This is a genomic window from Tindallia texcoconensis, from assembly GCF_055383815.1.
Genome location: NZ_AP042431.1, coordinates 403,411 through 461,081 on the forward strand (window position 1 = coordinate 403,411; position 57,671 = coordinate 461,081).

The window sequence follows — 57,671 nt, forward strand, 5'->3', positions numbered from 1 at the left end:
CCTAACTTTCTTAACAGAAAAGTCCTCAGGGCCAAACTAGTTATAAATCCGACTTGAAGAACGACCATGATGCTTCCTGCTTCTGCATAACTTAGCTGAAACGCTTCTCTTATATCTGGCAATAATGCAAAAACGATATTAATGGCCAATCCTACGGTGAAAAAAACAGCATATCCTAAATACAACTCTACATTTTTCATCCTTGATTCAACCCACTTTCTCATTTGATATTTTTTATCATTAGTGTTTCTGCAATAATCTATGGGGTATTATCATAATAGATCTATTATAACAAAAATTCAACATTTATATGATACATACACTGATAAGCTATATAAAATACCAGGAAAAAGATGAAAAGGAGATGCTCAAAATGAAAAGAAACCCATTTTATGAAAAGAACCATCCCGACAGGAGTCCAAAAAATGACAACGAACAAAATACTCATTCTACCAATCCTTGGGAGTCTTTTGAGAAACCAGATGATGATACACTTCGTAAAACTCTTACAGAACTTCAGTATGAAGTAACACAACACCACGGCACTGAAAGAGCCTTTCAAAACGAGTACCATAAACATTTTGAAGATGGAATCTATGTCGATATTATTTCTGGAGAACCTCTGTTTAGCTCTTTAGACCAATTTAATTCCGGTAGCGGATGGCCAAGCTTTAAAAAACCTTTGGACCCCACCTATATCCAAGAATATCAAGATTCCCGATATGGCATGAACCGAAGGGAAGTACGGAGTCGTTATGCAGATTCTCATTTAGGCCATGTCTTTAATGACGGCCCCCATCCCAGTGGCCTTCGATATTGCATCAATTCAGCCTCTTTGCGGTTCATCCCAGTAAGTAAGTTAAAAGAAGAAGGATATGAGCGTTACACAGATCTATTCCTATAGGAGGGAATCAAATGCTTTACTGGATGAGGGTTTATTTCATAGCCATAGCTGTATTTTTTGTCATCGACCTAATGTGGCTAGGGGTCGTTGCTCAAGGATTCTATCAAAATCAAATTGGATTTTTGTTAAGCCATCAAGTGAACTGGCCAGCGGCCATTTCTTTTTATCTTTTGTATATAGTAGGCCTGGTCTTCTTCGTGCTTAGACCTGCCTTGACCCAAGAGAGTTGGAAAATAGCTCTTTTCACCGGCGCTTTTTTCGGATTTATCACCTATGCTACTTATGACTTAACAAACCTAGCTACGCTTAAAGACTGGCCCTTATTAGTAACCATTGTCGATTTGCTCTGGGGAACTACTTTAGGAGCATCCGTTGCTTTTGTAACCTATTTGATTCTCCAATTCTTAAAATGGACTTAGATCAAGGTTGTAACACTTCTCCCACTTATGATATGATAAATTCACATCTTGATAGGAATACAGTGTAACATCTCAATTTTCAGAAAGGGTGAGTTAAATGGTTTTTGCATTATCCGATTTGAAACTTAAAAGCAGTGCTTTCGAATTCGGTAAACCGATTCCACAAAAGCATACTGGAGAAGGGATGGATGTTTCACCTTCTCTAGAATGGGAAAATGTACCCGAAGGCACCAAATCTTTTGCTGTTGTATGCCACGATCCTGATGCACCAAAAATCGATTCAGGAACCTATGGGTTCGTTCATTGGGTTCTCTATAATATTCCAGGATCTGTTACAAACCTTCCTGAAGGGGTGGCCCTCTACACCACAGGTTTTAACGATGGTCAGAAAGAAGGCTATATGGGACCCATGCCACCAGAGAACCATGGTCCTCATTACTATTATTTTATGATTTTTGCTTTGGATCAAGAATTAAACTTGGCTCCCAATCTCACTTTATGGGAGCTCTTAGAAAAAATCGAACCCCATGTACTGGGAATGAATCGTCTGATCGGAGAATATGAACGCAAAAAATAAGTCAATTCCTTTCTTACAATTAATAAGAGCCCTGCTGCTAGGCAGGGCTCTTATTAATTGCTAACGGGATAACTAGCAGTAAAAGCATATCCTTTTACCACTTCAATATACCCACTTAATTCCGCATCCAATTCTTGGTCTCCAGTATCCACTAGGAGAGGTTCGCCTTGTAAGGATAAGAGCTTAGATCCTGTTGATGCCACAATAATGTTTTTCTTTCCAACACTTCGTATAATGCGTGGGCTTATTTGCTGATTACCTCTTCCAAATAAATTGCCTTGTCCGCCAATAATCGTAACGATGATTTTAACCTTCCCTCTAGCATATTGAATCTGTTCCCATATAGTTTTTTCTGAAACATCCGAATCCACTAAGGCTCCATTTCGAATCAAATCAACACCTAGTAATGTGCCTTCCAGATTCATGGCTTCCATAATAGCACGAGTCGTACTTCCTGGTCCAATTATATAAAGCACATCCTCTTCCATCCTGGAAACAATATGGTCTACCACGCCCATTAGCTCCTGCTGTTCAGAAGGGGCACTAGATTTACTGCTTTGCATGCGATTTCCTGATGCTGGTACTTTAAGATACCCATACAACTTGGCACTGAGGCGTCCTTGACGAAACACTTCTTCATCAATATCCATTACTTCTGAAAGTTTAATCTCTTCTGCATTACCTTCCAAATAGTCCTTAGCTGCCAAGCCTGCATTTCTAGCATTGGTAGCATAGACCGCTGAGTGAATTTTAACCCCAGCAGGTATTCCTACCACAGGAATGCTATCTCCAATGGCTTCATAAATATTCCTTGCAGTTCCATCTCCACCTGCAAACAAAATCAAATCTACTGCTGCTTTTTTCATAGCGTTTGCTGCTTCTATGGTATCTGCCGCAGTGCTTCTTTCAGCTTTTGGCCACCCAAGTACCTTTGCATTAATTCCTAATTCTTTTAACTGGTACTCTCCCATTTCTTTTCCATATGTATAAAAAACAATACTCTCTTTCATCGTTTCCAGCTGAGCCAACGCATATCCTGCCCTTTTAGATGACTCTGGTTCTGCTCCCAAAGCCCGTGCTTTTTCTAAAATTTCTATGCCGTCGCTGCCTTTCAACCCGACCCTTCCACCCATTCCAGCAATGGGATTGATAAGAATGCCAATTGATTTTTGTTTAGAGTGCACTCCAAGCCCCCCTAGATCTTCTTCAATTTACTTTCATTTGTTCATGTTTTCTTCATATTTCATTTATCTTCAAGAAGCTTTTTGCTGTGATTGTAGATACAAAAATACCAACCCCCGTAGAGATTGGCGATAACTATATGAAGGAGCGAGTAAACCTATAAGCCGAGTTCTGTATTTGATAGTCATCTATCTAGGCCTGCAGTTGCCAACAGGCTCAAGCAACCTACCACGGGACACGACGGGCAGCCGCTACCTTATCCCTACTTGGTCTTGCTCCAGATGGGGTTTACATAGCCAACCAGTCACCTGACTGCTGGTGAGCTCTTACCTCACCTTTCCACCCTTACCCAGCACCAAATACAGACTAACTTTTGCAAAAAAGTAACTCTATATTTAGTGCTGGGCGGTATATCTCTGTTGCACTATCCTTAGAGTCGCCTCCACTGGGGGTTACCCAGCATCCTGCCCTAGGGAGCTCGGACTTTCCTCGCCATCAAGAGATGCCGTGACTATCTGGTTTACTCGCTCATCATCTTTTATTAATGATATCATTAATATCGCCCTCTGTCAAAACAACTATTGCAGAATCACGATCATCGTATATGGATTGGATTTACCTGGGTAGATGCCCCTATAATATCCACTCTAATACTAGTTTGATTAAGCTGTGCCTGAAGCTGTTTAATCAAAAGCGGTACAAATGTTATTTCTGATTCAAAGTGGCCGATATCAAATAGGTGAATGCCTTTTTCATAAGCAGATTGGGCATCATGATATTTGATATCTCCCGTCACCAAACAATCACAACCTTTTAAGACCGCCGCATCAATAGCACTAGCACCACTTCCCGTCAAAACTGCCACACGATTTATTTCCCTTGATCGACCAGGTGTCCATCGTACATAAGAAAGTGAAAATACTTTTTTTAAATGTTTTATAAACTCATCCGGTATCATACTAGTGGGTAGCTCTCCTACTCTTCCAATGCCATTTTGATGTCCTTTGTTCTTTAACGGGTATACATCATAGGCCACTTCCTCATAAGGGTGTGCTTGTATCATCTGCTGCAACACATGATTTCGAATGGATTCTGGCATAATCGTCTCCAGGCGAACTTCCTCCACTTCTTCAAGCTTGTTAATATCACCAATAAAGGGATTTGACTTTTCTAATGGCTTAAACGTGCCTTTTCCATTTAAATAATACCCACAATGGCTATATTCTCCAATATGTCCAGCTCCCGCTTCCATAATAGCTTGGGCCACTTCAGAAGCATATGAGACAGGAATAAAGACCACCAATTTTTCCAGACTTTCCGAACTTGTCTCTTCCAGTATAGAGATAGGTTTTAATGTCATAAGAGTAGCAGCCCAATCGTTTAATCCACCAGTAGCGATATCTACGTTTGTGTGGGCTGCATAAAGGCTTATTTCATTTTGAATTAAACGAGCAATCATTTTTCCTTTTAAATCGTCTGTTCGAAGGGTTTTTAATGGATGAAAGATAAAAGGATGATGTGTGATAATTAGGTCTGCTTTTTTTTCTATGGCTTCTTCTAGGGTTTCTGGCGTCAGATCAAGTGTAATAAAAATCCTACTTACTTTTTGATCCATAGCTCCCACCTGAAGACCTACAGCATCCCATTCCATAGCTAATTGGGGAGATGCTTTTGTTTCAAAAATTCGAATGATTTCTCTTACGCTTGAAGCCATTCTATCACCTCTTCGAGTTGTTTGATTTGATCATTACAATGATTAAGCGCTCCTTGATCCAAAGAACTACTTTTTAATAGTCCTTCTCTCATCGATTTTTTTTGATTCAAAAGCCTACTGCTATATTCATGCATCAACTCTGGGGGTTGGTTTTTCCATTGTATTCCAATCATCGCTTCTAATGTGCCTATCTCTGAGGAGGGCAATTCTTCTTGCTTTACCTTGATGATAGTATACATATGGTTTTTTTCTTTCACCAGTCGGTCTTCTAATACTCGATATCCATGCTCCAGCAAATATTGCCGCACTTCATAGACCGCTTGCATAGGCTGCAATATAAGATGATCTGCCGCCTTCACAATCTGTGGACATGCTTGTAGCAGTGAATTAATTAGTATACCGCCCATGCCAGCAATAACAACGACTGTAGCCTCTCTTGGTTTCAGAACCTGGAGTCCATCACCCAGCCGGAACTCTATCTTACTTTCCATGCCATGGCATCTCGCAGTTTGCTTGGCTTTTTCAAGAGGCCCAGTGTTCACATCTGAAACAATTGCTTTTTTTATGATTCCAGTTTGAAGTAAATACACTGGTAATAAGCCATGATCCGTTCCAATATCCGCAATAGTGGATATTGGAGAAATCATATTCGCAATTGCTTCTAATCTGAGAGGCAATTTTACCATTAAACCGACACATCCTTTAGAACCAAACTGCCTTGGGCAGTTTTTTATTCGAGATAATCTTTTAGTTTTTTGCTTCGGCTCGGATGCCGTAATTTTCTAAGTGCTTTGGCTTCAATCTGTCTAATCCGTTCACGGGTTACTTGGAATTTTTTCCCTACTTCTTCCAGCGTTCTAGCCCTCCCATCATCAAGGCCAAATCGTAATCGCAGCACATTTTGTTCTCTAACGGTTAAGGTATGCAATACTTCCACTAATTGTTCTTTCAGTAAAGAAAAGGCAGCTGAATCCGCTGGTGCTAATACATCCTCATCTGGAATAAAGTCTCCCAAGTGGCTATCTTCTTCTTCTCCTATTGGAGTTTCTAAAGAAACTGGTTCTTGTGCTATTTTTAAAATTTCCCGCACCTTCTCCACAGGTATATCCATTTCCGCCGCTATTTCTTCTGGCTTTGGTTCTCTACCCAAATCCTGAAGTAATTGACGAGATACACGTATGAGTTTGTTAATGGTTTCCACCATATGAACGGGTATGCGAATCGTTCTTGCTTGATCTGCTATGGCCCTAGTAATTGCTTGTCGAATCCACCAGGTTGCATAGGTACTAAATTTATATCCTTTTCGATAGTCAAATTTTTCTACCGCTTTAATAAGACCTAAGTTTCCTTCCTGAATAAGATCCAAAAATAGCATTCCCCGACCAACATATCGTTTGGCAATACTCACCACTAAACGAAGGTTAGCCTCTACTAATTGTTTTTTTGCATACTCATCACCAGCTTCCATGGCTTTTGCCAACCTTATTTCTTCATCACTGGTAAGCAACGGTACTTTCCCTATTTCTTTCAGATACATCCTAACGGGGTCATCGATGTTAACCCCTTTTAAAAAGGACAAGTCTTCTTTTACTGGATCATCCACTTTAATGTCTGTATCCCCTTCGTTTTCCAGGGAGTCATCTATTTCAATATCATCTTTATCGCTGATGATATCAATCCCCAAAGTACCGAATTGTTCATACAATTCATCAATTTGCTCTTTATCCAATTCGAATTTTTCCAATGTATCCATAATTTCGCTATAAGATAAAGATCCTTCTTTTTGACCTTTTTCCAGTAGCTTTTTCAAAGACTCCTTCGTCAAATCAATCACATTATTGTTTTCCACCATCACCGCCCCCTTTCTGCAAAGAAATTTTTTGGAGTTCTATATTGATTTTTCTAACTTCCATTCCTATTTTCAACATTTCATCTTCCTTTTCATTTTTTCCCATGTTTTCTTGATGGCATATTGTCTTTTGCTTCTCCATCCAATAATGAAGTGCTTCCTTTAGCTGTTTTCTTTTGTGATTGAGACGATATCGGCTAATTATTCGTTGCTTTGTAAGATGGTCAATTTCCACTTCCATTATTTTCTGCAAATCTTCTTCAAATCCTTCAAATAAAGTTGAATGTGAATTATCTATTTTTATTTGATGGTGTTCTTCTAAAATAATGGTGAACAAAGCTTGATGTGCTTCATGTGAAAAAGAGTCTGGATCGATGAATTTTTGTATTTCTTCCAGCTCTCCAAGATTCTCCATCATCCATTTTAATATTTGTCTTTCTGCCAAAAGACTATTAGCATTATCTGTCATAGGCTGCATTGGATCCATGGTTTTCGTATTCTTGTATTTCTGTTTGTCTGGTGTGAATTTTTTCTTCTTTTTCCACCCTTCCTCCGAATCTTGAATTTCAGATAAAAGAGCAGATTTTGATATTCCCATTTCTTCTGCAATACGGGCAGCGTATGCTTCTTTTTCCACTTGACTCGTTAACTTTTTTAAAATACTAGCTACTTCACGAGCAAAATGAATTTTTCCTTCTACAGTTGCCAAGGAATGTTTTTTTCGAATCATAGCAATCTGATAGTCAACAGATGTTGGCGCCTCAGCGATAAGCTGTTCAAAGGAAGAACTCCCATTTTTTCGAATGTAAAGATCCGGATCCATTCCCTCTGGTAATGTTAGAATTCGAACCTTTAGATCGATTTGAGCAAAAAGTTCGATACTTCTTATTACTGCACTACTACCTGCTGTATCTGCATCAAAACAAAGAATAACCAGCTTCGTATAGCGAGATAGTAGCCTAACATGATCACTTGTCAGTGAAGTACCTAAAGTCGCTACTGTATTTTGAAAACCATTTTGATGCAATGAAATGACATCTGTATAGCCTTCAACCACCACTATGTTTCCCTGCTCTCGGGAATGGATTCTGGCAATATTTAATCCATAAAGCAACTTTCGTTTATTGAAAATAGCTGTCTCTGGTGAGTTAAGATATTTAGGCTGACCCTCTGGACTAACAACTCTGGCTCCAAAGCCAACAATATCTCCCTGCACATTAAAGATAGGAAACATTAACCGCTTACGAAAACGATCATAGCTTTCGTTGGTTTTTTTGCTCACCACTGTCAATCCAGCCTGCTTAACTAGTTTTTCAGAATAACCTAGGTTTTTTAGATGTCTTAGCAAAAAATCCCACTGATCCGGCGCATATCCAAGTCCAAATTGTTTGATGGTTTTAATTTTCCATCCACGTTTTTTAAGATATTGTATGCCTGGATTTTGCTGAGAAGTTAACTTTTGATAAAAAAGAGCGGCTGCTTCTCGATGCAGTTCCATTAATTTTCTGTTTTCCACTAGCCTTCCCTTTTCCTCTGATGTCATATTTGTATCGGGAATTTGAATACCAACCCTACGTGCTAAATGATGAATAGCTTCAACAAAATCCAGATTTTCTTTCCCCATAATAAACTGAACTACCCCACCACCTTGACCGCAGCCAAAACACTTATAAAGCTGTTTTTCTCGGCTCACCATAAAAGATGGTGTCTTCTCATTATGAAAAGGGCAAAGAGCTCTGTAGTTAGAACCTGCAGGTTTTAAAGGCAGGTATTCATTGATTACGTCTACGATATCATTATGTTGAATGATCTCATCAACTAACTCTTCAGGTATTCTGCCGTTCATAATTCACCTACGTTCCTTTTTCTAAAAATCCTGTCGGAGATACTAATTCGACATTTTTTCATAAACTCCTTCTTGTGTAAAGAAATTTATTTTAGGCCAGGTTGAGGAATGACCAACTCTTTATAAAGATTAATGGCAAATTGATCCGTACAACCAGCTATTCTATCTGTGGCTTCCTGTTTGGAGATGGTATTGCAGTAATGCCAAAATAAATGTTCAACTATCATAGCTGCTTTCTCTTTTTCTTTGGCACACACAGCTCCGTTGTACACTTTCTCAAACATAAAGCACCGAAGGTCAAGCATCACTTCTTTCATGATATTGCTTTGATAGATCATCGGTTGTTCTCCTTGTTCTAGCTGTGCTGCTGTTTCCATAATCATATCCTGCACAAAGCTGTTAACTCGTTGACTATGACTGGTTCCAAGAATTCGGTTGAATCGGCCAGGAATTTGATCTTCGTTTAAAATTCCTACGGCTAGGCTATCCTGAATATCATGACATAAATAGGTTATTCGATCAACAATTTTGACTAGTTTGCCTTCTATTGTAATCGGAATTCCATCTCCCGTATGATTCAGAATTCCATCTCTTACTTCAAATGTTAAATTTAGTCCTTTTCCTTGGCTTTCCAGATAGTCAACCACGCGAAGACTTTGTTCATTATGAGCAAAATGTCCTGTAAGGGCATCCAGCACTTCTTCCCCACTGTGGCCAAAGCAAGTATGCCCCAGATCATGTCCTAGTGCAATTGCTTCAATAAGGTCTTCGTTAAGCCTCAAGGCACGGGCTATTGTTCTAGCAATTTGGCTTAATTCTAATGTATGCGTCAACCTTGTCCGAAAGTTTTCATAATGACTTATAAAAACTTGAGTTTTTCCTTTTAGTTTTCTAAATGACTCACAATGAATAATGCGATCTCTATCCCTTTGATAAGGGGTACGAATATCACATTCAATTTCTTCTTTCTTTCTTCCTTTTGTTGTTGCACTTAATTGAGCATAGGTGGCCAGCTTGCCCCTTTCGTATTCTTGAGAAACATCTCTAATCAATGTGCTGTTTTCCAATAGTTTCCACCTCGCATTCGCCATGGAAATATCTTTCCTGACAAAATCATAATTATATCAAACTCTTGAACATTACTCAATAGCAAAGTTTTTCCTTATTCTATGTTGCCGAACTTTATCTTTTGAACTTTATGCATTTACACTTCTTCTGAATCTGTGTTTTCTGCTGCTTCCTCTATTGCATCCTTCTTGAGTTTTTCAGCTTTTTTGCTTTGATACTCAAGGGTTCCTTTCATTACTTTTTCTAAGTCTGGCAGTAGTCTTCTCATTTCCATAGGCACTGGGAAAAGCACCGTTGTGCTTTCCGAATTAGACATATCTGAAATAGTTCGAAGTGTGCGCAAGGTCAAGGCGCCTTCATGTTGTCCTAAAATTTCAGCAGCTTCACTGATTTTTACCGCCGCTTGCTTTTCACCTTCTGCTTGAATCACAACAGCACGTCTATTTCTCTCTGCTTCTGCTTGTTTCGCTATGGCACGTTGCATGGCTTCTGGAATAATCACATCTCTCAACTCTACAGCCGTTACTTTAATCCCCCATGGATCTGTTGCCTGATCAACCACTGCTTGAATTTGCTTATTCAGTTTTTCTCTCTGAGAAAGTAATTCATCTAAATCCGCTTGTCCTACTACACTTCTCATGGTTGTTTGGGAGAACTGACTGGTGGCCTCATGATATTTTTCTACGTTCACTACCGCTTTATCTGGTGCTGTTACACGATAATACAAAACAGCATTTACTTTACAGGTTACATTATCTCTGGTAATAACTTCCTGCGGTGGCACGTTGTCTACAATAATACGAAGAGACACTTTTTGTATTCGATCAATAATTGGAATGATAAAAACTAAGCCAGGCCCTTTTACACCAACTAACCTACCAAGCCTGAAAAGTACTCCCCTTTCATATTCAGGTATGATTTTAATGGCCATTTTTAGCAACAATAAAATGACAAATATTACCCCTGCAAATGGCACTATGTTTTCTATAAGCATAATGATTTCTGTCATTTTTTCCCATCCTTTCTGCTTTCACCCTATTTCAGCTTTCATTCTCCTTTTTTCTTTAAATCTTTTTCACAATACATATCATATCTTCTCTTTCAACTACTTGTACCTGCCTATCTTTTTCTATCTTTTCACCTGCTATGGCTCTCGCTTTCCACAGTTCACCACGAACCATAATAAGCCCTTCCGGATCAATGGTTTCCACCACTCTTGCCACATCTGTAATAAATTCATTGTTTCCATGAGTAACAGGAAAATTTTTTAAACGATAGATCCCAGCCAACATGATCACCAGCACAATCGAAGCGATAACTCCAATGCCAAAGGCCATTAATCGAAATTGTGCCAACCATCGGCTGGAAACCAAAGGTTCTACAGGAAGATACAGAATGCCCAATACCATACTAATGACACCACCAAGGCCTAATATGCCATAGGTAGGCGTAAGGGCTTCGCCAATGAGCAATCCAGCTCCCAAGACCATCAATAGGATGGCAAAAAGGTTTACTTCAAAAAGACCAAGGCCGTATAAGGCTAATAATAAAGAAATAGCACCCAACACTTCTGGTATAAAGGTTCCTGGTGAACTAAATCCAATGATCAGCCCATACACTCCAATTAGTAAAAGAATAAATGTTATTTGAGGATTGCTCACGAGATGTGTAATTCTTTCCTGTGTGGTTTTCTCCATCTCTAGAAGCGTCACATTAGATGTATTTAGGGTGACAATTCCAGAATCTAGTTCTACTCTTTGGCCATCAAGGCTTTTCAAAAGCGAATCTAAGTTGCTTTCAATTAAATCAATCACACCTAAGTCTAAGGCATCACCACCACTCAAGGTTAAGTTTTCCGTCACAAATTTTTCTGCTATCTCTCCAGGTCTTTGACGTGCCTCTGCAATACTTTTCATATGACCTGCTAAAAATAGAACGGTTTTGTCATCAGCTGCGGTATTCCCATCTTCATCTGGGCTTACCATTACGGGCATGGCAGCACCAATGGTGGTGCCAGGTGCCATAACTGCCTTGTGTCCCCCTAACATGATAAACGTACCTGCGGATGCTGCAATGCCACCTTGAGGCGAAACATAGGTAATAATAGGTATATCTGCACTGATCATATCTCCCACGATATCTAGTGTTGCGTTAACCAGTCCACCAGGCGTATTTAAAAGAAGGACAAGGGCTTCAGCTTCCTCATTTTGGACTACTTCAATAGCTCGCCGAATATGATTTGTGGTTCCCGCTGTTACCATGCCTTCCACTTTAAGCGTATACACCACAGGAGACGAGTGGCTTTCTTCAGCCCATCCAAAGAGCGACCCAACCATCATCGTTAGCATCACGATCAAGAAAACAATAGTTCTTCGGTTATCGATGCCTTTCAACTCAATCCCTTCTTTCTATTAAAGACCCCACTATTTTTTTCTTCTTAGTTTATTCAATACCCAAAAATTGCTCTTCCAAAGAGAAGGAAAAATAAAAAAGAGAATACCTGTTACAGCACTCTCTTTTCATTCTCTTCTTTTCCTATTTTTATTTTATTACTCTATTTCTGCTCAGGATATCTTAAGGCTGCCTGAGCTGCCGCCAACCTAGCTATAGGAACTCTAAAAGGTGAACAAGATACATAATCTAGACCAATTATGTGGCAGAACTCTACGGAGTTTGGTTCTCCACCATGTTCACCACAAATTCCTAGCTTAATATCGCTTCGGGTGCTTTTTCCTCTTTCAACGGCTATTTTCATCAGCTCTCCAACGCCTTGCCGATCAATTTGTTGGAAAGGATCTTTTTCTAATATGCCTTTATCTCGATATTCTTTTATGAATCGACCAGAGTCATCACGGGAGAACCCATAAGTCATTTGGGTTAAATCATTGGTTCCAAAAGAGAAAAATTCGGCACCTTTGGCAATTTCGTCTGCTATAAGCGTCGCCCTAGGTATTTCTATCATTGTACCGATAAGATATGGTACCGTCACACCACTGTCCTCCAATACGTCTTGTATTACCTTTTCCGCCAATTCTTTAACATATTCAAACTCTTTTACTTCTCCTACTAAGGGGATCATGATTTCCGGTATTACTTCCTGATTATGGATTTTTTTCAGTTCTGTAGCCGCTTCCATAATGGCCCTTACCTGCATTTCGTATATTTCTGGATACGTAACGGCCAATCGACAGCCCCGATGCCCCAGCATGGGATTAACTTCTTTAAGTTCAAAGACAATTTCTTTAAGCCGATTATAAGGCACTTCCATTTCAACCGCTAATTTCTCAATATCTTCTTTTTCGGAAGGTAAAAATTCATGCAAAGGTGGATCCAGCAGTCGTATGGTAACTGGGCGAGACCCCATGGCTTTGAAAATACTAATAAAGTCATTTTTTTGCATTGGCATTAGTTGCTCTAATGCTTTTCTTCTCTCTTCTTCGGATCTCGAAAGAATCATTCGTCTCATGGCGAAGATCCGATTGTCTTCAAAAAACATGTGCTCCGTCCGACAAAGCCCGATTCCTTCTGCTCCAAATTCAACTGCTTTAGCAGAATCTCTTGGTGTATCTGCATTGGTTCTGATTTTTAAGCGACGAATATCATCCGCCCATTTCATTAAGGTTACAAACTGTCCACCTAGACTCGCATCCTGTGTTTCAATTTTACCGGCATATACATTTCCTGTGTTCCCGTCTAGAGAAATATAATCGCCTACTTCAAAAGATTCTGTCTCCGTTTTCATTGTTTTTTCAGCTTCGTTAATGTTTAATTCCCCTGCACCTGAAACACAACATTTTCCCATTCCTCGAGCTACTACTGCTGCATGAGATGTCATTCCACCTTTTGCCGTTAAAATACCCGCCGAAGCCACCATCCCCTCAATATCTTCTGGTGATGTTTCATTCCTAACAAGTATGGCTCTTTCGCCTGCGGCATTTGCTTTAACCGCTTCCTCTGAAGTAAAACACACTTTACCAGATGCTGCTCCGGAGGAAGCTGGCAGTCCTTTTGTAATCATAGTAGCCTTTGCCAAGGCAGTTTGATTAAACGTTGGATGTAACAGTTGATCCAAATCATTTGGATTTAATCGGAGTAAGGCTTCTTCTTTTGAAATCAAAGATTCATTGACCATCTCTACTGCAATCTGAATCCCTGCATTAGCGGTACGTTTACCAGTTCTTGTCTGAAGCATGTATAGTTTTCCAGAGTCAATGGTAAATTCAATGTCTTGCATATCGCGATAATGCAGTTCCAAAGATCTTGCTACCTCATTAAATTGATGATAGGCCTCGGGCATAATCTCCTTAAGCTCTTCGATATCTCGTGGTGTTCTAATTCCAGCCACCACATCTTCCCCTTGGGCATTCATCAAAAACTCTCCATAGAGTTTATTTTCTCCTGTAGAAGGATTTCTTGTAAAAGCAACACCAGTACCAGAATCATCACCCATATTACCAAATACCATTACTTGAATATTCACTGCTGTACCCATTCGATGAGGAATGTCATGGTGATCTCTATAAACTCTCGCTCTAGGATTGTTCCAGGATTTAAAAACTGCTTCCACCGCTAACATAAGCTGCTCTTGTGGGTCCTGGGGGAAATCTCTTTTGGTTTCTTTTTTTACAACGGCTTTAAATGCTTCTACAAGTTCTTTAAGATCTTCCGTTGTTAAATCTGTATCTGATTGAATTCCTTTGTCTCGTTTTCTAGTTTCCAACAAATTATCAAACTTATATTTAGGTATCTCCAATACCACATCGCTGAACATTTGGATCAGTCGCCGATAACTGTCGTATGCAAAACGTGGATTTTCCGTTATCCTTGCTATTCCTTCTGCCGTTTTATCGTTAAGCCCTAAATTCAAAATGGTGTCCATCATTCCCGGCATGGATACGGCTGCACCAGATCTTACTGAAACCAATAAGGGATTCGAAGGATCTCCGAGCTTTTTGTTCATTTCTATTTCAAGTTCCTGCTGTTTTTCATTAATTTGCTGTCGAAGCTCTTCCCAAATTATGTTTCCTTTTTCGTAATACTCCATGCAAGCCTCTGTCGATACGGTATATCCACCTGGCACTGGCAGGCCGATATTAATCATTTCAGAAAGGTTAGCTCCCTTCCCGCCCAAAACAGACTTCATTTCTGCCGATCCTTCACGAAAAGCATATACATACTTTTTCAAGACGAACACCTCCAATTTATTATTTTAGTTTCCCTACATTATACCCAATTTCTCTGCATATCTCCAAAATAATACTGGCACTTTCTTCAACAGCACGGGCAGAAACATCAATAACTGGACAGCTCAGCTTCCGCATGATTTCATCTGCATATTCCAACTCTTCGATAATCCTTTGTATACTAGCGTAATTTGCACCATCTTTCAACCCCAAAGCTTTAATTCTTTCTTTTCTTATTTCAATTAACTTGTATGGATCTGTTGTTAATCCAATTATTTTTTGTGAAGACACTTCGCTAAGTTCCTTCGGCGGCTTCACTTCTGGTACCAATGGAACATTAGCAACCTTAACATTTCGATGCGCCAAATACATACTTAATGGTGTTTTGGAGGTTCTTGAAATCCCTATTAACACAATATCCGCTTTTTTTAAGCCTCGCGGGTCTTTTCCATCATCATACTTCACCGCAAACTCAATGGCTTCAATCTTTCTGAAGTACTCTTCGTCCAGCTTTCTAATTAAACCAGCTTCGCCTATAGGTTTGGTATCAAATCTTTTTTCCAAAGACTCCATAATAGTAGACATTAAGTCAATGGTTTGTATCTTTCTTTTTTGAGCTTGCTCCAATAAATACTCTTTCACTTCTTGAATCACAAGCGTAAACATAATTAAGGATTCTTCGGATGTCGCTTCTTCTAATATGTCTTCTACTTGAACTTTTTCCGATACAAAAGAATGCCGTCGAATCTCATATTCTTTATAATCAAACTGACTCAAAGCCGCTTTTGCAACTTGTTCTGCTGTTTCTCCAATAGAGTCTGAGACAATTAAAATTTTAATTTTTTGTCTTGATGTTTCTTCCATGATCTATTCTCCTTCCAATTAGGCATCTAAAATATCATTTTTTCCGCAAGGTAGGACTCCAGTTGCTGGATTGATACCCGCTCTTGATCCATTGAATCTCGATGTCTAATGGTCACACAGTCGTCTTCCAGTGTATCAAAATCCACAGTTATACAAAATGGAGTGCCAATTTCGTCGTGTCGACGATACCGTTTCCCAATACTGCCAGCTTCATCGTAGTCTATCATGTAATGAGCTGCTAACTGATCGTAAATCTTCTGAGCTTGCTCGGAAAGCTTCTTAGTTAATGGTAATACAGCTGCTTTAAAGGGAGCCAAGGCTGGATGTAATTTAAGAACTACTCGGTTTTCTTTTTCGTTCACTTCCTCTTCTTCATAGGCATCAACCAAAAATGCCAAGGCAACCCGATCTACCCCCACAGAAGGTTCAATACAATAGGGCACATATTTTTCATTGGTGGTTGGATCAGTATAATGAAAATCTGTTCCTGAGTGTTGGCTGTGCTGTATAAGATCAAAATCTGTACGATCAGCAATGCCCCAAAGTTCTCCCCATCCAAAAGGAAATTGAAATTCAATGTCTGTAGTCGCATTGCTATAATGAGACAACTCATCGGATTCATGCTCTCTCATACGAATATTCTGTTCTGAAAGACCCAGATTGAGTAACCAGTTCCGACAAAAATCTGACCAGTACTTAAACCACTCCATGTCTTTGCCTGGTTCACAAAAAAACTCTAACTCCATTTGTTCAAATTCTCTTGTTCTAAATGTGAAATTTCCAGGCGTAATCTCATTGCGAAATGCTTTCCCAATCTGTCCAATTCCAAAGGGTATTTTTTTTCTCGAAGTACGCTGAACGTTTTTAAAGTTAACAAAAATTCCTTGAGCGGTTTCTGGCCGTAAATAAATTTGTGTGCTACTATTTTCGGTTACGCCTTGGAAGGTTTTAAACATCAAGTTAAACTCACGAATTTCAGTAAAGTTTTTCGCTCCACATTCTGGGCAAGAAACCCCTTCCTTTTCGATAAAATCTTGCATTTTATCTGGTGACCAACCATCCACATGAGCCTCTTTTTCAGCTGCTTGTAAAAAATCTTCAATGATTTTATCTGCTCGAAAGCGACTTTTACATTCTTTACAATCCATTAACGGGTCGCTAAATCCACCAACATGCCCTGAAGCTTCCCAGGTTTTAGGGTTCATTAAAATTGCTGAATCCAACCCTACATTGTGTGGGTTTTGTTGGATAAACTTCTTCCACCAAGCTTTTTTTATATTGTTTTTCAGCTCAACTCCTAAGGGACCATAATCCCAAGTATTGGCCAAACCTCCATATACTTCCGAGCCTGGAAACACATATCCTCTACTTTTGGCCAGTGCTACGATTTTTTCCATGTTTTTCTCTTGACTCATACTATTTCCTCCTTTAAAATTGTTCAAAAAAAAGCCTTTCATCCCAATAAAAAACTAGGGACGAAAGACATATTTTCTTCCGCGGTTCCACCCTATTTGACACAAATAGTGTCCACTCTGTCTTTAAGCTCCAAAGTGCCCTTCACATCTTTCCAGTGCTAGGCTCTCACTCTTCCCAGCTCGCTGCACCTTTCCAGTATGCTACTCCTCTTTTTCATCGCTCTACACGTATTGATGATACCTATATTGAATGTATCAGATTCAGATAAAGCTGTCAATTTTATCCATTAATCTCTTTCGTATTGGTTCTATTCCAACTACAAATCATTGTAAAGACTAATTTTTCCTATATGGTCGTTTCTCTCCAGTAGTTCATGAGCTTTACTCGCTTGTGTAAATCCAAAGGACTTTTCATGCATTAAGAGTTTTAATGAACCAGACTGCATCAAATCACCTATATGGGCCAAATTTTTCCCCATCTCCTCTCTCCCAGAGTCAGATATCAATGGCAATAAGATAAATACTGCATGCAAGGTTACACTCTTTGCATGCATAAGCGATAAATCATGTGTAGCACGGGTATTGGTAGCAACCACTATTCCTTTTGGTGCCACGGCTTGAAAAGAACGATCTAAGTTTTCTTGGCCAACTGTATCAAGAATTAGATCAAATCCTTTTTTCTCTGTTAATCGATGAACGTAGTCTTCTACAGCCTCTTCTTTGTAATTAATCGTCTCATCTGCCCCAAGTTTCAGTGCAATTTTTTGTTTTTCACTACTAGAAACCGTTGTCGTGACATGAGCCCCCAAGTATTTAGCGAGCTGTAAAGCTATATGTCCTACTCCTCCAGTTCCACCATGAACGAGTACTCGATTTCCTTTTTTCACTTTCCCTCTTGTCACCATCGCTTCCCATGCCGTAAGAGAAACTATAGGAAGAGCAGCAGCCTGAGACATGGATAGGCAGTCCGGTTTTTTGGCTAATAGTCGGGCATCCAATGCCATATATTCTGCTAAAGCACCGCCATGACCTCTTACCCCTCCACCTAAAGCAAACACATCTTCGCCTATTTCAAACCCACTAACTTCTTTTGCTACTTCTACTACCGTACCTGCCACATCCCCATGCAAAACCGCTGGAAAATCAGGTGTAGCTGCAGGTACCAATCCGCTTCTAATCTTCGTATCGATGGGGTTTACAGAGGATGCTTTTACCCGAATCATTACATCCCCAGGCCGCAATGTCGGTTTATCCAATTCTTGTTTAAACCATACATCCGGATTTCCAAATTCCTTTATAACCATAGCTTTCATCTCTTATCCCCCTTCTTAAGTCTTTCCTTTTACTTTCACTCTTTATAGTCATTGCTTACCCATCCTTGACTTCTTGTATCCGTATTTTTGAGATTAAAACTTCATGAGAAACCCTTTTATTATTGGATGATAATTGGTATACTGTTGATGAGTGTATGTGTGTTAATTATTTCACATTAACGCATCCCACATCATCCTATGGGAGGTATCAATATTGGATAAGTCCGTTGAACTTAAGTCCACACATAAATCATCTGTTTTTGAAAAAGAACAGGTGTATGTGGTAGAAACAGAAGAAAAAACCAAATATGCTATTATGACTTGTTTTGCATCTCTTTTATTAGTCTCTTCTTTGCTCTTTAACACTCCAAAAGAAATATTTCATGGTATGGGTGCTATTATTGTGGCTCCCAGCATCTTAGTTACTGACTATCTTGTTATCGGAAATATTGGTGCGTCATTTTTCAATGCAGGTGTTCTTATGCTTGTGTCCATTTTCCTGGCCAAGCATAATGGTGTTCATATGAATGGTCCTGTTATGGCAGCCGCCTTTACTGTTGCTGGTTTTGCGCTTTTCGGAAAGAATATTTTTAATGTTTGGCCTATTATTCTTGGGGTTTATTTACGTGCACTTTACCAAAAGGAAACATTTAGTAAATTTATCCTTCCAGCCCTCTTTGGAACAGCCTTGGGACCATTGATTAGCCAGGTATCCTTTGGCTATGGACTTCCTCTCTTTGCCGCTATTTTTACAGGGTCATTAGTGGGTGTGCTGGCAGGATTTATGCTCCCACCTTTAGCAAATCACTTCATCCGATTTCATCAAGGTTTTAATTTGTATAACATTGGCTTTACCTGTGGGATCACCGGTATGGTTTTCATGGCTCTTTTTCGATCCTTAGATTTCGAAAACCCATCTACTCTCATTGTAGCTGAAGGATTTAATCAGCTCTTCACTCTTTATCTAAGTGCTTTTTTTGGAATTATGCTTTTGATTGGATATTTTTGCAACAATCGTTCCTGGAAAGGATATTCCTGGGTTGTAAAACATTCTGGACGTTTAGTTTCTGACTTTGTTTCATTAAATGGCTTTGGTTTAACCCTTATCAATATGTCCCTATTGGGCTATGCATCTATGGCTTATGTTCTAGCTGTTGGAGGTCAATTAAACGGGCCTATCATAGGAGGAATTTTTACCATTGTTGGATTCGGAGCCTTTGGTAAACATTTGAAAAACGTATGGCCATTATTCTTGGGCGTGTATCTGGCTTCATTATTTCAAATTTGGGAGATTAATTCTACTGGTGCCTTATTAGCAGCATTGTTTGGTACTACTTTAGCTCCAATTGCCGGAACATATGGTTGGCACTTTGGTATTTTAGCTGGTGTGCTTCATATGTCCATGGTTATGAATGTTGGGTTTTTGCACGGAGGAATGAATTTATATAATAATGGTTTTTCTGATGGCTTTGTTGCCGCTGTATTAACACCACTTTTTGATTCCTTAAATATGTTTAAAGGAGATGCTGAATCTTGACCAAAGAACGCATGAAAACCATTAAAGTCATTGATGAATTAATTGCTTATTTTTTCTCCCACCACGTGGATAGCATGCAAATAGATATTCACTATGGTAAAAAGCAGGTTAAGGTTATGCTTCAGGGTACATGTGAGAACAAACCAGAGGATCTGGATCAATTAGATGAAGTGCTAAATGCGCCTAGGCGTGATGAGCTAGAAGACTACTATTGGTCTTTGCTGGGTGAAAGCAGAAGTAAGCAAGAATTGAATTTATTAGGTGCTCTAGTAGATTGTGCTGATGTGTTTTACGAAAACCAAAAACTTTTTGTAACGGTTTTTCGAAAAAAATAGATTCATCCAAGGCAGCTATTCATCGAACCCAAGTGTTCCATGAATAGTTGTATTGTTTTCTTCTATGAACAAAGATGCTGCACATGCTATTTCCTCATTCATAAAAAACCGCAATGATCATTTGCGGTTTTTTTTATTTCTCTTCTTCTAACCCTGGGACTCTTCTGTTATCAAGTCTTTAATAGCAGCTCCTGGTGGCACCATGGGAAACACTTTATCATCTGGATCGATAGGGCAATGGATTACAACGGGAACTTTTTGTGTTAATGCTTGTTTCAGAATAGGTTCTACATCCTCCACTTTTTCTAATTTATATCCTTTTGCTCCATAAGCTTCTGCTAACTTTACAAAGTCTGTGCAACGATTACGGTCCGTTTGGGAATAGCGTTTATCAAAAAATAGATCTTGCCATTGTCGAACCATGCCTAAGGCTTGATTATCCAATACAATAACAATTACTGGCAACTCATAATGAACTGCCGTAGCCAACTCATGATTATTCATGCAAAAACTACCATCTCCTGCAATGTTGACTACTATTTTATCTGGATTACCGAGTTTTGCTCCTAAGCTAGCTCCCAGTCCATATCCCATAGTTCCCAGTCCTCCTGAAGAAAGAAAGGTTCTTGGCAAAACGTAATCATAATACTGAGCCGACCACATTTGACTTTGGCCCACTTCTGTTGTAATAATGGCCTTTCCAGAAGTTAGCTCACTAAGCTTTCGAATGACATAATGTGGCTTAATACTGCCATTTTGATTGCAAGCCAATGGGTATTGTTTTTTCCAATTGATAATTTGTTTCTTCCATTCGAGCCTCTGCAAACTTGTCTCCTTTGTTAACTTTTCATTCAACCGTTTTAGTGATGCTTTTACATCACCATCTACATGATAAAAACTCCGAACATTTTTATTAATTTCAGCTGGATCAACATCTATATGCACAATATTAGCTTCTTCAGCAAACATTTTTGTGTTGCTTGTAATACGGTCACTAAATCTAGATCCAATCGCAATAAACAAATCACATTCTGACGATGCTAGATTAGATGTTTTGCTGCCGTGCATCCCTATCATTCCAGTAAACATTTCATGGTTTGTCGGAACGCCTCCAAGACCCATTAGGGTGGAAGAAACAGGTGATTGAATTTTTTCCACCAGTTCTAGGGCTTCTGATGCTGCATCCCCTCTAATTACTCCACCGCCAGTAAGAATAAAGGGTTTTCTTGCATTTTTAATAAGAGAAACAACAGCATCCAATGTGTCTTCGCAAATTTCTTCCGTATGCTCCCTGACTTGCTTGGCTTCTTCTTTTTTGTATTCAGCAACAGCAACTGTAACATCCTTTGGTATATCAACCAAAACAGGCCCTGGCCTTCCATCTTGAGCAATATAAAAGGCTCTTCGAAGAGTTTTTGCCAACTCTTTCACATCTTTAACAATAAAATTATGTTTGGTGATGGGCATGGTAATTCCAGTAATATCCACTTCCTGAAAGCTGTCTTTTCCCAACAATGCTACGGGAACATTGCCTGTAATGGCAACCATAGGAACCGAATCCATATACGCAGTAGCGATACCTGTAACCAAATTGGTGGCTCCTGGACCCGATGTGGCAATACATACTCCTACTTTGCCAGTTGATCGAGCATAGCCATCGGCTGCATGGGTGGCTCCCTGTTCATGAGCCGTTAAGATATGCTGAATTCGGTCTTGATACTCATAAATCGCATCATAAATATTAATAACCGCACCGCCAGGATATCCAAATATGGTGTCTACTTGTTGTTCTAACAAACATTCCATTATTATTTGTGATCCATTTAAATGCATAACGCAAGACCCCTTTCCTTTAGATGGTTGGCATTGAACGAAGAACCGCTTGTCCCATTGTTTCTGTACCCACCATTGTCATTCCTTCACTGTGTATATCCGCTGTCCGATACCCTTTATTTAACGTCTCTTCTACTGCACTTTCAATGAGACTAGCTTCTTTTTGCATCCCAAAAGAAATCCGCAGCATCATAGCACATGACAAGATCATCGCCAGTGGATTTGCTTTATCTTCACCTGCAATATCAGGAGCTGAACCATGAATTGGCTCGTACATCCCTTTTTGATCTGCATTCAAACTAGCCGAAGGCAACATGCCTATAGATCCAGTAATCATGCTTACTTCATCCGACAGAATATCACCAAACATATTTCCCGTTACAATAACATCAAATTGTCCTGGATCACGTACTAATTGCATGGCTGCATTATCTACGTACATATGCTCCAAAGTGACCTCTGGATAATGAGATGCTTCTTCTATAACGATTTTTCTCCACAATCTAGAATTTTCCAGCACATTGGCTTTATCCACGCTCATTAATTTCTTGCTTCTTGTAAGTGCTATCTCCAAGGCAATTTTAGCGATTCTTCTTACTTCATCTTCATGATAGAACATCGTATCGTAAGCTGCTTCCTTACCTTGTCCATCCACAGTTTTTTCCTGTTTTCCAAAATAAATTCCACCAGTTAACTCACGAACTACCATTACATCCAATCCTTTTTCTATGATGGATGACTTCAGCGGACAAGCATCTTTTAAGGCAGAAAATAATACTGCAGGCCTTAGATTTGCAAATAGGTCTAATTCTTTACGAAGACCTAGCAATGCTTTTTCAGGTCGTTTTTGTCCATCCATATGATCCCATTTAGGACCGCCCAATGCACCAAGAAGAACAGCATCAGACTCTTTACAAGTTTCTAATGTTTGAGTCGGAAGTGGAACACCTTCCTGATCGATTGCTGCACCACCCGCTAGACAATCATGTATGTCAAATTGATGACCAAATGCTTTTTCAATGTAATGCAGAACATTAAGTGCCTGATGCATCACTTCCGGTCCAATGCCATCCCCTGGAATCACTGCAATTTTTTTATTCATAGAGATCCACTTCCTTTATAATTATTTCAATTGTTTTCTTACATGATTCACCAAACCATCGGATTCTATTATTTTTTGAATGAATGGAGGAAAAGGTTGAGTTTCATAGATTTTATCTTGGGTTTTGTTGAGAATCCTCCCATTTTTAAAATCTACTTCCAGTTCATCACCAACTTGAATATCTTCTACGGCTTGCTCACATTCCAAGATTGGTAATCCTATATTGATGGCATTTCGATAAAATATTCTTGCAAAGCTGGCAGCAATCACGCAAGATATACCTGAAGACTTAATGGCCAAAGGCGCATGTTCTCTTGAGGAACCACATCCAAAGTTCTTTTGGGCAACGATCATATCTCCTGCTTCTACTTGAGCCACAAAACTTGGATCAATATCTTCCATACAATGATTGGCAAGTTCTTGTGGATCTGAAGTATTAAGGTGTCTGGCTGGTATAATGACATCTGTATCTACATTATTTCCATAAACAAATGCTTTTCCTTTCGCAATCATCTTCCCACTCCTTTTATCAATTTTTATACCTATTTTATGGCTAACTCCACGGTTACTCCACAGAATCCGGTCCTGCAATTTTTCCGGCTATTGCAGAAGCGGCTGCAACCGAAGGACTGGCAAGATATACTTCAGATTCTGGATGACCCATTCTTCCCACAAAGTTTCGATTGGTGGTGGCAACGGCTCTTTCTCCTTTTGCCAAGATTCCCATATGACCTCCCAAACAAGGGCCACAGGTTGGCGTACTAACAATCCCACCAGCTTCAATAAAAATTTCAATAAGACCTTCTTTCATTGCTTGCAAATAAATTTTCTGTGTTGCTGGAAAAACAATTAAACGCATATGTTTGGCTACTTTTTTTCCTTTAAGGACTTTTGCAGCAGCACGCATATCATCAATTCTACCATTGGTGCAAGATCCAATCACTACTTGATCAATCTTAACGTCACCTGCTTCATCCACACATCGGGTATTATCAGGTAAGTGAGGAAATGAAACCGTTAGAGGAATCTGGTTTAGATCAATTTCATAGATATGCTCATAGGCCGCATCTTCATCTGCTTCAAAAATAGTATATTCTTTGGAAGAATGTTGGGTAACATATTCCAATGTTTTTTGATCTACTGGAAAAATTCCATTTTTAGCCCCAGCTTCGATGGCCATATTTGCCATTGTAAATCGATCGTCCATTGAAAGACTTGAAATTCCTGGGCCAGTAAACTCCATGGATTTATATAGTGCTCCGTCTACTCCGATCTTACCAATAATATGCAGGATAAGGTCTTTCCCACTTACTGGTGGTTTCAACGAACCCGTTAGATGAAATCTAATAGCCGACGGAACACGAAACCATGCTTTACCAGTTGCCATTCCGGCTGCCATATCCGTACTTCCTATCCCCGTTGAAAAAGCACCCAAGGCTCCATAGGTGCACGTATGAGAATCGGCACCAATAACAACATCGCCTGGAACTACCAGTCCTTTTTCTGGTAACAAGGCATGTTCAATTCCCATTTCACCAATTTCGAAATAGTTTGTAATCTCCTTCTCTACAGCAAACTCTCTTAATATTTTACAGTTTTCAGCAGATTTGATGTCTTTATTGGGAGTAAAATGATCAGGTACAAGCACGACCTTATCTTTATGATATACCTGTTCAGCTCCCATTTTTTTTAATTCTTTAATGGCTACAGGAGCCGTTATATCATTTCCAAGAACCAAATCAAGTTCTGCTTCGATCAGTTCACCGGAGGTTACTACATTCTTTCCAGCATGCTTTGCCAGTATTTTTTGTGTCATTGTCATTCCCATTAAAATACCCCTCTCCTTTTACATATAGGCACTTACTTTTTCTTCAATATTCTTAATCAGCTTGTATTCCATAGAATCGACTAGAGCAATCCAACTGGCCTCGATAATATCTGTAGAAACACCGACATTACTCCAAAAATGCTTTCCATCACTGGATTCAATTAGGACTCTTACTTTTGAACCTGTAGTCGTACGGGTATCTAGCACACGAACTTTATAATCCGTTAAATACACTTCTTTTAGTTCAGGATAAAAAGCTTCTAATGCTTTGCGAAGGGCTTTATCCAACGCATTGACAGGACCGTTTCCTTCTGCAACAGTTAGTTCTTCTTTTCCATCTACTTCTATCTTTACAATAGCCGATGTTCCACTTTCTCCATTTGATGTTTGTTCCCCTATAATTTTAAAATAGTCCAGCGTAAAAAACGGCTTATATTTTCCAAGACTCTTACGTATGATCAGTTCAAAACTACTCTCGGCTCCTTCAAACTGATACCCCTGATGTTCCAACTCTTTTAATCGATCTACAATGTCTTTTGTTTCTTGAGAATTCTTATTGATAGTTGGATTTACCTTTTTAATTTTAGATAAAATTGTACTTCTTCCAGCTACTTCCGACATTAAGAACCTTCTTTTATTGCCAACTTTGACTGGGTCTACATGTTCAAAAGATTTTTCGTTTTTATTAACACCATCAATATGCATTCCGCCTTTATGGGCAAATGCACTATAACCGATAAAAGGGAGTCTTTCATTAAGGGCTACATTGGATATTTCAGCAATATAACGCGCTATCGGTGTCATCTCTGTTAAGTGTTTGTCGGATAAACATCGGTATCCTTTTTTTAATTGTAGATTGGCAACAACACTACAAAGATTTACATTGCCGCACCGTTCTCCAAACCCTATATAAGTACCTTGTACGTGACGCACTCCTGCATCTACTGCACGTATGGTATTTGCAACAGCCATCCCACCATCATCATGGCAGTGGATGCCCACGTTGTTTCCTAATTCTTTCACTACTTGGCTGGTTGCTTCATAAATTTCCTCTGGAAATGCACCGCCGTTTGTATCGCATAAAACCAACCAATCAGCACCGCCATCTTTTGCAGCTTGTAAGGCTTTCATAGCATACTCTGGGTTTGCTTTATACCCATCAAAAAAATGTTCTGCATCAAAAACTACTTCTTTTCCCGCTTTTTTGAAATATTCCATGGTCTCTTGGATCATTGCCAGATTTTCTTCTAAGGTTGTATGAATGATATCTGTTACATGAAAATCCCAGGTTTTTCCAAAAATAGCGACACATGGTGTTTCTGCCATCATAAGGTTTTTAAGATTCTCATCTTCTTCTGGTGTAACATGGGGTCGTCTTGTACTACCAAAGGCAGTCAGTTTCGCCTGCTCTAATTTCATTTTTTTAGCATGCTCAAAAAATTCTAGGTCTTTTGGGTTAGAGCCAGGATTCCCCGCTTCTATATAATGAACTCCTATCTGATCAAGGACTTTGGTTATCTTTATTTTATCTTCCACAGAAAAGGATATTGCTTCTGCTTGGGCCCCATCTCGTAGCGTCGAATCAAATACAAAAATTCTTTTTTGCAACTTTTTCACGCTCCTGCCTTTTCTTCATTGCTAAGCATCCGATTGATTGCGTTCACATAGGCTTTTATACTGGCTTCAATGACATCCGTACTAATGCCACTTCCATGATATAGTTGATTATTTCTTCTGATTTGAACAAAGGCTTCGCCCTGAGCATCTTCACCTTCTGTAATTGCCTGAAGTGAATAGTCATCCAATTTATACTCTTTTCCAACCATTTGATCGATGGCTCCAAAGGATGCATATATGGGACCTGAACCAGTAGAAACAGCTTCCAACTCTTTATCAAAGCTTTTAAGCTTCACCGTCGCCGTCGCCGTCATATAATTCCCACAATTAATGACAAATTGTTCTAGCTTAAAGTATTCTTCCATCTTCATGGTTTTGTCTTTAATCAAAGCTTCCAAATCTTTGTTATATACTACTTTTTTCTTGTCTGCTAATTCTTTAAATGAATGAAATACATTGTCTAATGTCTGCTGATCCAACTCATACCCCATGGACCGCATTCGGTCTTCAAAGGCATGTCTTCCTGAGTGCTTGCCCAATACCAATTGATTTTGGTGCAACCCGACGGATTCTGGAGTCATTATTTCGTAGGTGCTTTTATTAGCCAAAACGCCGTGTTGATGAATTCCAGATTCATGGGCAAAAGCATTCTCACCAACAATCGCTTTATTTCTCTGTACTTTCATTCCCGTTACTTGACTAAGCAATCGACTGGCTGGATAAATCTGTTCTGTTACGACTTTTGTCTTGCTCTGATAGAAGTCGTTTCTAGTCTGCAAGGCCATCACAACCTCTTCCATAGCAGCATTTCCAGCACGTTCTCCAATGCCGTTGATGGTACATTCTAGCTGTCTCGCTCCTGCTTTTGCAGCCGCCAAGGTATTGGCAACCGCCATCCCTAAATCGTTATGACAATGAACTGCTATAATGGCTTTATCAATACTCGGAACATTCTCTTTAATGCCTTTGATCAGCGCTGTAAACTCATCTGGCGTTGTATAACCAACAGTATCTGGTACATTTATGACTTTTGCTCCCGCTTGAATAACGGCTTCAAATATTTTGTAGAGAAACGCTGGCTGGCTTCTTGTTGCATCTTCTGCCGAAAACTGAACATCATCTAAGTAACCTTTTGCATAACGCACCATATGAACAGCACGTTCCAATACGTTTTCTGGCGTGGCTTTTAGTTTATATTTCATGTGAATATCCGATGTTGCAATAAATGTATGAATCCTTGGTCCTTGTGCATCTTTAACTGCTTCATAAGCTCGATCAATATCTTGTGGCAATGCTCGGGCCAAACTGGCGACCCGAACATCTTTTACGGTTTCAGCTACTGCTTTTACCGCTTGGAAATCTCCTGGAGATGCGATGGCAAATCCTGCTTCAATAATGTCTACTTTCAGTTTTTCCAGTTGTTTTGCTATTTCGAGTTTTTCTTTTAAGTTCATGCTACAGCCTGGGGATTGCTCTCCGTCACGTAAAGTGGTATCAAAAATTTTAATTCTGCTTTCATCCATGAATACACACCTCTTCCATTACTTTTTTAACCAACTCATCATTTTTCTCAAATCTTTTCCAACTATTTCTACTGGATGCTCTGCTTCCAGCTTTCTTTTCGCATTGAAACTAGGCCGATTTGCTTGATTTTCCAATATCCAGTTTTTAGCAAAGGTTCCATCCTGAACTTCTTTCAAGACTTTTCTCATTTCATTTTTAGTATCTTCTGTTACAATCCGTTCTCCTACCATATAATCTCCATATTCAGCCGTATCGCTCACTGAGTAGCGCATATAACTTAATCCACCTTCATTAATTAAGTCTATGATGAGTTTCATCTCATGTAAGCATTCAAAATATGCGCTTTCTGGCTGATATCCAGCTTCAACCAACACATCAAAACCTGCTTTCATTAAAGCCGTAACGCCTCCACAAAGTACTGCCTGCTCTCCAAATAAATCTGTTTCTGTCTCTTCTTTAAAGGTTGTTTCAAGCACACCAGCTCTTGCCCCACCAATTCCAGCCGCATAAGCTAATCCTATTTCCAGTGTGTCTCCTGTAATATCTTGATACACCGCTACCAAACATGGTACGCCTTTGCCTTCCTGATACTGACTCCGCACCGTATGACCTGGTCCTTTTGGCGCCACCATAAATACATTGACATTTTCCGGTGGCACAACTTGCCCATAATGAATGTTAAATCCATGTGCAAAAACAAGATAATTTCCAGGTTCTAAGTTTGGTTCTATGCTCTCTTTATATAGTTGTGGTTGTTTTTCATCGTTTATGAGCATCATCACCACATCTGCCTGTGCTGCTGCTTTTCCAGCTATGTCAACTTTCAATCCTGCTTCTACGGCTTTGGCCCAAGATTTACTTCCTTCATACAGCCCAACAACTACATCTATCCCTGATTCGTGAAGGTTCAATGCATGTGCATGCCCCTGACTTCCATACCCTATTACTGCTACTTTTTTTCCTCGCAGTGCATCCATTTTACATTCATTTTCATAATACATTTTAGTCATTTTCTATTCCTCCTCTTAATTTATCGATCTCTCCGCCCCAGGGCAGTAAGACCAGTTCTAACAATCTCTCTTATTCCATAAGGCTCCATCAATTCAATAAATGCTTCGATTTTATTATGTTCTCCTGTTACTTCCAAAATCACACAGTCCGTTGCAACGTCAATGACTTTCCCTCTAAATATTTCTACTACTTCCAGAATTGATGCCCTAGTCTTCTCATCTGTATTAACTTTGATCAAGGCAAGTTCTCGATATACAGATAAGGCGGGTTTAAGTTCCTTGATACTGACTACATCAATTAACTTCTTAAGTTGCTTTTGAATTTGTTCTAGTACTTCAGGATCTCCTTTAACGACCAATGTAATGCGTGTCATTCCAGGCAATTCCGTACTTCCGGACGAAAAGCTCTCAATATTATAACCTCTTCGTGTAAATAATCCTGAGATTCTACTGGTCACCCCGGGTTGGTCCTCAACCAATAATGACAACACATATTTATCCATTCTGACGCCTCCTTTTTTTCATTAAAAAAGCCCTCATCTCTGCCTTAGCAGGGACGAGGACTATTCCACGCGTTACCACCCTAATTGTTTTCACCAAAAGCGAAAACCACTCAAATCAGGTTCAATCAAACCTTTAGTCTGTAACGGGACTTACCGATTACCCTTACTAATTATTCGGGGTAACTGCTCCGGAGCGAGTCGTATTTTACAGTAGTACCAGTTTTCAGCGACCACTGGCTCTCTATTACTACTTTGGCAAAACACTAACTCCATCAAACGCATTTCATCGCTTTTATAAAATACAGCGAATTTTCAGGTTCCATCAAACCTTAAGCCTTTAACGGGGCTTGCCGATTATCCATACTCTAATTTCCGGACAATTGCTCAGGAGGGATTCTAAGGATCTTACAGTATCGGTTCTCAGCAAACACCGACTCTCTAAAACTGTAGGATAGATCATTACTGTCTCCATCTATGCATTTTATTGTGATTAATAATTAAATCGTATTCTAACAGGCTTTTTATTCCTTGTCAACAGAATTATCTAAACTTTTTACAAAATTGTAATAGTTAGCTATTTTTCGCTTCTTCAGCCAGCTTTCCTAGTTCTTCTTCATTAAACTCATATGCTTTAAGGCAAAAGTGACAGGTAATTTCAGCATGGCCATCTTCTTCCACAATAGAAGTGATTTCCTGATTACCTAAGCTAATTAACGCTTCTTCCATTCTTTCTTGAGAACAATCGCAATAAAACGATACGCTTTTTTCTTCTGTAACCACGGGATCTAACCCATCCAATACTCTTTCCATAACAGCCTCTGGTTTATGCAAAGTTTCAAAAAGCTCACTGAGCGGCGGAAGACTTTTAAGTTGCTTCTCCAATAAAAGAAGTTGCTCCTCACTAATATCTGGCAGCACTTGAATAATAAAGCCCCCAGAAACCAGTATATGATAATCCACATCTATCTTTACACTTAATCCTACTGATGTTGGTTGCTGTTCTGAATGCATAAAATATGCCGTTAAATCTTCTGCTATTTCACCCGTTGAAATGGGATACGTACCAACATAGGGTGCTTTCATCCCTAAGTCTTTAATGACTGTAATTTCACCTTCGGTCCCTACGGCTGCTCCCACATTTAACTTTTGTGGGGTTAAATTTTCTGTTTCTGCCTGTGGATAGTCTACCAATCCTTTTACATTCCCTCGATCATCCGCTACACATAATACCGTACCTAAGGGGCCACCACCATTCATTCGAACTGTAATTTTTTCTCCCTCTCCTTTTAGCATCTGCCCCATCATAGCCGTGGCAGCCATGATTCTACCAAGTGCTGCAGCCGCAACAGGTGATAGTTGATGTATTTCTCTTGCTTTCTCTAACATTTCCGTATTTCGAATAAAAAAACCTCGAATTTGACCATTCCCCGCCATTACTCTAATCACTTTATCCATTGCTTCACTCCTTTTTTTTCTTTGTAAAATGAAAAACAGGCTGGTGTTTTCCAGCCTGTTTCGTCCCGTTATATATGGAATCCGTTTCCGGATCTTCCAGCTAGATTTGGGGTCTGAAATAAATATTTTTATTTCATCAAGCTTTGATTACATTCGTAGCCTGAGGACCTTTTTCACCATCTACAATTTCAAATTCTACTTCTTGACCTTCATCAAGGGTTTTGAATCCATCCATTGTTATAGCTGAAAAATGAACAAAAACATCCTCCCCATTTTCTCTGGAAATAAATCCATATCCTTTTTCTGCATTGAACCACTTCACTGTCCCTTTTTCCATTCTTAAATTCCTCCTAATGCGTTAAATAGTAAGTGAATAGCCAACAAAACCATCTATTAAATCTTATCATATCAAATAATAAATTGTCAACAAATCACTGGTTTTTCAGACGGTTGCTATGACATTCGAAATTTGCCATACAATAATGTATACAAACAGCGGAATAGCTCCAGTTAAGGGGATATACTCTATCACCGAAATTTTACTTGCTGGTTCCAGCGACTTAGCTTCTGGAGATGCCATGGATATGGCGGCCAGCTTTTTCCAAAGATATATGGAGGCCAAAAGGCCCATGACAGCTAGAAGACCAAAAAAAACCAAACTGGCAAATAGGGATTCCTGCATAGTGGTTTCAGATACTTCCATTCCATTCTTAGGAAAATACTCTTCTATAACAAAGAAATAATACCCAATCGAAATCGCTAAAAGATTGTTAACCCCGTGACCTATAATGGCTGCCCACAATGATTTTGTGACAACAGCTAAAGATCCAAATACAATGCCCAGAACGATTGGTCCCAATAAATTATATATATTATAATGAAAAATGCCAAATAAAACTGATGTAATCAATACTGCTTTTACATTGCCTACTTGTTGATATCCTCTTAGAATCACCCCACGAAATAGCACTTCCTCACAAATTCCAGCCACCAAAGATACAATAAACACCAATCTTAGGTATTCGTATAGATTGGTTGCTGCTGGAATCTGAGGAATGTTTACTTCACCAAAGAGACTCAGTATATTCATCACAATAAGATTACCAAAAACTGCAGAAGGATACATCAATAGAGTTATCAAAACCGTAAGCACCATTTGTTTCCAATGAAGAGGATAGAGTTGAAGTGTTGCCTTAATATCGATTTTTTTAATTTCCATATAGGCAATAGCTGGAAGTAGCACGACTGCAAGCTGAGTGATCAATAAGCCTGTATATATTTCTTTGGTTTGAGCATAAAACCCAATTGTAAAAAAAAGAATTGATCCCATTAAAAACAAAAGATTTACCTCAATGATTCGTAGTTTATTGTGCGGCTCCATTACTCACGCTCGCTTTCTTCATCAAGCTCTACTACAGATCGATGGATCAGAATGTTCAGAAACGCCTGAACTCCCAACAAAAGAACCTCTTCGTCAAAATTAAAGCAACCATGATGCAGTGGATATACCATCTCTTTTGATGGATTTTCAGTGCCCACAAAAAAGAAGAGCCCTGGATATTTTTGCTGATAAAAAGAAAAGTCTTCTGCTAACATGATGGGTTCCATCTTTTGAACCAGATCTGAATCTTGAGCCTCCATCCATTGACGTGTCATATCCGAAGGATTCACAACTGGTGGATATAATTCACGCAAATCAACGTCAATTTTACAATCATAGGCTATTTCTGCTCCGCTGATCATGGCCAATAACCGTTTTTTCAATATCTCATAGGAGGACTGGCTGAATGTACGGATCGTCCCTTCCAACCTTGCTTTTTTTGCAATCATATTACGTACCTCACCGCCATGAATGGTGCCAAAGGTGATGACTGCTGGTTCTAGAGGATTGATATTTCTACTAACAATCGTTTGAAATGAAGTAAGCAGATGACTCGCAATAACTAAAGCATCATTTCCAGCATGAGGCAATCCGCCATGTGCGTTTTCGCCCCATACAGTAATATCTATCTCACTGTTTTGAGCCATCATTGGTCCAGAAGCAATACCAAGTTTCCCTTGCTGTAAACCTGGAAAAAGATGCAATCCATAAATTTCCTGGACTCCGTACTGCTCCAGAATCCCTGACCGAAGGATAATGTCTGCACCGCCGGTCCCTTCTTCTCCTGGTTGAAACAACAGAAGGATGTTTTCTTGTAGGATTATTTCCTTTGAGGTTAAGACATTGGCTAAGCCAAGCAAAATAGCCATATGCCCGTCATGGCCACAGGCATGCATACAACCTGATTTTTGTGACTTATAGGCCAAATCGTTAAGCTCATCCACTTCCAAGGCATCCATGTCAGCTCGGAAACAAAAGGTTTTTTCCCCGGACTTTCCTGGAATAAAAGCAAGTACTCCTGTTCCCGCCACTTCACTTTCGTATTGAATTCCCATCTGATCCAGACAGTTCTGAATGTATAGAGCTGTTTCTGTTTCCTGAAATGCTAATTCAGGAATTTGATGTAAGTCTTGTCGATACTGCTTCAGCTTTGGAGATAGTTTTACTGCATCATAAGAATATTCCATTCCACACTCTCCTGTCCAAGATCTTTATCATGAGCGATCTTCATCTGTTACAATAAATACGTAGGGTATATTCCGGTAATGATCTCCATAATTTAACCCATAGCCCACGACAAAAGCATCTGGTATAGTAAACCCGCAGTAGTCTGGCTCAAGATCTGTTAATCGACGGGATGGTTTGTTAAGCAGTACACATGATTTTAAACTTTTGGGGTTTTTTGTCTTCAAATGCTCCATCACGTGTTTTAACGTTAATCCAGAATCGGCTATGTCATCTACAAGCAAGACATCTACATCCGAAAGATCTTCTTCTACATCTTTATCAATCACCACGTTCCCACTTGTCTCAAGACCATCTCCGTAAGATGAACTAATCATAAAATCTACATTCAATTTCAAATCGATGCTTCGAACTAAATCTGCACAAAAAATAAAGCTGCCTCGTAACAAGGAAATAACGTACAAGTTTTTGCCCTGATATTCTTCTGTGATACGACTTCCTAATGCATGTATTTTTTCTTTTATTTCCTCTTCCGAACAAAGAACTTCCCACTTTTTATCATCAATGTTCATGCCTGTCCCCCTCATTCCATTTATCCTTAGTATCTCCTCTGAATTTCATTCTATAAAAGAATTGTTTTGCTGTCAATTTCGCTATAGGTACGGTGGTTGGTTGTTGTCCTTGTTTATTATTTCTTTGATTTCTTTTAATAAAAGTATAATTCGATTTAAGGAATACTGTAAGGAAATCAAAATAATAAATACAATGATCAAGGGAACGATCCAAAAACTATTGAAATCCATCAAACCACCCCTTTCCCTTTAGTAGGTTTTCTGGCCTTCTGCAGGAATGTCAGAACGCAACTCATCTAATCGTTCCTCTGGGATTGTGACAATATCAGGATTGCCATCGCTAATATATCTACGTCTTCCCCCACTTTCAAAGGTTCTCATCCAATCATACATTCCAACTCCATCTACCTTTGTTTCACTGGCTCGCACTCGGCGTATAGTTGAACTATCAAAGGATTCATGATAAGGCGAATGGTACGGATCCCAACCAACTTCTAATACGGCTACATGATGATATTGAACCTCTTGGTATTCGCCACTTACAAGGTAGGGCCATAAGGATTCTTCTTTTGGTCTGGAACCAAACGGCAATGCAAAAGTATTCACTTCATAATCTGGCACATGTTTCTTAACCAATTGAACAATTCTGCCTAATTCACGCTGTATGGTCTCTGCATCAGCTTCCCCCAAATGTAAATGTGTGGCTGTATGATTCCCTATGTCCATTCCATTGTCCACTAAAAAATTCAACTTATACTCTACCCATTCTTCCTGTCCAAAGGGAGTTCCTCCATTGATAAAAAAAGTGGCATGAGGCTTAAAATCTGGGTTTTCTTCATGAAAGTCCATTAAAATTCCTACGGCTGAATCCGGGTCAACTTTCCATTCACCAGACTCATCTTGAATCATGTTAAAGTTGTTTTGATTGCCATCATCAAAGGTTAACACTACAGGTGTTTTCCCAGGTGCTGTAGTGATATTACCCGTTGCATAATCTTCCAGTGGAATGGGCCTATATCCTTGCTGATATAGGTTTTCCAAGTCCTGTCTAAAATTATCTGGCGTTCTTGACCATTCCGCTTCAGGTTCACGGATATGATGATACATCAGTACCATAACCTGTCCTAGTTCATCCACACCTAAATTTTCAGGATCTATTTCTGGCCATTCTTCTTCTTCTTCTTCTTCTTCCTGAGCCACACTTGACCCGTTTAATTCTTCAGTTTCCGAGTCTTCATTGCTATTCACGGTTTCTGTTATGGACTCATCGGATTCGGTTTTAGACTCTTGTACAGTGCTACAACCACTTACTATCAATAGGATACTGATACTCCATAACAATATTAATCTCTTTTTTTGTCCCATGATTATAACTCCTTTATGTTTCTTTTTTGCTCCCCTTCGGGCATACCCTCATGCATATTCCACAAACAGCACCACGTCCAATGTGCTGATATTTTTTTTTCATGTGTTGGCTACACCGTACGGGATCTATGATTAATTCTCTTTCTATGCCTGGAACCCATTGGTGCATTCCTCCCAACGCATATGCAGGACAAGCTTTTACACAGATAGAGCAGTCACCACAGTAACTTTTTTCAATAGGTTCATCGGATTGTATCGGCATGGAAGTCAAGACCGTTCCCAGTCTAATTTCTGGTCCAAAGGCTTCTGTAATTAAGTTTCCACTTTTTCCAATCCAACCAATACCAGCCCGTGTGGCAGCCATTCTATGAGAAAGGATGCCACGATACTGAGATGGACTTTCATTTAGACTCTGAGAGGCTGGTATGGCGTAAGCCGGATATCCCATTTTTTGAATGGCCAACATTGTTTGAAGGCTGATTTGATCAATAAAAGTATTCATTGATCGATAGTGATGAAAATAGGTTTGACTTGGCCCAGTCTCTGGGCTTATTTCTTCCAAAACTCGATGAGAAAGTCGTACCGCAAAAGAAAATGCTATGGGCATATCTTTTAATGAGGCAGGTAGACATAAAGAAACATCCCCAACCCCAGACAAATCTGCACCAAGTTCTTTCAATAGTGCTTCTATTCTTATCTTTTCATTCAACACAGCCATCATCTCCAGTTTCTTCCCCCAAGAACATAGACCGAATTTGTCCCAACATATAAAGCGATCCAGCACATAAAACAACTTCTGAATGAGCTGTTATTTCCAAGGCTTTATCCATGGCTTTTTTCATAGCTGGTTCAACCCATACATGAGAATGTTTCTCTCCAATCATTTCTGCTAATGCCTCGGCTTTTATGGCACGGTGGTAATCTGGCTGTGTCACCACCACTCGTTGAACCTGTGGAAGCAAAACGTCTAAAACTTCTTGAATCTCTTTATCCTCTAGCATTCCCACCAACCAAGTGATGGAAGTGTCTTTTAAAAGTAAATCTATGCTTTTGGACAAAGCACGGGCACCTTGTCTATTATGAGCTCCGTCTATAAGCACCATGGGCTTTTCATGAACCACTTCTAGTCGCCCCATCCACCTTATTCTTTCCAAACCCTTTCTCAAAAATTCTTGCCCTATGGCAATATGAGTGAGTTCTTCAATCTTTTGGAGGGCAACTAATGCTAACATACAGTTCTCCACTTGGTGAGGCCCTGGTAACGACACTGTCATCTTTTCGTAATTCCGTCCCTGCAGGGATACTGTAAAGCTTTGACCCTTTAAACTAGTTTGATGAATCGAAAGACCTTTTGGTACCACGTGCGTCAGCGGCGCTTCTATAGAAGAGGCTTTCTCTTCCAATACCCACATTGCTTTCTCTTGCTGAAAACCAGTTACAATTGGAATTCCTTTTTTTATAATGCCAGCTTTTTCTCCAGCAATGGCTTCCAACGTATTCCCCAAATAGGCCATATGGTCATAATCAATGGGAGTGATCACACATAGTAAGGGAGTTTCAATTACATTGGTTGCATCTAAGCGACCACCTAGTCCTACTTCTAGAATTACAAAATCCACTTCTTGTTGTTTGTAGTATAACAATGCCATAGCTGTCACAACTTCAAATTCTGTTGGATGTTGATATCCTTCCTCTAGCATGATGTCAATACTCTCTTTTATTTGCTTCGTAACGCTGGCTAGTTCCTGGTCGGATATGTTTTTTTCACCAATCCGAATTCGTTCGTTAAACCTTTGTATATAGGGGGATGTATATAGACCTACCCGAAACCCAGCAGCTGTTAATACAGACTGAATCATTGAACAGGTGGAGCCTTTACCATTGGTGCCGGCAACATGGATTACTTTTAATGACTTTTCCGGGTGATCCAGAAGTTTCAATAATCTACTGATATTTGTCAATCCTAATTTGCTTCCAAATTTATAGGTTCCATGTATATAGTGTAATGCTTCCTGATAATTCAGTGGGTAACCCTCCTTTTATCCTTCACTATTACTGTCGAAGTTCAGTAATGCGCTTTTCTACGTTTTTTATCATCTCTTCAAATTTTATTTGTTTTTGTTTTTCTTCTTCCACTAGTGCTGCCGGTGCTTTTTCAAGAAACCCTTTATTCTTAAGTTTTCCTTGTACTCGTTTAATTTCACCCTGTAATTTTTGCTCTTCTTTTTCTAGACGTTGAATCTCTTTTTCTATATCTACTAATTCTTCCAAGGGAATGAATAGTTCAGCTCCAGCAAATGATATGGAAACAGCTTGCTCTGGCACCATTTTTTTTGATTCGAGGAAATTTAGGCCTGACACAGATGCCAAGCTGGTTAAATATGGAGCTCCTTTTTCCAGCGTATCTTTTAGCTCTTTTCGGGCATTCAATACCATTAATGCTGCCTTTTTCGAGGCTGGTACATTCATATCAGCCCTGATATTTCGGATGCTTTTAATCACTTGAACCAGTTGGCTCATTTCTTCTTCCGCTTCAGGGTTAATCCAGTTTAATTGCGTTTCTGGCCATGGTTCTACCATGATATTTCCACGTTCCCCAGGTAAATTTTGCCAAATTTCTTCTGTAATAAAAGGCATAAAAGGATGTAATAGCTTCAAAATAGTTTGGAGCACTTCCATTAGAACTGCTTGTGCTGTATATCGAGCTCCTTGGTTGTCGCTATACAACCGAGTTTTACTCATTTCAATATACCAATCACAATATTCATTCCAAGTAAAGTCAAAAACTTTTTGCAATCCCAATCCAAGTTCAAACTTATCCAAGTTAGATGTTATTTCTTGTTCAACTCGCTGTAATCTGGATAGAATCCACCGGTCTTCAAAGGTCAACTCATGTTCTCCTTGTCTGAGAAGCGGCATCTCATCATCTACATTCATTAATAGGAAGCGGGTAGCATTCCATAACTTGTTGGCAAAGTTTCTACTGGCTTCCAATCGCTCATCATGAAATCGAAGATCGTTGCCTGGGCTATTTCCTTGAATTAGGGTAAAACGAAGGGCATCCGCTCCATATTCATCGATCACTTTAAGTGGATCGACACCATTCCCCAGTGATTTACTCATTTTACGACCTTCCGCATCCCGTACTAATCCGTGTACTAAAACATGTCTAAAGGGAACATCCTGACATATTTCTAAACCACTAAACGCCATTCGCACTACCCAGAAAAAAATGATATCATATCCAGTTACCAATACACTAGTAGGATAGAATTTCTCAAGTTCTTTTGTTTTTTCTGGCCACCCTAAGGTTGAGAATGGCCAAAGGGCAGAACTAAACCAGGTATCCAGTACATCCTCATCTTGAAGAATATGATTTCCCTTACACTGGGAACATTCTTCTGGTTCTTCTCGAAGCACCATCATTTCACCGCAATCCTGACAGTAATATGCCGGAATTCGATGCCCCCACCACAGTTGCCTTGAGATACACCAGTCGCGGATATTTTCAAGCCAGTGGAAGTATATTTTACTAAACCTTTCTGGAACAAACTTTGTCTCCCCATTTTTCACTGCATCTATGGCAGGTTTTGTAAGAGGATCCATATGCAAAAACCATTGCTCCGATGTAATTGGTTCCACCGCAGTATCGCAACGATAACACTGACCTACGTTATGCACCCTTTCCTTAACTGCAACCAGCAACCCTAGGTTCTCCAGATCTTCCACCATTTTTTTTCGTGCTTCGTATCGACCCATCCCCTTATATGGCCCACCATTTTCATTTATGCTAGCATCCTCATTCATGACTTTGATTTGTGGTAGATCATGACGAAGTCCTACCTCAAAATCGTTAGGATCATGTGATGGTGTAATTTTAACAGCGCCAGTACCAAATTCTGGATCTACATACTCATCTGCAATAATCGGTATCTCACGATTCAATAACGGAAGCACCACCGTCTTTCCGATTAAATGTTTATAACGTTCGTCTTCTGGATGAACAGCCACTGCCGTATCTCCTAGGATGGTTTCTGGTCTTGTTGTTGCAATTTCAATGTAAAGAGTTTCGTCTTTCAAAGGATAATTTACATGCCAAAACTTTCCGCTTTTTTCCTCATGTTCTACTTCGATATCTGAAAGTGATGTTTTACAATCAGGACACCAGTTAATAATACGATTTCCACGATAAATCAAGTCTTTTTCATAAAGACGCACAAAAAATTCCTTAACGGCCTTATTACATCCTTCGTCCATGGTAAATCGTTCACGAGACCAATCGCAGGAATTCCCCAATTGCTTCATTTGGTCTACAATTTTACGACCATAATTATCACGCCAATTCCATGCTTCCTTTAAAAAGCCATCTCTACCAATTTCTTTTTTGCTAAGGCCTTGTTCCTGTTTAATTTTATCCACAACTTTTACTTCCGTAGCAATACTAGCGTGATCAGTTCCTGGTAGCCAAAGTGTTTCAAAGCCACGCATTCTTTTGTAACGAGCAAGAATATCTTGCAATGTCTGATCTAGTGCATGTCCTAAGTGCAGCTGTCCTGTAATATTAGGTGGTGGCAATACAATACAAAAGGGTTCTTTTTCGGAATTTGGATCAGCCTTAAATAAATCTTTGTCCATCCAGTCTTTATAAACTTTTTTCTCAAAGCTTTTGGGATCATAGTTTTTTTGTAATGTTGTTTCCATCATTTATACCTCCTAAATCTATTATTCAAAAACAAAAAAGCCTTCTCTTCCTTATAACCATAAGGACGAAAAGACTTCGCGGTACCACCCTATTTCCTTACATCTATCCCAATGCAAGACTCTCTTTTGGAGGATAACGGTTCCACTCCGTCTGAACATACACACATTGCTTCCGTTCAGATGCTCTGAAGTTACTTTAGCAACCAGTCATCTTAAAACCTTTCAGCCAAGGGTTTTATTCTCTGTAGATTCTTTTGCTGCCTACTCTTCTTCATCATCGCTGATCCTTATAACTATTTTATTGACCTCATTATATCTTTTTTGTTTTTTTTGTCAAGGTCATCCTTTTTGACTAGAATTGCTGTGGCTCAATCTCTTTAATATCCTTTGTTTAAATCCACCAGGTTAATCATATTACCATTTCCACCTTGATATACCCGTAAATTATTTTGCAATATAGGCATAAACTTTTCCATGTATTTCATGGATTCTCCGCACATATGGGGCGTAATCACCACATTCTCCATTTTCCATAAGGGACTGTCTTCTGGTAAAGGTTCTGTCTCAAACACATCTGATACCAGCCCTCTAATGGCACCAGTTTGTAATGCTTCAATCATATCTTCTTCATTAACCGTACCTCCTCTTCCCATATTAATAAGACATGCCTCTTTTTTCATAATGGAAAATAAGGATTTATCGATTATTTTTTGTGTTTTATGTGTTTCTGGCAGCAGATTGATAATGTAGTCACTCTCTTTAAAGATCATCTCTATCTCTTCTATGCTTACTACTTTCTCCACATATGGAATCGTATCTGGGCTATTCTTTATTCCAATGACCCGCATTCCCATTAAGGATGCTTTTTTTGCCACTTCCTGACCAATACTGCCCAGTCCTAAAATTCCAACCGTAGCGCCAAAAATCTCGTTTTGAGGTACTTTTCTAGACCAAGTATGGTGAAGTTGATTACGCATCATACAATGAATATTTCTTGCTAGCATAATCATGCTGGCAATAGCATACTCTGCCATATGAATCCGATGTACGCCTTTTCCATTGGTTATAATGACGCCTTTTCCATGAAGTTCTTTCAGCGGAAATGCATCCACCCCAACGCTCAAGGCTTGAAGCCATTTTAGCTTTTTCCCTTTCTGGATCACCGCGGCATCGCAAGGAAAAGTTACCACTACATCTGCATCTTCAATGACCTCTTCTAACTGTTCTGGTTTGTTGACAAATACAGTTTTTTTAAACACTTCTGGATCTATCAAATCATTTATTGCTTTTTCTGAATAGGATAAATATGCAGGGATGTTAAATACTATTTTACTCATTGTAGGCTCCTTTCAATAGAGACATAGGTCTACATCTTCACTATAGATTACACCTATCATTGCTTTTTACAGACGAAGGATAACTTCATGAAACCAAGGTCTTATTTCATTTTGAATGGAGATTAATTCTTCTTTGGGATAAGGTGTTAATTGATGCTTTCCTGCCAAAACATTTTGTCCATCTCTAAAATTTTGTATCACAAATTTCTTTGCTCCTTTTAGCCAAAATGCGATTTTGATGAGGTCTTCTCTATCCAACAATTCACGACAAACCGTTGTTCTGAACTCGTATGAATGAACGCCTTCCGTGATGAGATCGATACTCTGTTGAATTGCTTTTACATCAACTTCCAACCCTGCAACTTGATTATACTTTTCCATGGGTGCTTTTACATCCATGGCAACGTAGTCCAGGAGTCCTTGTGCTATCATTTCTTCTAATGCTTCAGGCTTGGTTCCATTGGTGTCTATCTTTATTTTATAGCCCATCTTACGAATTTTGGTGGTTAGTTCAATCAAATTCTCCGATAACAAACATTCCCCTCCAGATAATACAACCGCATCCATTAAATGAGCTCTTCTAGATAATTCTTTTAACGTGTCTTCTTCCTCTAGGCTTGGACCTTTAAAGGAAATAAGTTCTGCATTATGGCAATAGGGACATTTTAAATTACACCCTCTGAAAAAAAGCACCGTCGATAATCCGTTAGGATAATCAATTAAAGATGTTTTTTGAATTCCTCCAATTGGCATTGTACCACTCCATTCAGATCCATCTTTCTTTATATTATATTATTCCTGTGCTACGAAAAGCAAATACAAAAAAGGTCATGGTCAAAACCGACAAAAGGGTGCTAATCATAATAATATTAGAAGCTAGATCTTGGTCTGCATTCATGGCAGCTGCCATAATAAAAGATACTGTAGCCGTGGGAACGCCAGTCAGTACATAGATCAATACAATATCTTCACCAGAATATCCCATGAATACTGCCGCAACCACTGCAAAAAACGGCAATATGATTAGTTTAATGCCACTAGCTAAAAGAGCTGGCATCATATTTTGGGAAATATGACGGAAACTAAAAGAAGCTCCGATCGCAATTAATGCTAAAGGCGTGGCAACAGAGGCAAAATAATGTATCGTTCTGTCCATCACCAAAGGCATTTCCACCGGTAGTAAGGACATGCCAATCCCTGCCGTAATGGCTATAATAAGAGGGTTTTTAGCTATATCTCCCAATGTATTGAGAAGACGAATGTGGCTGTCTTTCTTTTTACCAGCATAAGTAAGGATAATCACAGACAGTATATTGTACAGTGGAACTATGATGGCAACAGCTAAGGGCCCCTTCAAGGCAATTCTCCCAAGAATGTTTTCCATTAATGAAAATCCAATATATAGAAAATTACCTCTGAAAGCTCCTTGAGCAAAGGCTCCTAGCTGATGAGCGTCCCGTATCAAAAAACTACCTACTATCCACGAGAAAACAGCCCCACCCACCGTAGCCACGGCTACAAAAATAATGAACCTAATATCAAAATACTCTTGTATAGAGGTTCTAGAGACATCATAAAAAAGTTTTGCAGGTAATGCGACATAAAAAACCATGAAGTTGGCTTGTTTAATAAAGTGATTATCAATCAGTTTTTTATATTTCATCAGATAACCAATGCACATCACTAAAAAAATAGGCAATGCTGTTGATATGCTAAAGAAAAAGTTTTCCACCATTAGTTGTCTTCCTTTTCTGAATGAAGTAATAAGTACCTCTCTTTAACCAGCCAGACTTTTTTTAGATCCTTTTGCAGGCACTTCAGTAGAAACATCCTTTTGTGCCTCAATACTCTCTTGCGGTTCAAATTCTACTCTGTCTTTAAACTCTTCTTTTTTTCCTTTGTTCCAAGATTGTACTGGTCGATGAAACCCTACCACTCGAGTCCACACTTCTGTATCTTCACCACAATCAGGACATTGGAAATGCTCTCCTTTAATATAGCCATGCTGCTGACAAATGCTGTAAGTCGGTGTAATAGTCATATATGGCATATGAGAGTTTTCAAAACTTCTTTTTAAGAGAAGCTTTGTTGTTTCTACATCTTTGATTTCTTCACCAATAAATCCGTGGAAAACCGTTCCTCCAGTATATTGTGTTTGGAGTTTTTCTTGAGCTTCAATGGCTTCAAAGATATCCTTGGTATGACCCACTGGCAATTGAGTGGAATTGGTATAATATGGTTCTTCTGTTCCCTGGGCAATAATTCGAGGGTACATGGCTTTATCAATTCTGGCAAAACGGTAGGAGGTTCCTTCCGCAGGGGAGGCCTCTAAATTCCATAGACTCCCTGTCTCTTCTTGAAATATTTGAATAACCCTATTCATAAATTCCATTATTTCTATTGCAAATTCTTGCCCATTCTCAGTTGTGATATCTTCTCCCATCAAATTCAGACACGCTTCGTTCATGCCATTCAAGCCAACGGTTGAGAAGTGGTTTTTAAAATATTCTCCTGTAGCCTCTTTAACTCCTTGTAAATAAAACCCAGAATATGGGTAAAGGCCTGCTTCCATATAATTCTCCAAGACAACTCTTTTCTCTTCGCAAATTTCCTTCGCTAACTCCATCAGCTTACGGACCTGTCGCTTGAAATCCTCCATGTTTTCTGAAGTATACCCTATTCTTGCCATATTCAGGGTTACTACATTGATAGAGCCGGTCATAGGATTTGCTCCAAATAAGCCGCCACCTCTTTTTCTTAGTTCCCGATTATCTAAGCGAAGTCGACAACACATACTCCGAATATCTTCTGGTGCCATATCCGAATTCAAGAAGTTGGCAAAATACGGAGTTCCAAATTTTCCAGTCATTTCCATAATAGCATCGGCAACTTGGGAATCCCATGGAAAATCAGGTGTTATATTAATCGTTGGAATCGGAAAACTAAATGCTCTTTGAGCTCCATCTCCCTCCATCATCACTTCACAAAACGCTTTGTTAAATAAATCCATCTCTTTTTGAAATTCACCATAGGTTTTATCAACGGTTTCACCGCCAATAATTGCTGGCTGATTCTTCAGTAAAGGATGCGGTGCAATGTCTAAGGTAATGTTTGTGAATGGAGTTTGAAATCCAACTCGCGTTGGTATATTTAAATTAAAAACAAATCGCTGCAATGCCTTTTTTACTTGGCTTAAGGTTAATCCATCATAATAGATAAAGGGCGCTAGGTACGTATCGATACTGGAAACTGCTTGAGCTCCTGCGGATTCACCCTGCAGCGTATATAATAAGTTTACCAATTGTCCTAGTGCTGTTTCAAGGTGTCTTGGTGGTTTTGATTCCACTTTTCCTTGAGCCCCTTTAAATCCTTTTTTAAGAAAATCTTCCATATCCCATCCACAGCAGTAGGGCGCTAGTAACCCCAAATCATGTATATGAAGATCTCCTCTGATATGAGCATCCCTTAATTCCTTGCGATAAATTTTGTTAAGCCAGTATTTCGAACTAATCGATTCAACAATATGATTGTTTAACCCCTGAAGTGAAAAACCCATATTGGCATTTTCATTAACACGCCAATCATCCAGATTTACATATTCTTCAACCATTTCTTCCGCATCCATAAATAGATTCTTAACTTCCCGAATCTCTTCTCTTTTTCTTCGATATATAATGAATGCCTTGGCTGTCTTTGCATGCCCCTCTTCTATAAGCACTTTTTCCACCAAATCTTGAATGTCCTCTACAGATGGTATGCTAGCCCTATAGGTTTCATTAAGGATATCCACTACCTTTTTCGCCAGCACTCCTGCTCGTATTTCATCATCTCCACCTACTGATTTTGCTGCAGCAAAAACAGCATCTTTTATTTTCGTTTTTTGAAAATCGACAATTTCGCCGTTTCGTTTTTGTATTTTTGTTATAGCCAATGTATAGAGCCTCCCTTATTTAGTGTGAATCATGTTTTTCGATACTACATATAGTATACTTTAACGGATTTTCTACTGTTTTCAAAACGCTGTATTTCGTCAAATTTCAAATTCTAAACTGTCATTCTACGTTTTTCATCCTCTATCCTTTATTTTATAGCATTTACATTTACTGGTAAAATTTAACCGTTGACATATGCGATTCCTCTGATGTCTGTTGTTATTACTAAATAGTAAGAGCCCTTATCTAATTCCTTCTAAGGGCTCCTCCGATAAAAAAATATTTTAGTCATGATCGACTTTCGCTTTATGAATTTTTTCAACTTTATCCGTTAACTCAGTCCACCGTTCCAGTGTCGACTCTAACTCCATTTCCAAACGTTCCTTTTCTTCCACGCACTCTTGCAATGCCATAAAGTCCGCCTGCTTAACTTGCATATCTTCATCGATTCTAATCATCTTTTCTTCTAGACTTCCTATCTTTTCCTCAATAGTGTCATATTCTCGTTGTTCATGAAAGCTAAGTTTCCCAGGCATCTGCGTCTTTTTCCGTTCAGTCTTTTCCTTATGTTTCTTTTTCCCATGCTGCAAGGGTGGTTTATTTTCATTCTCTCTTTTCAACGTTTCCATCCATTGACTACAATTCCCGTGGTACTCTTCAATTTTTCCGCTTCCATCTAAAACCAACAACCGATCCGCTAATCGATCCAACATATACCGATCATGGGATGAAATTACTACGGTTCCTTGGAAAGACAACAAATAATCTTCCAGCAATGTTAGGGTGTATAAATCAAGATCGTTGGTCGGTTCATCTAAGATCAGAAAATTAGGTTCTTCCATTAATTTACGCATTAGATAAAGCCTTCTTTTTTCCCCTCCAGATAAACGCTCTACTTTACTCCACTGTTTTTCCGGAGAAAATAAAAATCGTTCCAATAGTTGAGCAGCAGAAATGCGTTCCTCCTTCTCTACGGTCATATACTCTCGACCTTCCCGAGCATATTCCAAAACCCTTAGATCAGGGTCTATCCCACCACTTTCTTGGTCCAAATAAGCTGTTTTCAGGGTTTTTCCCCAAGTAATGTCACCTGCCGTAGGGTTAATTTTCCCTGCCATCAAGTGAAGCAATGTGCTTTTACCCGTTCCATTGGATCCAACTAAACCAACTATTTCACCTGGTTTTAACAAAATATCTGCTTCCTCAATGATTGGCAGCCCTTTTTCATAGGAAAATGAAACTTTTTTCATTTCTAAGACCTGCTTTCCCAGTCGTTTTTGCAAGACTGGAATATCAATCCGCTGCTCTTCCTGATGAACTTTTTTTTCTTTTAAGTTTTCAAATCTCTGTATTCGAGCTTTTTGCTTGGTACTTCTAGCCCTAGCACCTCTTTGAATCCATGCCAGCTCTTTTTTATAAAGCGTATGAATACGTTCTTTTTGTTTTTGCTGGTGATTGATCATCTCTTGTTTGTTTTCTAAATATTGCTGATAAGATCCAGGAAATAACGTTAATATCCCTTGGTCAAGCTCTGCAATAGAACCAATCGTCCGATCTAAAAAGTAACGATCATGAGTTACCATAACGATGGCAGCTTTGCGCTGTAGCAACCATTCTTCTAACCATAAAATCATCGTTAAATCCAAATGATTGGTAGGTTCATCTAAAATAAGCAAATCTGAAGGTTGTGCCAGTGCCCTAGCCAAAGAAACTCTTCTTCTCTGGCCTCCTGAAAGTTGAGCAATCGACCGATCGAAGTCTTGCATCCCCAGTTTAGTCAAAATCGTTTTAGCCTGCGTTTCCAAATTCCAAAGATCTTTCTCTTCTATCTGTTGATGCAGTTTTTGCCATTCTTTCACAGAAGTTTGATGGTTAGGATTTTCTTCCATTGTTTTTAAAACACGATTGTATTCGGATAACAATTGCATATCAGGATCATCACTTTTCATGACGGCTTCCAATACAGTTTCATGGCCTCTCCCTTCAGTATTCTGAGAAACCATTTGAATTCTGCATTTTGGATGCACAGATACTTGACCAAGATCTGGTTTCAGCTCTCCTGCCAACATTTTCAGTAAAGTTGTTTTCCCTGTACCATTAGCACCTATAATGCCAAGTTTTGTCTCTGGTCCAATATAAAGTGTTGCATTCCTAAGTATCGGCTGCACTCCATATTGATGGGTTATGTTTTCCAAGCTCACATAGTTCATCGGTTTTCCTCAATTCTATTTTCAGTTGCTCTAAGGCTATTTTCCCATTGTTTTCCAGTTGCTTTAGAAGCAACTCTCTGCTCTTAATAAGCCGTTCAGGATGATTGCTGGAATCGAGGAGCCATACCTTCGTAGGAACTTCACAAGAGTTGTCTTTCGGGGTTTTTTTCAACATTCGAAGGGTTTGTCTTACAGTCCCAGCATTCCCATCATAAATCACTGTTTCATTTGAAAATTTATACTTCCATTGGTCTTTAATCAGCACATAATGTGTGCACCCTAGCACCACGCCATCAAAATCCAAGGATTCATATGGTTCCAACAATTGATCTACCTTTAAGTCTACCTGAGGGGATCCTGGACCATATTTTTCTATTTGATCCACTAGGCCATGGCATGGCAGCCTAACAATTTCATGCTGATCATCAATGGAATCTATCAAGGCGGCAAACTTTTTCTCTCTGAGGGTGAGGGCTGTTGCTGCTACTAAAATCCTACTGGATGCTCCTAATTTCACAGCAGGTTTGACAGCCGGTTCCATGCCTATAATCGGAAACTCAAAGGTATTTCTCAAGACTTTCACAGCGGCACTTGTTGCCGTATTACAGGCAATGACCACCGCCGCTACAGATTGCTTTTTTAAGTATTTTAGGCTCTCCATGGTATACTCCAGCACTTTACTAGGAGTTAACTCCCCATAGGGAGCATTTTTTGAATCGCTCAGAAAAACAAAGGTTTCTCCTGGCATGGCTTCAATGAGATTGGCTAATACACTAATCCCTCCATAACCTGAATCAAAAACACCAATAGAGCCATGTTCTACTTTTTCCATTTTGCTTCCAGCTCCTGCCCCATTGATTCCGTACCTGGTTTTTCCAAAAGAGCGAACATATTTTGTTTATATGCTTCCACACCCGGTTGATCGAAGGGGTTTACTCCTAACATATAGCCACTAATAGCACAGGATTTTTGAAAGAAGTAGAGCAAATACCCCACCCAATAAGCACTTCTTTCTGGTATCGACAGGATTCCGACTGGTACTCCACCGTCGATATGAGCCATTATGGTTCCTTCTAAGGCTTTTTTATTGATTATAGCTATTTCTTTATTCTTAAGATAGTCTAATCCGTCTTCCTTATCTCCAGTATCTGGTACACATATGGTAGATGTACTTGTTTCAAATTGCAAGACGGTTTCAAATAGGATACGCCGTCCATCCTGAAGGTACTGTCCCATAGAGTGTAAATCCGTTGTATAGTGAAGGGAGGCAGGGAAAATTCCTCTTCCATCTTTCCCTTCACTTTCTCCAAATAACTGTTTCCACCATTCACTAAAGTAGTGAAAAGACGGATCGAAACTTGCTAGTATTTCAATTTCTTTCCCTTGCTGATAAAGCAAACTCCGAAAAGCAGCATACCGATATGCTGGATTTTCTCTGATATCCCTATCCTTTAATTCATCAACTGCTTTTTGTGCTCCCAGTAGCATTGCATCAATATCTATACCAGAAGCTGCAATAGGCAACATCCCCACAGGTGTTAAGACAGAATACCTTCCTCCTATATCGTCTGGGATAACAAAGGATTCATATCCTTTGTTATCGGCCAAATTTTTCAACGCACCTTTTCGAGCATCTGTTGTCACAAAAATACGTTCCCGACTAGCTTCCTTTCCATACTTAGACTCCATCAATTGTCGAAGGATTCTAAATGCAATGGCAGGTTCTGTTGTAGTGCCAGATTTTGAGATTACATTAATAGAAAAGTCTCTCTTTTGTAGCCAATCCGACAAAGCTTCTAAATAGTGGCTATCCATATGGTGACCAGCAAAAATGACCTGCACTCCCTCTTGGCATCCCTTACTTTCTCGGAAAATTTGTTCTGGGTGTAAAAGCTGTAAAACAGCCCTTGCTCCTACATAAGAGCCTCCTATGCCTATAACAACCAGTACTTCAGATTGTTTCTTAATCCTTTCTGCTGCTTGCTTTATTCGATGCCACTCAGCTTGATTCATGCTGTAGGGCCAATCAATCCAGCCTAAAAACTCATTTCCTGGCCCTTTTCTTTCATGCAGCATTTCATGAGCCAAATCAATATGTGGTTGTAGCTTTGGCAGCGAGGAAAGTGGCATCTTCTGTGCTGATTGGTTAAAGTCAAAATTAATTGTCTTCATTGTATCCTCCTATTCACCCACACGATTTCTCAGTTCTCCTAAACCTTCCACTTTGCAAATCACTTGATCCCCTTTACATAAATATTTTGGCGGATCAAAGGCCATTCCAACGCCAGAAGGCGTGCCCGTAGCAATCATATCCCCTGGTTCTAAGGTGAATCCTTTGGAAAAATCACTAATCACATAGGGTAGATCAAAGATAAAGTTTTTTGTATTGGAGGATTGTCTCGTTTCATCATTCACTTGGCAACTCAGTTCCAAGGTCAGTGGTTCTTTAACCATTTCTCGATGAAGGATAAAAGGACCCATCGCTGTAAAGGTATCTAAACTTTTCCCTCGAAGCCATTGCGTATGAGCAGCCTGTAAATCTCGGGCGCTAAGGTCATTCATAATCGTATACCCAAAAACATAGTCATATGCTTTTTCTGCTGGAATATTTTTCCCCCGCTTCCCTATTACCGCCACAACTTCCACTTCGTAATCAATCATATTAGTCACCAAATTCTGTGGATCAATCACCGCATCTGGTCCAACAATCTCCGTGGCCATTTTCCCAAAATAAATTGGTGCTTTAGGGGTAGGGGTAGATTTTGCAAAGGATTCCTCTAGTTCATCTGCATGATCCTGATAGTTTAAGCCAAGACAAATAATGTTTCGATATGGTCGTGGAATTGGTGCCACTAAGGTGTATTTTTCAATGGGCTCTGCTTCACTTCTTGGATGATTTAAAAAACTTTTCACTTTTTCCAAGGCCACTGGATCTTGTTGTCTAATAAAATCTAGCATTGTTTTGGGTGCTTCTTCACCAAAAATCTGTTGAAAAAAGAAAATCCCTTGGTCATCTTTTGACAATACACCAGGTTTTTCTTCTCCCTCATAGGATGTTGTCACAAATTTCATTGTCCCACTCCTTTCATTTGACTGTTTCTCATTGTATTGATTTCATTCTACTGTTCTCTTCTTAAAAGTTAATTACATCTCGTCTCATATATACATTTAGAGCCAGACCAAGGGCCATAAAGTTTGTTAGCATAAAGGTACCACCATGACTAATAAATGGTAATGGTTTTCCCGTCACTGGCATTAATCCAATGGCCATGCCTACATTAATGAAAATATGAACCGCAAACATACAGACAACCCCTACTACTAAAAACATTCCAAAATCATCTTTTGCATTCATGGAAATATATACCAGCTTAATTAACATAGCGATAAATAAAAAAAGAAGGATCAGCGCTCCTATGAAACCTAGTTCTTCTGCAATAACTGAAAACACAAAATCTGTATGTCTCTCTGGCAAAAAACCATATTGACTTTGTGTACCGCTATACAGTCCTTGCCCTCTTAACATCCCAGCTCCTACGGCTCGCTTAGATTGAATAATTTGATAACCAGCACCCATGGGATCAATTTCCGGATTCAAGAAAATGAGAATACGAGTCCGTTGATAATCTTCTAATATGTTCCAGAAAATCGGCATGCTTAACAGACCTGTAATGGCTCCAACGAAAATATACTTATATCGAATTCCCGCCATAAACAAAACGCCTACTAAAATAGAGCTCACTACCAACGTAGTGCCTAAGTCAGGTTGCATCATGATCAAACTGAGAGGAAACAACATAAACCCCAGTATTTTAAATAGCGTGAATGGCTGATTAATATGATCCTGCTGATCGTCAACAATTTTAGCTAAGCATATAATGAGTCCAATTTTCACAAAATCTGCTGGTTGAAATCCAATTCCTCCGATTCGAATCCATCTGCTAGCACCCCAATCTTCCTGGCCTACGCCCACCAAAAGAACTATTAATAATAATGCATTGCTAATTACATAAATAGGTACCGCTAATCTTTTCAATGTTCTATAATTGATAAGAATCATTCCTACCATTGCCATTAAGCCAATTAAAACAGATGTTATTTGGCTTCTCACAAAATGAGCCGCTCCTAGCCGATGATTCAATGTGGAACTAGAAATAATCACTACTCCATAAACACATATCAATAGAACTATAAAAATTAGGCTGAAATCAATTTTTTTGAAAAGCTTAAACTCGTTTTCCATCTTATTCACCTCAAGTATTTGAGCCTATGTCTTTAGACACAGACCTATTCTTCACTCAGTTTATACCAGTTTACCTCTGTTTGCAACTGATATACCTAGAACTCTAAGTAGAAAAAGCCACGAAATATTCGTCGCTTTTTCTTGTTTTACCTATTTATCAGTCCATTTGCTTCACTGAATTTGTCCATTTACCGCATCGATCTCCCCAACGGGCTACTACTTCATTATCCATATGCACCTCTATTACTTCGCAGTGGTTAGGACAATCCTCACATTCAAAGGTTTTAGGTGCAAAGTCTAGCTCCGCCGCCACAAAGCCTCTAAATTTTGTATTGGCTCCTGATGTTCGTACTTCTTCTTTTGCCAAGATTGCCGAACCAATAGCGCCCATAATACTAAAATGCTCTGGAATCACCACTTCATCTTGGATTTCTTTTTCAAAGGCAGCCTTTATCCCTTCGTTAGCTGCTACTCCTCCCTGAAACACATAGGGTGGCTCTAGCTTTTTACCCCTACCAAGATTATTAATGTAATTCCGGACTAACGCATCACATAACCCCTTAATGATTTCAGCTTTCGAAAACCCAAACTGTTGTTTTGCTATCATGTCGGATTCTGCAAAAACCGTGCATCGCCCTGCTATTCGAACTTCTCGTTCAGCAGAAATTGCCATTCCACCAAATTGATCGATGGGAATGCCCAACCTTTCCGCCTGATGATCTAAAAACGAGCCAGTTCCAGCAGCACAAACTGTATTCATGGCAAAATCGATCACCATTTGGTCTTCAATAACAATAATTTTTGAATCTTGTCCACCAATTTCAAATATGGTGCGTACATCTGGAACGAAATGAACCGTCGCTGTTGCATGTGCTGTTATTTCATTTTTAATGACATCCGCACCGATCATGACACCTATCAGTTGTCTGCCACTTCCGGTAGTTCCAACACCGCAAATTCGAGCATTTTCTGGGAACTCTTTTTTTAATTGATTCAATCCTACTTTGACCGTTTCCAATGGCTGACCATTGGTTCTGATATATTGCTTTGAGACGACATTCATATGCTGATCAATCACAACGATATTAGTACTTACAGATCCTACATCCACTCCCATATACAGTTCCTGCAACTTATTCATCCCCTTGTGTCAAAATTAGCTTTTCTTTCTATTTAGCTGGACGAACAACAATGTTCTTGTTTTTTTGTGCTCCTTCTGTTTTTTCCGTGGATTCGTTGCTTTCGCTTACCTTTCACCAAATCTACAAAAGCTTCTATTCTGGTTTGGTTATTGGCAATTCCAGTCTGTTCATCCAAGGAAATGGTTAATACCGGTATCTCATAATCCTCGCTTATTTTAGGAATAATACTCTGTGAAACAAGTTCAGGCAGGCATCCAAACGGCATTAAATGAACTACTCCATCGAATTTCCGCTGACCATAGTCCACAATTTGCCCAACGCTTTGTTTCGCATGTCCCCCTATTAAAATAGGAATATAGGGTTCCCCTTTTTTCAGAACTGCTTTTTCGTGGGTCCAATTCATCCATTTGGGAAGCATGTTATACGTTACCCATTGGGATAAATATTGTGATCTTTCAACTTCAGCACCCAATGCATTTAGAACCTGTTCTATCTTCATATTGATGGAATCTTCCATCACCACATAAATTTCTCCTACAATTCCAATTCTTATTTGATCTTCTTCTTCCACGCAGCGAATAGGAATAGTATCCAGTTTTTCTTTTCCAAGCACAAATGCTTTTTTCATAGCTGCAAAAGAATAAGCCTGATCGAAATCATGCTGAATTTTCTCCCAAGCTCTAGTAGTCTCTCCTCGATTCTTTTCATAAGCTCGAATACACTGAACTTTTTTTTCTAAATAATCCAATTTTCCTATCATATCGTAAACAAGCAACAGAGATCCTAGGACTTGTATCCAGGATTTTTTGCCCATGAGTTTTTTACTGTTTTGAAAAAAAGTTTTAGGGTCTCTAAACATAGAATCAAATACGATAAAGTCGATATGATGCCCCTCCGATTCAAGAATTCTCTGATGAACACGCTCATAAAAACCAGCTCTACAAGGACCGTTTCCACCGGATGTCACAACGACTTCCGCACCTTTTTCAATGGCTTCAAAGTAGCTTCCCATAATCACTTTTAAGGGAAAGCAAGCAAATTCAGGACTGTATTTGACCCCTAAGTTTATGGTGCTCTGGGTAGGTTTGGGGGGTAAAATCACTTCATGACCCAACATTTCAAGGAGCTTCTTATATACCACCGTTGTCCCCATGTAAGGAAAGGTTACTTTCATGCCAAGGCCCCCTTTTTTTCTTTTCTTTTTTTTCTTTTTAACATATCCACAAACGCTTCTACCCTGGTTTGAAGGTGATTTTCCCCTGAATGCTCATCTATTCGCACCGTCATGAAGGGTTTTTCATGCTTCGGTGAATCTAGTTCCAATAGTTTTCCAAGCATAGAATCAGGGCCGCATCCAAAAGCTGTCACATGGATAATTCCATCCACTTCAGAGTCTTGATAAAAATGATTGCCAGCGGCAAATAATTTGTCACTAAAAGTCCAAAACAAGGTCTTATGCATGCTTTTTAACTGTTCCTTCAGCACATCCTCATCCACCATTTCAAAAGTTCTCACTTTAACGCCCATTCCTTTTAGTCGATTAAGAATATCCAGGCTGATCGCAGAATCATAAATATTATATACATATCCTAATACGCCTATGGTAACTTCTAAAGACTCAACCTTTTCTTTTACTTGAATTTTACGGATGTTCATGGCCTTATCTCCATCTTTCATCGCTAAAGCAGTTGCTTCTGAGATGTCATAGCCTTGCAGACTATATTCCCGAAATGATTTCCAGACCTTTTCAGCATTTTTTAAGGCTCTTCGATTGTCCCTACGTGATACACCAAATTTTTCTTCAAAAATTTGATATTGTTTAATAGACGTTGCCAAATCTTCTGTCGTACTCTCAATATAAGGAGCAATCATGCTTTTTTCCATTTCAGGAAAAGAATGTCGAAGAATATCTGGCAATCCCATAAATTTAGGACAAAAGAACTGGCCTTTTTGAATAGAAACAAATCGAGGAACAAAGATATAGTCTGCACCTCTATCTATCAATTCCAACACATGACCCAGATAGACTTTAATCGGTACGCATATTTCTGCCACAGAGTGCTTAACACCCATATCCATAATGTGCTTATTGGTTGGACTACTAATGATTGTTTCAATCTTCAGTGAGTCAAAATATGTTTTCCAAAAAGGATAGTAATAATGATAAAGTAACGCTTGTGGAATCCCTATTTTCATTTCTACTCCTCCGATTTATTATTGCGCTCCCAAAATATTATGTCATTCTTCTAGAGTATATTCCAAGACTCTTTTTCTCTTTGATTAATAAAAGAAAAGCGTCCTCTATCCTGTTCATACCCATCTACACCAGTGAATCCCATACCCTTTTCTTAGAATGACTTCCTATTTCTCTAAATAAGCCAGTGTCTTCTCCAACAGGACTAACACGTCTTCCCAAGAAAAAGTTGGCATAAACTGGCTAGATTTTTTCTTGATGATCTGCCGAATCATACGATGATCTTTTTTGATGTCTTTTACTAATTGTTGTTCCTGTTTTATCTTTTCTTTTAATAGTTTTTTTCGGACCCATCGACTTTTTCTTCCTTTTAGTTGCATTAAGCATTGTGTAGTTTGAAAGGCGGCAATGCTAGAAGAAAGAATGGTTAGAATTTCAATCCCTGAATTCTTATTTTTTTGTTTCTGTATAGATTTCCGAATAATTCCAGCAGTCATTACGCCTATGGATATTCCTGTTGTGTACCTAATGAGTAATTCAACCGACGTCTCTTTCTTCATGCCTGGTACATAAAGATCTTCTTTTTCATAAGTATCCTTTACGGTTTGCAGATGCTGAGGTTGAATTTCCAAGGCGCTTACCACTTCATCAAAGTAACTCTTTTCCTCTTTATCTTCATAAAAATCAGCTTTCATAATTCGATAAAGATCTTCTAACAAAGAAAATCGAAGTAAATTGCGCTCCTGTTCCTCTTTAATACTCATCATCACTTGAATTAAGCTGCTCGCAGATTCGTCTGGGTCCATCATATATTCAAATATTACTTGTCGATCTTTGTCTTTCATTTCAATTTTTCTTAAAGCCCTATAAAACTCCTGCATGGCAATAGCTTCAGGTCGCTGTTGTGCCAAAATCATGAGTCCTAACAATTTTCCATATGTCAATCGAATTTCTGCTGGCATATTTTTAGGCTCGCGTACCATTACGTTTTCCATTCTCCATTCACCTCAATGTGCTTTTCATATTTTATTTAATTGTACATCAGTGAAATTGAAAAGTACACATCTGATGTCACAAATACATGAGCCTTTGTTTTTATGATTCAAAAAGGACAACGGCCCCTTATCATCCGTTGCCCTGTTTCCATTATTCATCATATCCATGGCATCATTCTTCCATTTCAATAATTTCTTTCTTTTCATCCTCTGACAATATTTTTTCTAAATCTAACAATAGGATAATGTTGTCTTCCACTTTTCCAACGCCTGTAATATAACCGCGATCCCTTCCAGCAATTACTTCCGGTGGTTTTTCAATTTGACTTTCATCCATCGTAATGACCTGAGACGCATCATCCACAACGAACCCAACCTGTTTGGATCCTAGGTTGATAATAATCACACGTTGATCCTCACTTACTTCCACCTCTGGTAACTCAAAACGCTTTTTAATGCTGACAATGGGAACAATTTCGCCTCTCAAATTAATGATCCCTTCAATAAAATTCGGGGTGTTGGGAACACTGGTCGCTGTTTCGTATTCCGTGATTTCCTGAACATGGTTTATCTCAACTCCATATTCTTCATCATTTAACGTAAAGATCACATATTGCTTTTCCATCAAAATCCTCCCTTTCTCTCAACCTGATCGCTTATCCTTTTATAACGGCTTTTCCCTTTAACTGTTGAATTGGTTTTAACAGGTCTTTCTGCTGCTCTAGTACAAAGTCAATGTCTTTATACGCCTCAGGCGCCTCTTCTCCTACATCATTTAATTTACTTTTACCCAAAATAACCTGACTTTCTCTCAAATCCTGGATTACTTTTTGCTGGTCAAATTGTTGTTTTGCTTGTTTCCGACTCATTTTTCTACCCGCTCCGTGAGAACAAGACAAAAATGATTCGGTGTTCCCTAGCCCAGTCACAAGATATGATTTCCGTCCCATAGACCCAGGAATAATGCCTATTTCATCTTTTCCAGCTCTGATAGCTCCTTTTCTATGAATCCAAAGCATTTCTCCACCATGTTTTTCTTGATTTACATCGTTATGGTGAACATCCAGGACTTTGGTTTCAATCCGAAAACCTGCATGCTTTTTAAAGACAAGCCAAATACTCTCCATCATCTTTTTTCGACTTTCACAGGCAAAAGAACGAGCTAGATTCATCCAGTTAAAATAAGAATAACCTTCGTCACAATCTATAGGAATAAAGTCTAGTTCGTAGTTTTTAGGAACCGTGCTTTTCCATTCTGTTCTTTTACTTTGAGCTATTTTATTGAAGTATCCAGCAATTTTATACCCTAAATTTCTTGATCCAGAATGAATCATGA

Annotated in this window: 50 protein-coding genes, 1 other RNA gene and 2 other annotated features (2 of these 53 only partly in view); of the genes, 5 read left to right on the plus strand and 46 right to left on the minus strand. The window is 39.1% G+C overall.

Translation table 11 applies throughout. The features are described from left to right. Positions 1–200 carry the start of an MFS transporter gene (locus ACZ47N_RS01940; RefSeq protein ID WP_464887461.1) on the minus strand. Its footprint begins 946 nt before the window's first position, so the window shows 200 of its 1,146 coding nt (coding positions 1–200); its start codon is at positions 198–200; its stop codon lies off the left edge, out of view. A gap of 173 nt (positions 201–373) precedes the next feature. Between ACZ47N_RS01940 and msrB the strand changes: the two genes are divergently transcribed. The 3 genes from msrB to ACZ47N_RS01955 all read left to right on the plus strand — a co-directional run bounded on the left by msrB (position 374) and on the right by ACZ47N_RS01955 (position 1,900). After that, positions 374–904: a peptide-methionine (R)-S-oxide reductase MsrB gene (gene msrB / locus ACZ47N_RS01945; protein ID WP_464887462.1), complete on the plus strand. Its 531-nt coding sequence runs from the start codon at positions 374–376 to the stop codon at positions 902–904. An 11-nt stretch (positions 905–915) separates the two neighbouring features. Continuing rightward, positions 916–1,323 (plus strand): DUF2177 family protein, encoded by a 408-nt coding sequence (locus ACZ47N_RS01950; protein ID WP_464887463.1) that lies wholly within the window; start codon positions 916–918, stop codon positions 1,321–1,323. 97 nt (positions 1,324–1,420) lie between these two features. After that, on the plus strand, positions 1,421–1,900 hold the full coding sequence (locus ACZ47N_RS01955; protein WP_464887464.1) for a YbhB/YbcL family Raf kinase inhibitor-like protein: 480 nt from the start codon (positions 1,421–1,423) through the stop codon (positions 1,898–1,900). Between the two features lie 53 nt (positions 1,901–1,953). Here the strand turns inward: ACZ47N_RS01955 and ACZ47N_RS01960 are convergent, their stop codons facing one another. From ACZ47N_RS01960 to ACZ47N_RS02020, 13 genes are all read right to left on the minus strand, one after another. Beyond that, entirely contained in the window at positions 1,954–3,084 is a 1,131-nt protein-coding gene (locus tag ACZ47N_RS01960; protein WP_464887465.1) for an ATP-NAD kinase family protein, read from the minus strand. A gap of 142 nt (positions 3,085–3,226) precedes the next feature. Next, positions 3,227–3,609, minus strand: an RNA gene (rnpB, locus tag ACZ47N_RS01965) — RNase P RNA component class A. Positions 3,610–3,677: 68 nt separating this feature from the next. After that, on the minus strand, positions 3,678–4,796 hold the full coding sequence (locus tag ACZ47N_RS01970) for a Nif3-like dinuclear metal center hexameric protein (RefSeq protein WP_464887466.1): 1,119 nt from the start codon (positions 4,794–4,796) through the stop codon (positions 3,678–3,680). After that, a complete protein-coding gene (locus tag ACZ47N_RS01975) occupies positions 4,781–5,482 on the minus strand; it encodes a tRNA (adenine(22)-N(1))-methyltransferase (protein ID WP_464887467.1) in 702 nt (233 codons plus the stop codon). The genes ACZ47N_RS01970 and ACZ47N_RS01975 overlap by 16 nt, the downstream gene beginning before the upstream one ends. Positions 5,483–5,526: 44 nt before the next feature. Beyond that, the gene (rpoD, locus tag ACZ47N_RS01980; protein ID WP_464887468.1) at positions 5,527–6,648 is read right to left on the minus strand and encodes an RNA polymerase sigma factor RpoD; all 1,122 of its coding nucleotides are present in this window, start codon (positions 6,646–6,648) and stop codon (positions 5,527–5,529) included. Then, on the minus strand, positions 6,632–8,491 hold the full coding sequence (dnaG, locus tag ACZ47N_RS01985; protein ID WP_464887469.1) for a DNA primase: 1,860 nt from the start codon (positions 8,489–8,491) through the stop codon (positions 6,632–6,634). The genes rpoD and dnaG overlap by 17 nt, the downstream gene beginning before the upstream one ends. A gap of 86 nt (positions 8,492–8,577) precedes the next feature. Next, positions 8,578–9,558: a deoxyguanosinetriphosphate triphosphohydrolase gene (locus tag ACZ47N_RS01990; protein ID WP_464887470.1), complete on the minus strand. Its 981-nt coding sequence runs from the start codon at positions 9,556–9,558 to the stop codon at positions 8,578–8,580. A 137-nt stretch (positions 9,559–9,695) separates the two neighbouring features. Then, positions 9,696–10,568, minus strand: coding sequence for a slipin family protein (locus ACZ47N_RS01995; protein WP_464887471.1), 873 nt, complete (start codon positions 10,566–10,568; stop codon positions 9,696–9,698). Between the two features lie 55 nt (positions 10,569–10,623). Next, entirely contained in the window at positions 10,624–11,952 is a 1,329-nt protein-coding gene (locus tag ACZ47N_RS02000; RefSeq protein ID WP_464887472.1) for an NfeD family protein, read from the minus strand. A 161-nt stretch (positions 11,953–12,113) separates the two neighbouring features. Next, positions 12,114–14,702 carry a pyruvate, phosphate dikinase gene (gene ppdK, locus ACZ47N_RS02005; RefSeq protein ID WP_464888402.1) on the minus strand — a complete coding sequence of 863 codons (2,589 nt, stop codon included), beginning with the start codon at positions 14,700–14,702 and terminating at the stop codon, positions 12,114–12,116. A gap of 61 nt (positions 14,703–14,763) precedes the next feature. Beyond that, on the minus strand, positions 14,764–15,606 hold the full coding sequence (locus ACZ47N_RS02010; RefSeq protein WP_464887473.1) for a pyruvate, water dikinase regulatory protein: 843 nt from the start codon (positions 15,604–15,606) through the stop codon (positions 14,764–14,766). A 26-nt stretch (positions 15,607–15,632) separates the two neighbouring features. Next, positions 15,633–17,021 (minus strand): glycine--tRNA ligase, encoded by a 1,389-nt coding sequence (locus ACZ47N_RS02015; RefSeq protein ID WP_464887474.1) that lies wholly within the window; start codon positions 17,019–17,021, stop codon positions 15,633–15,635. A 317-nt stretch (positions 17,022–17,338) separates the two neighbouring features. Further along, the gene (locus ACZ47N_RS02020) at positions 17,339–18,334 is read right to left on the minus strand and encodes a zinc-binding dehydrogenase (RefSeq protein ID WP_464887475.1); all 996 of its coding nucleotides are present in this window, start codon (positions 18,332–18,334) and stop codon (positions 17,339–17,341) included. Positions 18,335–18,548: 214 nt separating this feature from the next. Here ACZ47N_RS02020 and ACZ47N_RS02025 point away from each other — a divergent pair, with 214 nt between their 5' ends. Together ACZ47N_RS02025 and ACZ47N_RS02030 are read left to right on the plus strand one after the other, a co-directional pair. After that, positions 18,549–19,871 carry a DUF1576 domain-containing protein gene (locus ACZ47N_RS02025; RefSeq protein WP_464887476.1) on the plus strand — a complete coding sequence of 441 codons (1,323 nt, stop codon included), beginning with the start codon at positions 18,549–18,551 and terminating at the stop codon, positions 19,869–19,871. Then, positions 19,868–20,206: a hypothetical protein gene (locus tag ACZ47N_RS02030; RefSeq protein WP_464887477.1), complete on the plus strand. Its 339-nt coding sequence runs from the start codon at positions 19,868–19,870 to the stop codon at positions 20,204–20,206. Before ACZ47N_RS02025 ends, ACZ47N_RS02030 begins: the two co-directional genes overlap by 4 nt. 147 nt (positions 20,207–20,353) lie before the next feature. Here the strand turns inward: ACZ47N_RS02030 and ilvB are convergent, their stop codons facing one another. The 32 genes from ilvB to ACZ47N_RS02190 form a co-directional block, all read right to left on the minus strand. Beyond that, on the minus strand, positions 20,354–22,039 hold the full coding sequence (ilvB, locus tag ACZ47N_RS02035) for a biosynthetic-type acetolactate synthase large subunit (RefSeq protein ID WP_464887478.1): 1,686 nt from the start codon (positions 22,037–22,039) through the stop codon (positions 20,354–20,356). Between the two features lie 19 nt (positions 22,040–22,058). After that, positions 22,059–23,141 (minus strand): 3-isopropylmalate dehydrogenase, encoded by a 1,083-nt coding sequence (gene leuB, locus ACZ47N_RS02040; protein ID WP_464887479.1) that lies wholly within the window; start codon positions 23,139–23,141, stop codon positions 22,059–22,061. Between the two features lie 21 nt (positions 23,142–23,162). Continuing rightward, positions 23,163–23,654: a 3-isopropylmalate dehydratase small subunit gene (gene leuD / locus ACZ47N_RS02045; RefSeq protein ID WP_464887480.1), complete on the minus strand. Its 492-nt coding sequence runs from the start codon at positions 23,652–23,654 to the stop codon at positions 23,163–23,165. 52 nt (positions 23,655–23,706) lie between these two features. Beyond that, complete coding sequence (gene leuC, locus ACZ47N_RS02050; RefSeq protein ID WP_464887481.1) at positions 23,707–24,969, minus strand: 3-isopropylmalate dehydratase large subunit; 1,263 nt, start codon at positions 24,967–24,969, stop codon at positions 23,707–23,709. A gap of 18 nt (positions 24,970–24,987) precedes the next feature. Continuing rightward, on the minus strand, positions 24,988–26,577 hold the full coding sequence (cimA, locus tag ACZ47N_RS02055) for a citramalate synthase (protein ID WP_464887482.1): 1,590 nt from the start codon (positions 26,575–26,577) through the stop codon (positions 24,988–24,990). 5 nt (positions 26,578–26,582) lie between these two features. Further along, positions 26,583–28,109: a 2-isopropylmalate synthase gene (locus ACZ47N_RS02060; RefSeq protein ID WP_464887483.1), complete on the minus strand. Its 1,527-nt coding sequence runs from the start codon at positions 28,107–28,109 to the stop codon at positions 26,583–26,585. An 18-nt stretch (positions 28,110–28,127) separates the two neighbouring features. Continuing rightward, positions 28,128–29,120, minus strand: coding sequence for a ketol-acid reductoisomerase (ilvC, locus tag ACZ47N_RS02065; RefSeq protein WP_464887484.1), 993 nt, complete (start codon positions 29,118–29,120; stop codon positions 28,128–28,130). A gap of 20 nt (positions 29,121–29,140) precedes the next feature. After that, positions 29,141–29,623 (minus strand): acetolactate synthase small subunit, encoded by a 483-nt coding sequence (ilvN, locus tag ACZ47N_RS02070; RefSeq protein ID WP_464887485.1) that lies wholly within the window; start codon positions 29,621–29,623, stop codon positions 29,141–29,143. A 46-nt stretch (positions 29,624–29,669) separates the two neighbouring features. Next, positions 29,670–29,909, minus strand: a binding site (T-box leader). Between the two features lie 284 nt (positions 29,910–30,193). Continuing rightward, a complete protein-coding gene (gene hslO, locus ACZ47N_RS02075; protein WP_464887486.1) occupies positions 30,194–31,078 on the minus strand; it encodes an Hsp33 family molecular chaperone HslO in 885 nt (294 codons plus the stop codon). A 136-nt stretch (positions 31,079–31,214) separates the two neighbouring features. Beyond that, on the minus strand, positions 31,215–31,415 hold the full coding sequence (locus ACZ47N_RS02080) for a cold-shock protein (protein WP_464887487.1): 201 nt from the start codon (positions 31,413–31,415) through the stop codon (positions 31,215–31,217). Between the two features lie 105 nt (positions 31,416–31,520). Then, positions 31,521–32,459 carry a CPBP family glutamic-type intramembrane protease gene (locus ACZ47N_RS02085; RefSeq protein WP_464887488.1) on the minus strand — a complete coding sequence of 313 codons (939 nt, stop codon included), beginning with the start codon at positions 32,457–32,459 and terminating at the stop codon, positions 31,521–31,523. Next, a complete protein-coding gene (locus tag ACZ47N_RS02090; RefSeq protein ID WP_464887489.1) occupies positions 32,459–33,646 on the minus strand; it encodes a M20 metallopeptidase family protein in 1,188 nt (395 codons plus the stop codon). The genes ACZ47N_RS02085 and ACZ47N_RS02090 overlap by 1 nt, the downstream gene beginning before the upstream one ends. Before the next feature lie 27 nt (positions 33,647–33,673). After that, positions 33,674–34,216 (minus strand): hypoxanthine phosphoribosyltransferase, encoded by a 543-nt coding sequence (gene hpt, locus ACZ47N_RS02095; RefSeq protein ID WP_464887490.1) that lies wholly within the window; start codon positions 34,214–34,216, stop codon positions 33,674–33,676. Between the two features lie 249 nt (positions 34,217–34,465). Then, positions 34,466–35,581: a polysaccharide deacetylase family protein gene (locus tag ACZ47N_RS02100; RefSeq protein WP_464887491.1), complete on the minus strand. Its 1,116-nt coding sequence runs from the start codon at positions 35,579–35,581 to the stop codon at positions 34,466–34,468. A gap of 13 nt (positions 35,582–35,594) precedes the next feature. Next, positions 35,595–36,302 carry a 4Fe-4S double cluster binding domain-containing protein gene (locus ACZ47N_RS02105; RefSeq protein ID WP_464887492.1) on the minus strand — a complete coding sequence of 236 codons (708 nt, stop codon included), beginning with the start codon at positions 36,300–36,302 and terminating at the stop codon, positions 35,595–35,597. Then, on the minus strand, positions 36,283–37,542 hold the full coding sequence (locus tag ACZ47N_RS02110) for a bifunctional folylpolyglutamate synthase/dihydrofolate synthase (RefSeq protein WP_464887493.1): 1,260 nt from the start codon (positions 37,540–37,542) through the stop codon (positions 36,283–36,285). Before ACZ47N_RS02110 ends, ACZ47N_RS02105 begins: the two co-directional genes overlap by 20 nt. Before the next feature lie 91 nt (positions 37,543–37,633). Beyond that, on the minus strand, positions 37,634–40,285 hold the full coding sequence (locus ACZ47N_RS02115) for a valine--tRNA ligase (RefSeq protein ID WP_464887494.1): 2,652 nt from the start codon (positions 40,283–40,285) through the stop codon (positions 37,634–37,636). Between the two features lie 55 nt (positions 40,286–40,340). Then, positions 40,341–40,569, minus strand: a binding site (T-box leader). Positions 40,570–40,659: 90 nt separating this feature from the next. Next, positions 40,660–41,619: a D-2-hydroxyacid dehydrogenase gene (locus ACZ47N_RS02120; protein WP_464887495.1), complete on the minus strand. Its 960-nt coding sequence runs from the start codon at positions 41,617–41,619 to the stop codon at positions 40,660–40,662. Between the two features lie 66 nt (positions 41,620–41,685). Then, positions 41,686–42,372, minus strand: coding sequence for an anaerobic ribonucleoside-triphosphate reductase activating protein (locus tag ACZ47N_RS02125; protein WP_464887496.1), 687 nt, complete (start codon positions 42,370–42,372; stop codon positions 41,686–41,688). 34 nt (positions 42,373–42,406) lie between these two features. Next, on the minus strand, positions 42,407–43,354 hold the full coding sequence (locus tag ACZ47N_RS02130; RefSeq protein ID WP_464887497.1) for an AEC family transporter: 948 nt from the start codon (positions 43,352–43,354) through the stop codon (positions 42,407–42,409). A gap of 42 nt (positions 43,355–43,396) precedes the next feature. Continuing rightward, on the minus strand, positions 43,397–45,550 hold the full coding sequence (locus ACZ47N_RS02135) for a ribonucleoside triphosphate reductase (RefSeq protein ID WP_464887498.1): 2,154 nt from the start codon (positions 45,548–45,550) through the stop codon (positions 43,397–43,399). A gap of 285 nt (positions 45,551–45,835) precedes the next feature. Further along, positions 45,836–47,761: an ABC-F family ATP-binding cassette domain-containing protein gene (locus tag ACZ47N_RS02140; protein WP_464887499.1), complete on the minus strand. Its 1,926-nt coding sequence runs from the start codon at positions 47,759–47,761 to the stop codon at positions 45,836–45,838. Beyond that, positions 47,703–48,593, minus strand: coding sequence for a glutamate racemase (gene murI, locus ACZ47N_RS02145; protein WP_464887500.1), 891 nt, complete (start codon positions 48,591–48,593; stop codon positions 47,703–47,705). Before murI ends, ACZ47N_RS02140 begins: the two co-directional genes overlap by 59 nt. Further along, positions 48,581–49,933, minus strand: coding sequence for a glucose-6-phosphate isomerase (locus ACZ47N_RS02150; protein WP_464887501.1), 1,353 nt, complete (start codon positions 49,931–49,933; stop codon positions 48,581–48,583). Before ACZ47N_RS02150 ends, murI begins: the two co-directional genes overlap by 13 nt. 9 nt (positions 49,934–49,942) lie before the next feature. Continuing rightward, the gene (locus ACZ47N_RS02155) at positions 49,943–50,833 is read right to left on the minus strand and encodes a fumarylacetoacetate hydrolase family protein (RefSeq protein WP_464887502.1); all 891 of its coding nucleotides are present in this window, start codon (positions 50,831–50,833) and stop codon (positions 49,943–49,945) included. Between the two features lie 61 nt (positions 50,834–50,894). Then, positions 50,895–52,004, minus strand: a complete 1,110-nt coding sequence (gene rodA, locus ACZ47N_RS02160) for a rod shape-determining protein RodA (RefSeq protein ID WP_464887503.1) — start codon at positions 52,002–52,004, stop codon at positions 50,895–50,897. 157 nt (positions 52,005–52,161) lie between these two features. Beyond that, positions 52,162–53,136: an acyl-CoA dehydratase activase gene (locus ACZ47N_RS02165; protein ID WP_464887504.1), complete on the minus strand. Its 975-nt coding sequence runs from the start codon at positions 53,134–53,136 to the stop codon at positions 52,162–52,164. A 41-nt stretch (positions 53,137–53,177) separates the two neighbouring features. Then, complete coding sequence (locus ACZ47N_RS02170) at positions 53,178–54,320, minus strand: acyl-CoA dehydratase activase-related protein (RefSeq protein WP_464887505.1); 1,143 nt, start codon at positions 54,318–54,320, stop codon at positions 53,178–53,180. Continuing rightward, the gene (locus ACZ47N_RS02175; protein ID WP_464887506.1) at positions 54,317–55,342 is read right to left on the minus strand and encodes an acyl-CoA dehydratase activase-related protein; all 1,026 of its coding nucleotides are present in this window, start codon (positions 55,340–55,342) and stop codon (positions 54,317–54,319) included. The genes ACZ47N_RS02170 and ACZ47N_RS02175 overlap by 4 nt, the downstream gene beginning before the upstream one ends. A 165-nt stretch (positions 55,343–55,507) precedes the next feature. Beyond that, positions 55,508–56,335 carry a hypothetical protein gene (locus ACZ47N_RS02180; RefSeq protein WP_464887507.1) on the minus strand — a complete coding sequence of 276 codons (828 nt, stop codon included), beginning with the start codon at positions 56,333–56,335 and terminating at the stop codon, positions 55,508–55,510. A gap of 172 nt (positions 56,336–56,507) precedes the next feature. Beyond that, positions 56,508–56,960, minus strand: a complete 453-nt coding sequence (locus ACZ47N_RS02185) for a chemotaxis protein CheW (RefSeq protein ID WP_464887508.1) — start codon at positions 56,958–56,960, stop codon at positions 56,508–56,510. Between the two features lie 31 nt (positions 56,961–56,991). Beyond that, on the minus strand, positions 56,992–57,671 hold the 3' portion of the coding sequence (locus tag ACZ47N_RS02190; RefSeq protein WP_464887509.1) for an RtcB family protein. It continues 535 nt past the right edge of the window; the window shows 680 of its 1,215 coding nt (coding positions 536–1,215); its start codon lies beyond the right edge, outside the window; it ends in the stop codon at positions 56,992–56,994.

Excerpts from the sequence above, each read along its gene's own strand:
- ilvN (WP_464887485.1), bottom strand. The coding sequence starts at position 29,623 with ATGGATAAATATGTGTTGTCATTATTGGTTGAGGACCAACCCGGGGTG.
- ppdK (WP_464888402.1), bottom strand. The coding sequence starts at position 14,702 with ATGAAGTCTGTTTTGGGCGGGAAGGGAGCTAACCTTTCTGAAATGATT.
- ACZ47N_RS01970 (WP_464887466.1), bottom strand. The coding sequence starts at position 4,796 with ATGGCTTCAAGCGTAAGAGAAATCATTCGAATTTTTGAAACAAAAGCA.
- ACZ47N_RS02125 (WP_464887496.1), bottom strand. The coding sequence starts at position 42,372 with ATGCCAATTGGAGGAATTCAAAAAACATCTTTAATTGATTATCCTAAC.
- leuC (WP_464887481.1), bottom strand. The coding sequence starts at position 24,969 with ATGGGAATGACAATGACACAAAAAATACTGGCAAAGCATGCTGGAAAG.
- ACZ47N_RS01975 (WP_464887467.1), bottom strand. The coding sequence starts at position 5,482 with ATGGTAAAATTGCCTCTCAGATTAGAAGCAATTGCGAATATGATTTCT.
- hslO (WP_464887486.1), bottom strand. The coding sequence starts at position 31,078 with ATGGATAAAGTGATTAGAGTAATGGCGGGGAATGGTCAAATTCGAGGT.
- ACZ47N_RS02140 (WP_464887499.1), bottom strand. The coding sequence starts at position 47,761 with ATGAACTATGTGAGCTTGGAAAACATAACCCATCAATATGGAGTGCAG.
- ACZ47N_RS02180 (WP_464887507.1), bottom strand. The coding sequence starts at position 56,335 with ATGGAAAACGTAATGGTACGCGAGCCTAAAAATATGCCAGCAGAAATT.
- dnaG (WP_464887469.1), bottom strand. The coding sequence starts at position 8,491 with ATGAACGGCAGAATACCTGAAGAGTTAGTTGATGAGATCATTCAACAT.
- msrB (WP_464887462.1), top strand. The coding sequence starts at position 374 with ATGAAAAGAAACCCATTTTATGAAAAGAACCATCCCGACAGGAGTCCA.
- rodA (WP_464887503.1), bottom strand. The coding sequence starts at position 52,004 with ATGGAAAACGAGTTTAAGCTTTTCAAAAAAATTGATTTCAGCCTAATT.
- ACZ47N_RS02085 (WP_464887488.1), bottom strand. The coding sequence starts at position 32,459 with ATGGAGCCGCACAATAAACTACGAATCATTGAGGTAAATCTTTTGTTT.
- ACZ47N_RS01955 (WP_464887464.1), top strand. The coding sequence starts at position 1,421 with ATGGTTTTTGCATTATCCGATTTGAAACTTAAAAGCAGTGCTTTCGAA.
- ACZ47N_RS02100 (WP_464887491.1), bottom strand. The coding sequence starts at position 35,581 with ATGGGACAAAAAAAGAGATTAATATTGTTATGGAGTATCAGTATCCTA.
- leuB (WP_464887479.1), bottom strand. The coding sequence starts at position 23,141 with ATGAATAAAAAAATTGCAGTGATTCCAGGGGATGGCATTGGACCGGAA.
- ACZ47N_RS02185 (WP_464887508.1), bottom strand. The coding sequence starts at position 56,960 with ATGGAAAAGCAATATGTGATCTTTACGTTAAATGATGAAGAATATGGA.
- ilvB (WP_464887478.1), bottom strand. The coding sequence starts at position 22,039 with ATGCATTTAAATGGATCACAAATAATAATGGAATGTTTGTTAGAACAA.
- ACZ47N_RS02060 (WP_464887483.1), bottom strand. The coding sequence starts at position 28,109 with ATGGATGAAAGCAGAATTAAAATTTTTGATACCACTTTACGTGACGGA.
- ACZ47N_RS02175 (WP_464887506.1), bottom strand. The coding sequence starts at position 55,342 with ATGAAAATAGGGATTCCACAAGCGTTACTTTATCATTATTACTATCCT.
- hpt (WP_464887490.1), bottom strand. The coding sequence starts at position 34,216 with ATGAACATTGATGATAAAAAGTGGGAAGTTCTTTGTTCGGAAGAGGAA.
- leuD (WP_464887480.1), bottom strand. The coding sequence starts at position 23,654 with ATGATTGCGAAAGGAAAAGCATTTGTTTATGGAAATAATGTAGATACA.
- rpoD (WP_464887468.1), bottom strand. The coding sequence starts at position 6,648 with ATGGTGGAAAACAATAATGTGATTGATTTGACGAAGGAGTCTTTGAAA.
- ACZ47N_RS02150 (WP_464887501.1), bottom strand. The coding sequence starts at position 49,933 with ATGAAGACAATTAATTTTGACTTTAACCAATCAGCACAGAAGATGCCA.
- ilvC (WP_464887484.1), bottom strand. The coding sequence starts at position 29,120 with ATGACTAAAATGTATTATGAAAATGAATGTAAAATGGATGCACTGCGA.
- ACZ47N_RS02020 (WP_464887475.1), bottom strand. The coding sequence starts at position 18,334 with ATGAAAGCTATGGTTATAAAGGAATTTGGAAATCCGGATGTATGGTTT.
- ACZ47N_RS02155 (WP_464887502.1), bottom strand. The coding sequence starts at position 50,833 with ATGAAATTTGTGACAACATCCTATGAGGGAGAAGAAAAACCTGGTGTA.
- ACZ47N_RS02015 (WP_464887474.1), bottom strand. The coding sequence starts at position 17,021 with ATGAGTCAAGAGAAAAACATGGAAAAAATCGTAGCACTGGCCAAAAGT.
- ACZ47N_RS02090 (WP_464887489.1), bottom strand. The coding sequence starts at position 33,646 with ATGGAATATTCTTATGATGCAGTAAAACTATCTCCAAAGCTGAAGCAG.
- ACZ47N_RS01995 (WP_464887471.1), bottom strand. The coding sequence starts at position 10,568 with ATGACAGAAATCATTATGCTTATAGAAAACATAGTGCCATTTGCAGGG.
- ACZ47N_RS02105 (WP_464887492.1), bottom strand. The coding sequence starts at position 36,302 with ATGATGGCTGTGTTGAATGAAAAGATAAGAATAGAAGCACTATTGAAA.
- ACZ47N_RS02120 (WP_464887495.1), bottom strand. The coding sequence starts at position 41,619 with ATGAGTAAAATAGTATTTAACATCCCTGCATATTTATCCTATTCAGAA.
- murI (WP_464887500.1), bottom strand. The coding sequence starts at position 48,593 with ATGGAAAAAGTAGAACATGGCTCTATTGGTGTTTTTGATTCAGGTTAT.
- ACZ47N_RS01950 (WP_464887463.1), top strand. The coding sequence starts at position 916 with ATGCTTTACTGGATGAGGGTTTATTTCATAGCCATAGCTGTATTTTTT.
- ACZ47N_RS02170 (WP_464887505.1), bottom strand. The coding sequence starts at position 54,320 with ATGAAAGTAACCTTTCCTTACATGGGGACAACGGTGGTATATAAGAAG.
- ACZ47N_RS02130 (WP_464887497.1), bottom strand. The coding sequence starts at position 43,354 with ATGGTGGAAAACTTTTTCTTTAGCATATCAACAGCATTGCCTATTTTT.
- ACZ47N_RS02115 (WP_464887494.1), bottom strand. The coding sequence starts at position 40,285 with ATGATGGAAACAACATTACAAAAAAACTATGATCCCAAAAGCTTTGAG.
- ACZ47N_RS02080 (WP_464887487.1), bottom strand. The coding sequence starts at position 31,415 with ATGGAAAAAGGGACAGTGAAGTGGTTCAATGCAGAAAAAGGATATGGA.
- ACZ47N_RS02010 (WP_464887473.1), bottom strand. The coding sequence starts at position 15,606 with ATGGAAGAAACATCAAGACAAAAAATTAAAATTTTAATTGTCTCAGAC.